This window comes from Alcaligenes sp. MMA (assembly GCF_020907215.1).
GTDB classification, from domain to species: Bacteria; Pseudomonadota; Gammaproteobacteria; order Burkholderiales; family Burkholderiaceae_B; genus Alcaligenes; species Alcaligenes aquatilis.
On sequence record NZ_JAJJPP010000003.1, the window covers coordinates 518,437 to 576,107 of the forward strand.

At 53.9% G+C, this 57,671-nt stretch carries 44 protein-coding genes and 1 tRNA gene (2 of these 45 only partly in view); 18 read left to right on the forward strand and 27 right to left on the reverse strand.

Annotation, left to right across the window (positions count from 1 at the left end):
- The 6 genes from fdxH to LNA76_RS14955 form a co-directional block, all read left to right on the forward strand.
- Nucleotides 1–294, forward strand: the final stretch of a protein-coding gene (gene fdxH / locus LNA76_RS14930; protein ID WP_230019358.1) for a formate dehydrogenase subunit beta. Its footprint begins 624 nt before the window's first position; 294 of the gene's 918 nt are visible here — the last part of the coding sequence; the start codon falls outside the window, past its left edge; it ends in the stop codon at nt 292–294.
- The gene (locus tag LNA76_RS14935) at nt 287–940 is read left to right on the forward strand and encodes a formate dehydrogenase subunit gamma (RefSeq protein WP_108728432.1); all 654 of its coding nucleotides are present in this window, start codon (nt 287–289) and stop codon (nt 938–940) included. The genes fdxH and LNA76_RS14935 overlap by 8 nt, the downstream gene beginning before the upstream one ends.
- A 77-nt stretch (nt 941–1,017) precedes the next feature.
- Nucleotides 1,018–1,944, forward strand: coding sequence for a formate dehydrogenase accessory protein FdhE (gene fdhE, locus LNA76_RS14940; RefSeq protein WP_230019359.1), 927 nt, complete (start codon nt 1,018–1,020; stop codon nt 1,942–1,944).
- A 79-nt stretch (nt 1,945–2,023) separates the two neighbouring features.
- Complete coding sequence (selA, locus tag LNA76_RS14945; RefSeq protein WP_230019465.1) at nt 2,024–3,442, forward strand: L-seryl-tRNA(Sec) selenium transferase; 1,419 nt, start codon at nt 2,024–2,026, stop codon at nt 3,440–3,442.
- Nucleotides 3,439–5,358: a selenocysteine-specific translation elongation factor gene (selB, locus tag LNA76_RS14950; protein ID WP_230019360.1), complete on the forward strand. Its 1,920-nt coding sequence runs from the start codon at nt 3,439–3,441 to the stop codon at nt 5,356–5,358. Before selA ends, selB begins: the two co-directional genes overlap by 4 nt.
- Before the next feature lie 70 nt (nt 5,359–5,428).
- Nucleotides 5,429–5,524, forward strand: a tRNA-Sec gene (locus LNA76_RS14955).
- A gap of 48 nt (nt 5,525–5,572) precedes the next feature.
- On the opposite strand, the gene LNA76_RS14960 is transcribed toward LNA76_RS14955, so the two are convergent.
- The 4 genes from LNA76_RS14960 to LNA76_RS14975 form a co-directional block, all read right to left on the reverse strand.
- Complete coding sequence (locus LNA76_RS14960) at nt 5,573–6,196, reverse strand: helix-turn-helix domain-containing protein (RefSeq protein ID WP_230019361.1); 624 nt, start codon at nt 6,194–6,196, stop codon at nt 5,573–5,575.
- A gap of 68 nt (nt 6,197–6,264) precedes the next feature.
- Nucleotides 6,265–7,047, reverse strand: coding sequence for an aldolase (locus tag LNA76_RS14965; protein WP_094197943.1), 783 nt, complete (start codon nt 7,045–7,047; stop codon nt 6,265–6,267).
- A 30-nt stretch (nt 7,048–7,077) separates the two neighbouring features.
- The gene (locus LNA76_RS14970) at nt 7,078–7,689 is read right to left on the reverse strand and encodes a glutathione S-transferase family protein (RefSeq protein ID WP_108728429.1); all 612 of its coding nucleotides are present in this window, start codon (nt 7,687–7,689) and stop codon (nt 7,078–7,080) included.
- Between the two features lie 10 nt (nt 7,690–7,699).
- A complete protein-coding gene (locus tag LNA76_RS14975; RefSeq protein ID WP_230019362.1) occupies nt 7,700–8,671 on the reverse strand; it encodes a Bug family tripartite tricarboxylate transporter substrate binding protein in 972 nt (323 codons plus the stop codon).
- Nucleotides 8,672–9,030: 359 nt separating this feature from the next.
- On the opposite strand from LNA76_RS14975, the gene LNA76_RS14980 reads away from it, so the two are divergent.
- Together LNA76_RS14980 and LNA76_RS14985 are read left to right on the forward strand one after the other, a co-directional pair.
- Nucleotides 9,031–11,289 (forward strand): FepA family TonB-dependent siderophore receptor, encoded by a 2,259-nt coding sequence (locus tag LNA76_RS14980; protein WP_230019363.1) that lies wholly within the window; start codon nt 9,031–9,033, stop codon nt 11,287–11,289.
- A 208-nt stretch (nt 11,290–11,497) separates the two neighbouring features.
- Nucleotides 11,498–12,586 (forward strand): hypothetical protein, encoded by a 1,089-nt coding sequence (locus tag LNA76_RS14985; protein ID WP_230019364.1) that lies wholly within the window; start codon nt 11,498–11,500, stop codon nt 12,584–12,586.
- A gap of 33 nt (nt 12,587–12,619) precedes the next feature.
- On the opposite strand, the gene LNA76_RS14990 is transcribed toward LNA76_RS14985, so the two are convergent.
- Nucleotides 12,620–14,740, reverse strand: coding sequence for a TonB-dependent siderophore receptor (locus LNA76_RS14990; protein WP_230019365.1), 2,121 nt, complete (start codon nt 14,738–14,740; stop codon nt 12,620–12,622).
- 240 nt (nt 14,741–14,980) lie between these two features.
- On the opposite strand from LNA76_RS14990, the gene selD reads away from it, so the two are divergent.
- From selD to pgi, 10 genes are all read left to right on the forward strand, one after another.
- Nucleotides 14,981–16,015: a selenide, water dikinase SelD gene (selD, locus tag LNA76_RS14995; RefSeq protein ID WP_094197948.1), complete on the forward strand. Its 1,035-nt coding sequence runs from the start codon at nt 14,981–14,983 to the stop codon at nt 16,013–16,015.
- On the forward strand, nt 16,015–17,109 hold the full coding sequence (gene mnmH, locus LNA76_RS15000; protein WP_230019466.1) for a tRNA 2-selenouridine(34) synthase MnmH: 1,095 nt from the start codon (nt 16,015–16,017) through the stop codon (nt 17,107–17,109). The genes selD and mnmH overlap by 1 nt, the downstream gene beginning before the upstream one ends.
- Before the next feature lie 171 nt (nt 17,110–17,280).
- Nucleotides 17,281–19,536 (forward strand): NosR/NirI family protein, encoded by a 2,256-nt coding sequence (locus LNA76_RS15005; protein WP_230019366.1) that lies wholly within the window; start codon nt 17,281–17,283, stop codon nt 19,534–19,536.
- Between the two features lie 62 nt (nt 19,537–19,598).
- Nucleotides 19,599–21,503: a TAT-dependent nitrous-oxide reductase gene (gene nosZ, locus LNA76_RS15010; protein ID WP_230019367.1), complete on the forward strand. Its 1,905-nt coding sequence runs from the start codon at nt 19,599–19,601 to the stop codon at nt 21,501–21,503.
- A gap of 7 nt (nt 21,504–21,510) precedes the next feature.
- Entirely contained in the window at nt 21,511–22,854 is a 1,344-nt protein-coding gene (locus LNA76_RS15015; RefSeq protein WP_230019368.1) for a nitrous oxide reductase family maturation protein NosD, read from the forward strand.
- A complete protein-coding gene (locus LNA76_RS15020) occupies nt 22,838–23,749 on the forward strand; it encodes an ABC transporter ATP-binding protein (protein ID WP_123050433.1) in 912 nt (303 codons plus the stop codon). Before LNA76_RS15015 ends, LNA76_RS15020 begins: the two co-directional genes overlap by 17 nt.
- Nucleotides 23,750–23,752: 3 nt before the next feature.
- Nucleotides 23,753–24,583: an ABC transporter permease gene (locus LNA76_RS15025; protein ID WP_108728422.1), complete on the forward strand. Its 831-nt coding sequence runs from the start codon at nt 23,753–23,755 to the stop codon at nt 24,581–24,583.
- Complete coding sequence (locus tag LNA76_RS15030; protein ID WP_230019369.1) at nt 24,580–25,095, forward strand: nitrous oxide reductase accessory protein NosL; 516 nt, start codon at nt 24,580–24,582, stop codon at nt 25,093–25,095. The genes LNA76_RS15025 and LNA76_RS15030 overlap by 4 nt, the downstream gene beginning before the upstream one ends.
- Before the next feature lie 32 nt (nt 25,096–25,127).
- Entirely contained in the window at nt 25,128–26,135 is a 1,008-nt protein-coding gene (locus tag LNA76_RS15035) for an FAD:protein FMN transferase (RefSeq protein WP_230019370.1), read from the forward strand.
- Nucleotides 26,136–26,224: 89 nt separating this feature from the next.
- On the forward strand, nt 26,225–27,796 hold the full coding sequence (gene pgi, locus LNA76_RS15040; protein WP_230019371.1) for a glucose-6-phosphate isomerase: 1,572 nt from the start codon (nt 26,225–26,227) through the stop codon (nt 27,794–27,796).
- A 167-nt stretch (nt 27,797–27,963) separates the two neighbouring features.
- Here pgi and LNA76_RS15045 read toward each other — a convergent pair whose 3' ends face one another.
- The 22 genes from LNA76_RS15045 to LNA76_RS15150 form a co-directional block, all read right to left on the reverse strand.
- Nucleotides 27,964–29,169, reverse strand: a complete 1,206-nt coding sequence (locus LNA76_RS15045; protein ID WP_230019372.1) for a hypothetical protein — start codon at nt 29,167–29,169, stop codon at nt 27,964–27,966.
- A gap of 171 nt (nt 29,170–29,340) precedes the next feature.
- Nucleotides 29,341–30,891 carry an LTA synthase family protein gene (locus tag LNA76_RS15050; protein ID WP_230019373.1) on the reverse strand — a complete coding sequence of 517 codons (1,551 nt, stop codon included), beginning with the start codon at nt 30,889–30,891 and terminating at the stop codon, nt 29,341–29,343.
- On the reverse strand, nt 30,881–31,654 hold the full coding sequence (locus tag LNA76_RS15055) for an SDR family NAD(P)-dependent oxidoreductase (RefSeq protein WP_108728417.1): 774 nt from the start codon (nt 31,652–31,654) through the stop codon (nt 30,881–30,883). Before LNA76_RS15055 ends, LNA76_RS15050 begins: the two co-directional genes overlap by 11 nt.
- Nucleotides 31,641–33,119 carry a glycosyltransferase gene (locus LNA76_RS15060; protein ID WP_230019374.1) on the reverse strand — a complete coding sequence of 493 codons (1,479 nt, stop codon included), beginning with the start codon at nt 33,117–33,119 and terminating at the stop codon, nt 31,641–31,643. The genes LNA76_RS15055 and LNA76_RS15060 overlap by 14 nt, the downstream gene beginning before the upstream one ends.
- A gap of 15 nt (nt 33,120–33,134) precedes the next feature.
- The gene (locus tag LNA76_RS15065; protein ID WP_108728415.1) at nt 33,135–34,220 is read right to left on the reverse strand and encodes a CgeB family protein; all 1,086 of its coding nucleotides are present in this window, start codon (nt 34,218–34,220) and stop codon (nt 33,135–33,137) included.
- Nucleotides 34,217–35,533: a glycosyltransferase gene (locus tag LNA76_RS15070; protein WP_230019375.1), complete on the reverse strand. Its 1,317-nt coding sequence runs from the start codon at nt 35,531–35,533 to the stop codon at nt 34,217–34,219. Before LNA76_RS15070 ends, LNA76_RS15065 begins: the two co-directional genes overlap by 4 nt.
- Before the next feature lie 6 nt (nt 35,534–35,539).
- Nucleotides 35,540–36,520, reverse strand: a complete 981-nt coding sequence (locus LNA76_RS15075) for a polysaccharide deacetylase (protein ID WP_108728413.1) — start codon at nt 36,518–36,520, stop codon at nt 35,540–35,542.
- Entirely contained in the window at nt 36,517–37,476 is a 960-nt protein-coding gene (locus LNA76_RS15080; protein ID WP_230019376.1) for a polysaccharide deacetylase, read from the reverse strand. Before LNA76_RS15080 ends, LNA76_RS15075 begins: the two co-directional genes overlap by 4 nt.
- 27 nt (nt 37,477–37,503) lie before the next feature.
- Nucleotides 37,504–38,160, reverse strand: a complete 657-nt coding sequence (locus LNA76_RS15085; protein WP_230019377.1) for a hypothetical protein — start codon at nt 38,158–38,160, stop codon at nt 37,504–37,506.
- A 108-nt stretch (nt 38,161–38,268) separates the two neighbouring features.
- Nucleotides 38,269–38,916 carry a hypothetical protein gene (locus tag LNA76_RS15090; protein WP_230019378.1) on the reverse strand — a complete coding sequence of 216 codons (648 nt, stop codon included), beginning with the start codon at nt 38,914–38,916 and terminating at the stop codon, nt 38,269–38,271.
- Between the two features lie 268 nt (nt 38,917–39,184).
- Nucleotides 39,185–40,753, reverse strand: coding sequence for a heparinase II/III domain-containing protein (locus tag LNA76_RS15095; protein ID WP_230019379.1), 1,569 nt, complete (start codon nt 40,751–40,753; stop codon nt 39,185–39,187).
- A 29-nt stretch (nt 40,754–40,782) separates the two neighbouring features.
- On the reverse strand, nt 40,783–41,511 hold the full coding sequence (locus LNA76_RS15100; RefSeq protein WP_230019380.1) for a hypothetical protein: 729 nt from the start codon (nt 41,509–41,511) through the stop codon (nt 40,783–40,785).
- The gene (locus LNA76_RS15105) at nt 41,512–44,868 is read right to left on the reverse strand and encodes a glycosyltransferase family protein (protein ID WP_230019381.1); all 3,357 of its coding nucleotides are present in this window, start codon (nt 44,866–44,868) and stop codon (nt 41,512–41,514) included.
- A 26-nt stretch (nt 44,869–44,894) separates the two neighbouring features.
- Nucleotides 44,895–46,160 (reverse strand): UDP-N-acetyl-D-mannosamine dehydrogenase, encoded by a 1,266-nt coding sequence (wecC, locus tag LNA76_RS15110; protein WP_230019382.1) that lies wholly within the window; start codon nt 46,158–46,160, stop codon nt 44,895–44,897.
- Nucleotides 46,161–46,174: 14 nt separating this feature from the next.
- Nucleotides 46,175–47,296 (reverse strand): non-hydrolyzing UDP-N-acetylglucosamine 2-epimerase, encoded by a 1,122-nt coding sequence (gene wecB / locus LNA76_RS15115; RefSeq protein ID WP_108728408.1) that lies wholly within the window; start codon nt 47,294–47,296, stop codon nt 46,175–46,177.
- A gap of 4 nt (nt 47,297–47,300) precedes the next feature.
- Nucleotides 47,301–50,018: a hypothetical protein gene (locus tag LNA76_RS15120; RefSeq protein WP_230019383.1), complete on the reverse strand. Its 2,718-nt coding sequence runs from the start codon at nt 50,016–50,018 to the stop codon at nt 47,301–47,303.
- 25 nt (nt 50,019–50,043) lie between these two features.
- On the reverse strand, nt 50,044–51,234 hold the full coding sequence (locus LNA76_RS15125) for a chain-length determining protein (RefSeq protein ID WP_203226723.1): 1,191 nt from the start codon (nt 51,232–51,234) through the stop codon (nt 50,044–50,046).
- On the reverse strand, nt 51,231–51,893 hold the full coding sequence (locus LNA76_RS15130; protein WP_108728406.1) for an ABC transporter ATP-binding protein: 663 nt from the start codon (nt 51,891–51,893) through the stop codon (nt 51,231–51,233). Before LNA76_RS15130 ends, LNA76_RS15125 begins: the two co-directional genes overlap by 4 nt.
- On the reverse strand, nt 51,890–52,708 hold the full coding sequence (locus LNA76_RS15135) for an ABC transporter permease (protein ID WP_230019384.1): 819 nt from the start codon (nt 52,706–52,708) through the stop codon (nt 51,890–51,892). The genes LNA76_RS15130 and LNA76_RS15135 overlap by 4 nt, the downstream gene beginning before the upstream one ends.
- Before the next feature lie 12 nt (nt 52,709–52,720).
- The gene (locus LNA76_RS15140) at nt 52,721–53,920 is read right to left on the reverse strand and encodes a polysaccharide biosynthesis/export family protein (protein WP_230019385.1); all 1,200 of its coding nucleotides are present in this window, start codon (nt 53,918–53,920) and stop codon (nt 52,721–52,723) included.
- A gap of 2 nt (nt 53,921–53,922) precedes the next feature.
- The gene (locus tag LNA76_RS15145; RefSeq protein ID WP_230019386.1) at nt 53,923–55,263 is read right to left on the reverse strand and encodes an aminotransferase class I/II-fold pyridoxal phosphate-dependent enzyme; all 1,341 of its coding nucleotides are present in this window, start codon (nt 55,261–55,263) and stop codon (nt 53,923–53,925) included.
- Nucleotides 55,256–57,671, reverse strand: partial view of a type I polyketide synthase gene (locus tag LNA76_RS15150; RefSeq protein ID WP_230019387.1) — the end only. Its footprint extends 5,159 nt past the window's final position; 2,416 of the gene's 7,575 nt are visible here — the last part of the coding sequence; its start codon lies beyond the right edge, outside the window; its stop codon occupies nt 55,256–55,258. Before LNA76_RS15150 ends, LNA76_RS15145 begins: the two co-directional genes overlap by 8 nt.

A 57,671-nucleotide genomic window follows, 5' to 3' on the forward strand; every position in this document is an offset into this window, starting at 1 on the left:
GAAAACGCCGGTCTGTACGACCCGGCTGGAGTGGGTGGCACCCACGTCATGTATGTGCTGCATCATGCCGACAAGCCCGAGCTGTACAGCGATCTGCCCAAGGACCCGCAAATCAGCCCGATGGTCTCGCTCTGGAAGGGGGTAGCCAAACCGCTGGGGGTTGCGGCTATGGCACTGACCGCCCTGATTGGTTTCTTCCACTACATCCGAACCGGTCCTAACGAGACTGACGAGGAAGACGAGCGCCGCGCCGATGAGGACGCCCGCAAGACCCAGGAGGCTCACCATGACTGATCACAACCGCAAGGGCATGATTCAGCGCTACACCACCAGTCAGCGCATTAATCACTGGATCATTGCCATGAGCTTTGTGCTGCTGGCCTTGTCCGGGCTGGCGCTGTTTCATCCGTCAATGTACTGGCTGACCAATCTGTTTGGTGGCGGCCCGTGGACACGCATTCTTCACCCGTTTATTGGCGTGGTGATGTTTGTGTGCTTTTTCCTGTTTGCAGCGCGCATGGTACGGCACAATATGTTCTCCAAGGGTGACGCGGCCTGGCTGCGTCACTTCAAGGACGTACTGAACGCCAAGGACGAGCGCATCCCCGAAGTAGGCCGTTACAACGCCGGGCAAAAGATCCTGTTTTTTGCCCTGGTGATCTTCATGATCGGCCTGCTGGCAACCGGTGTGGTGATGTGGCGCGAATACTTTTCCGCCTTCTTCCCCATCTGGGCTATCCGCCTGGCCTCCGTGCTGCATGCGGTCTGCGCCCTGCTGATGATTTGCGCGATTATCGTGCACATCTACGCCGGTATCTGGGTAAAGGGTTCGGTCAAAGCCATGACCCGTGGCACGGTCACCCGTGCCTGGGCCTGGAAACACCACCGCGCCTGGTTCCGTGAAGAAATGGAAAAAGGTCCCAGCCGTCCTGCCGAATAAGCGGGGCTCTGTTTTATCAGCAACCCGGCTGCCATGCACCATTTCGGGCATGGCAGCCTTGTTTTCAGGAGTCTGTCTTGCAACGCATCCTTCCGCGCGGCGAAATCGAAAGTCTGGACCACACTTCCATCCCCCGACTGCGCCTGCCTGTGCGAGCCAGCGTCTTTGCAGACCGGGCAGCACGTCTGCGTCAATTGTCTGCCGACAATCCCGTCGGTGCCTACCTGCTCTTGCTGGCGCATCTGGTGGACGGGCAGCACAAGCAGCTCACTGCGCTTGCCCCTGCCGAACTGCCTGCTGATGTGCTGGAAACGGCACAACGCCACGGCATGCCGCCCTTGCTGGCCTCGGGCTGGAAGCGCGATCCGCAGTGGCTCAGTATTCTGAGCAGCCTGCTCAATCACATGATCCAGACCTCGGATGTGCCTGCTGCTGCCCAAGAAGTTTGCCAGGGTCTGCTTGAAAAGGCCCAGTCCGACCCGCAAAAGCTGGAAGATCTGGCTGACGCGATTCTGGCCGAGCAATTGCCTGAACAAGACGGTGCCGCCGCACCTTTTGTCATGGCCGCCTTGCAGGTCTACTGGACGCATCTGGCCTGCTCGCTGACCGAAGGCCAACTGTCGGTGACCAGCCCCTTTGGCGTATGTCCGTCCTGCGGCAGCCTGCCCGTATCCAGCGTGGTACGTGTGGGTGGTCGTGAAGATGGTTGCCGCTATATGTGCTGCCCACGCTGCAGCGTGGAATGGCATCTGGTACGTGTGACCTGCTCGCACTGCGAAAGCACGAAAAGCGTGGCTTACCACGCCATTGAAGATGGCCCGGAAGGCATCAAGGCCGAGTCCTGCGACAACTGCCATACCTACCGCAAAATCTTCTACCAGGAAAAGCAGTTGGGCATAGACCCGGTGGCGGACGACCTGGCCAGTCTGGCTCTGGACGTTTTGATGGGCGAAGAAGGCTATTCCCGCGCCAGCGGCAATCCGCTTCTTTGGCAGCAGTCTTAAGCTAAGATTCCCCTACGCCTTGTACGCAAGGCGTAGCTGACGGACCCTGCCCATAGACTCAAATGCCTGCCTTTGAATGATGAGCCCTACTCCTGAACTCTCCCCCGCCCATATCCCTTCCCTGGATCGCTTACTGCGCTCGCCAGAGTTCGAGCCTTTACTAAGCCAGTTCGGTCACACACGCCTCAGTCAAAGCACTCGCGCCCATTTGCAAGTACTGCGGGATACGTTGTTCAAGGGAGCACTACGTCCTCAGGACCTGGCGCCCGCCCAGCTCGCCCAAGCACTGCAGGCCAAGCTACAAGAAGAATCCCGACTGCAGCTGCGCCCGGTTTTCAATCTGACCGGCACCGTGCTGCACACCAATCTTGGGCGTGCGATGCTACCGGATGAAGCCATCCAGGCTGTCGTCCAGGCCATGCGTTCACCCGCCAATCTGGAATTTGACCTGCAAACCGGTGGCCGAGGCGACCGGGATGACCTGATCAACCCCTTGCTTTGCGAACTGACCGGTGCTGAAGCCGCCACGGTGGTCAACAATAACGCCGCCGCCTTGCTGCTGATGCTCAGCACCCTGAGTCCCCGGCGCGAAACCGTGGTGTCGCGCGGCGAACTGGTAGAAATTGGCGGTGCCTTCCGTATCCCTGACATCATGAAGCGCGCCGGTGTCCGCCTGCATGAAGTGGGCACCACCAACCGTACCCACGCAGCCGATTACGAAAACGCCATCAACGAGCGCAGCGCCATGTTGATGAAGGTGCATTGCAGCAACTACGCCGTCAAAGGTTTCACCAAAAGCGTTTCTGTCCAGGAAGTGGCACAGATCGCCAGGAAACACGGCCTGCCCACCAGCGTGGATCTGGGCAGCGGCACCTTGGTGGATCTCAGCCAGTGGGGCCTGCCGCCCGAACCCACCGTGCGTGAAACCATCGAAGCCGGGGCCGATATCGTGACCTTCAGCGGCGACAAGTTGCTGGGTGGCCCCCAGGCCGGTCTGATCGTAGGCCGCGCAGACCTGATCGCCAAGATCAAGAAAAACCCGCTCAAACGCGCTTTGCGTGTAGGCAAAATCACACTGGCCGCGCTGGAACCGGTACTGGCCTTGTACCGTTCGCCCGAGCGCCTACCCGAGCACCTGACCACCCTTCGTTTGCTGACCCGGCCATCGGCGCAGATGCGCGCCCAGGCGCTGCGTCTGGCACCTGTTTTGCAGCAATGGGTAGGAACACAATTTGCTGTCGAACCCACTGCCATGTTGAGCCAGATTGGCAGCGGTGCTCTGCCCGAGGATGTGCTGCCCAGCTTTGGATTGCGCTTCGCCTACAAAGGCACGGGCCGTGCTGGCCGCCATCTGACAGAGCTGGAAAAACGCCTACGCACTTTGCCCCAGCCCGTCATCGGGCACATTGCGCAAGATGCCTTTTGGCTGGACCTGCGCTGTTTGGAAGAACAATTTGAAGCTGACTTCAGCGCACAACTGATCTGCGAGCAAGCATGATTGTTGGTACTGCAGGACATATTGATCACGGCAAAACCACCTTGATCCGCGCCTTGACGGGTGTGGATACCGACCGTCTGGAAGAGGAAAAAAAGCGCGGTATCTCCATCCAGTTGGGCTATGCCTATACGCCTTTACCCGACGGGCAGATTCTGGGATTTATTGATGTTCCCGGCCACGAGCGTCTGGTACACACCATGGTCGCAGGTGCAACCGGCATTGATTTTGGCCTGCTGATCGTGGCCGTAGATGATGGCGTCATGCCGCAAACCCGCGAGCATTTGGCGGTGCTGCAACTACTGGGTTTAGACGCCGGAGCCATCGTGCTGAGCAAGGCGGATCGCGCCGATGCCGCTCGGATTGAAACCGTCAAAGCCCAGCTGCAAACACTTGTCCAAGGAAGTTTTCTGGACAATGCGCCCGTCTTCGTTGTCGATGCCCTGTCCGAGGACAAACCCGGTCTGGAAGCGTTACGTCAGCATCTGCACACACAGGCCATGCAATCCACCACACAGGATGGCCAAGGCTATTTCCGTCTGGCCATTGACCGTGTTTTCACCCTGCAAGGCCACGGCACGGTCGTGACCGGCACGGTGCACGATGGCGTACTGGATCTGGATGGCCCGGCGATGGACTTGCGCCTGATGCCACGCGGCACGCCGGTACGTGTGCGCAGTATTCATGCCCAGAACCAGGCTTCGCGCCAGGCCCGCGCCGGCCAGCGTTGTGCCCTGAACCTGGGTGGAATTGATGTACAGGATATCGAGCGTGGTGACTGGCTGGCCGACGCTCGCTGCCTCATCCCCTCCACACGTATCGATGTGGAGCTGAGCCTGCTGGATAAAGATATTCCCGCCCTACGCACCTGGTCGCCCTGGCATGTCCACATGGGGGCCGCTCACCTGACGGCCCATGCCGTACCTTTGGATGGCGAATCCTTGCAGCCCGGCCAGACCGGCAAAGTCCAACTGGTCTTTGACCGTCCCATCTGCACCGTAACGGGCGAGCGCTTTATCGTGCGTAATGCCCAGGCCAGCGAAACAGTCGGCGGCGGGATTGTGCTGGACCCGAATGCTCCGGACCGCAAACGACGCTCTACGACACGTCTTGCCTGGCTGGAGGCCTTGGCACAATGGACGCGCGGCGGACCATTGGAGGGCCTGCTGGCCCACGCGCCTTACGGTCTGGACGAAGCGACACTGCTGCGTCTGTCAGGAGGATCTCAACACGGCTTGAGCGCCCCTGCCAATGCCCGCTGGCGCACCGGATCTCGCCCACAAAGTCAGCCTATCTTGCTAAGTGATGCGCGCCTGGAAACGCTGTGTCAGCACATAGAAAGCGTGATGCTGCAGTATCACGAGCGCAACCCCGACGAACCGGGCCTGTCCATCAGCCGCTTGCGACGCATGGCCGCCCCCACCATGCCCGACGCCATCTGGCAACTGCTGACCGAGCACCTGCTGGCGGAACAGCGCTTGGCCCGCCAAGGAGCCTGGTTGCATACGCCGGGACACCGCGTCACCCTGAGTCCAGAAGATGAAACCCTGGCTGCCGCCCTGCTGCCCTTGATCGAGGCAGGCCGCTTCGATCCTCCGTGGACACGCGATCTGGCCAAAGCAACCGAGTACCCGGAAGACCAGACTCGCAACGTGCTGCGCCGACTGGTGCGCCAAGGCGAACTATTTCAGATCGTGCACGACCTGTTCTACCACCGTCGCCAAATCGCAGTCTTGGCCCATATCGTCAAGGAGCTGCACAGCGGCCAAGGCGTCAGCGCCGCGCAGTTCCGGGACGCAACGGGGTTGGGCCGCAAACGGGCCATTCAGATTCTGGAGTTCTTTGATCGCGTCGGCTATACACGACGTGTACGTGATCGCCACGTCTTACGCGGCGAAGCCTGGACACAAGCTGACTGATGCAGCGTGTTGATCATAGGCTTGATCGTTGAAGCGTAATCGGCCCTAACGTATGATAGGGCCTCTTGAAGGAAAGCATCCGTGCCCGGTGGCACGGCCGGGCTTCAAACCCGGTTGGGGGCGTCAGACGTTCCCAGGTAGGTTCGACTCCTGCTGCTTTCCGCCAATTTCTGCAGTGCCCCCCAGCACACTGGCACGCCCCGCAGGCCCTGAACTACGGTAACGTCTGTGTGGGCTCAGCCTGCGCCTCAGGCGTTGAACGACGCCCTGCTGTCGGCCCCGAGTCAGAGCACGTCACCGCCAGTACCTGCGCTTGTTGATCCCCCAAGCTAAGCACACTGTGGGGAAGCTCCGAGTCAAAGTAAACGGAATCGCCCGTCTCCAAGGTCATGCTGTGCTCTGCAATGGTCACTTGCACTTGCCCTTGAATCACAAACAAAAACTCTTCTCCCCCATGCGGGAAGGTTGGCGCAGGCTGCTGGTGATCATGCGGAGGGTAAATGACAAAGGGATCCATCAAACGAAAGCGTCGCCGCCCGGCCATGCTCTCGTAACGGTAAACGCTATGGCCGGCTACGCTGGGCAAGGGCATACGATCGTGCCGCCGCACGACACACACACTTTCGTCTTGATCCAGATCCGCCTCTCCGATCAACTGCGACACCCCCATGCCATACGCCTGAGCCAACTTGACCACAGTCGAGATGGACGGCGCACTGACGGCCCGCTCCAGCTTGGACAAATAACTTTTAGTCAGACCAGTACGCTGAGCCAATTGCTCCAGCGACAAGCCATGTTGGCGACGCAGAGCGCGCAAGCGAAAGGGAAGATGGGTCATGTGGGCTAAAAAGAGGTGTGGCGCCCGAGGCCAGCCTCAGGGCGCGTAGAAAAAAGCAGCCTCTTATTCTACTCAAAAACATCCGTATGGCGTTTCAGCGCTTTACGGGCATAGTATTCAAAGCCGATCTCGGAGCGACGCGGCCTCAAAATCCAGTCATGAGCCTCCCGACCCAATTCCGGCGCAATAGGCTGAATCTTTCCGGCGGACATCGCCAACAGTTGCATGCGCGCAGTACGCTCAAATTGCAAAGCCAGAACACAAGCCTCTTCTACTGAGGCCGCTGCCACCAACATGCCATGGTGTGACAACAAAATGGCACGTTTATCGCCTAAGGCCTCAGCAATGATCTGCCCTTCTTCATTGCCCACGGGCACACCAGGCCAATCTTTCAGAAATGCACAGTCCTCATACAAGGGGCAGTTGTCCATATGAGAGACCTCTAGCGGCACCTCCAGCATGGACAGGGCGGCCACATGCAGGGGGTGCGTATGAATGATGCAGTTCACATCGGGTCGAGCACGATACACCCAGGAGTGAAAGCGGTTTGCCGGATTAGGCATGCCGTACCCTTTCAACACGGTCAGGTCCTCGTCCACCAACAAAACATTCGTCGAGGTGATCTCATCAAAACCCAGGCCCAACTGCTGGGTAAAGTACGTGCCCTCCTGTTCCCCGCGTGCGGTGATCTGGCCAGCCAGCCCGGAGTCATGACCACCATCAAAAAGAATACGGCAAGTCAGCGCAAGCTTTTCGGGAACACTGCGTTCAGGGATTTCAAAAATTGCCTGCATCTGACTTTGTGCCTGTTCAATCAGCACAGATTTAGACAAGCTCATGGTGTCACTCATAACCACTCCTTTTGTAAATGACAATCCTGCTCACAACAGCGGGACATAACCCGCTAGGGCCTGCATACGTTCAAGCCAACGTCGGACCGATGGATAGCAGCGCAGCTCATAACCACCTTGCTGCGCCATACAGGTATAGGGAAACAAGGCAACATCCGCGATGCTGGGCCTGTCTCCAACAAAATAGCGATGTCGCTGCAAATGCGCCTCCATATGAGCCAGAGCCTTGTTGCCCTGCTCACGCCACGCCAACACCGCAGGAGCATCCACCGCCATCGTGCCGCGCAATGTCACCCACAGTCTTGGCTGGGCAAGGTTGGCCATATGCTGCGTCTGCTCAAAAGACAACCACTGCAAAACCTGTGCCTGGGCCAGTGCATCGGCGGGCAAGAACGCCGTACCCTGTGCCAAATACCACAAGATGGCGGCCGACTCCGCCAGCCAGGGCCCCTCCCGAGTCCGCAATACCGGCACCTGTCCCCAAGGGTTGATACGCCGAAACGCCTCGGTATCCAGATCCCCCTCCACGATGGACAGGCTGCGCCGCTGTAGCGCTATACCCAAATAGCCGCACAGCAGTCGTACCTTCCAGCCATTGCCGGTATAGATCGTGTCGATAAGCTCCAGTGCCGGTTGGTTCATCGTCTGCTCCTTACTCCAGACGGATGTCTGCGGTCTGCACAATACGCTGCCACTTGCTGCGCTCGGCCGCGATAAAGTGTTGGTACTCATCCTGGGTTCCGGTGTAGACCTGACTGCCTTGCTGCTCCAGATGAGCTTTGAACTGCGGGTCAGCCAGTGTCTTTTGCAATGCCGCCTCCAACACTGCAACGATCTGCGGTGGCGTACCGGGTGGAGCCAGCAACACGTTCCAGGAACTGATGCGCAGCTCAGGTGCACCTAACTCCGCGCTGGAAGGGACATCAGGAGCAGCCGGGGAACGCTGACTATCAGCCAAGACCAGGGCGTGAAGCTTGCCCGCCTTCACTTGCGGCATGATCACTGGAATGGCATCCATCACCATGTCAGCATGGCGGCCCACCACCGCGCTGACCGCTTCCCCCCCACTCTTGAAGGGAATATGCCGCACATCAAGCTTCTCCGTTAGCTTGAACAGTTCAATCCCTAAATGTGGAGAACTCCCGACTCCTGCTGACCCGAAGTTCAGCAGACCCGGCTCCTGCCGGGCATGGCTGACCAGTTGGGCGTAGGTCTCTGTACCCAGATCCGAACGAACTGCCAGCACATACGGAGACCCCGTCACCATACCGATAGGCACAAAAGCGTGTGGGTCGTAGTTGATCTTGGAGGCCAGCAAGGGATTGACCACCTGTGTGCCTACGGTCCCCATGAACACGGTGTACCCGTCCGCCTTGGCATTTTGCGCGGCCTGAGCGGCGATCATGCCGCCAGCACCGGCCCTATTTTCAACAATCACGGTCTGATCCAACTCCTTGCCCAACTGCTGGGCAAGAAGGCGTGCCACCAGGTCTGTAATGCCTCCTGCGCCAAAGGGCACGATCAAACGCAACGGCTGGGCGGGAAACGTCGTTGCCTGCGCCGACCCCGCAATCATCATCAAGGCCGCCCACCCGGCCATCGCTAAACCAAAAATCTTTTTCATGAAGTGTCTCCTGAACTTTTTAAGTTTGAATTGTTCAGGACACATTCTCATCAAAAATGACCCATCGTGTCAAATAAAGAAATTAATGTCCTTCGAGACTTCTATCAGGACCAAGAAAAGAGGCGGCATGCTTATTTTCAGGACTCATACCGCTTTCCTAGGCATGACACCTTTCTGAAAAAAAACAGAATTTTTCCTATAGAACAACGATTGTCCAGAACACCATCGAAGGCTCGTCCGTGCAGCCCGTGTTTCTGACACCACACATTCGTCAGCTTTCTCGACAAGCAACACATTTTTAAACAAAATGCTGATTGCGAACAATTCTCATTATATTTATCGTTATCAGGGAAGAGATTATGAATGTATTGACGCTCCCGGCTCGCCGCCCGATCTTTGCATTAGGCCTGCTCGCCACGGCCTTGGCAGCCAGTTTCAATGCGCAGGCACAAACCTCCAACGTGCGTGGAGGGGTCACCTCACTAGAAGAAATCCGTGTCTTGCCATCGGCAGAAGAAGCCGTCAAACAGGCTCCTGGCGTGTCCACTATCACCGCCGACGATATTGAAAAACGTCCTCCCGCCAACGATCTGTCCGAACTGATCCGCACCATGCCCGGTGTGAACCTGACCGGGAACAGCCCATCGGGCTCCTACGGCAATAGCCGCCAGATCGACTTACGCGGCATGGGTCCGGAAAACACCTTGATCCTGATTGACGGCAAGCCCGTGAGCTCTCGCGACTCCATTCGCATGGGGCGTAACGGGGAACGTAATACTCGTGGCGACAGTAACTGGGTCCCTGTCAACGCCATCGAACGCATTGAAGTGTTGCGTGGGCCGGCAGCCGCGCGCTACGGCTCCGGTGCCGCCGGTGGTGTGGTGAACATCATCACAAAAGCGCCTACCGACACCTTTTCCGGCTCGGTAACCGCCTATGGCTTAATCCCCGAGGACAGCGATTACGGCTCCACACGTCGCACCGGCTTTAACCTGTCTGGCCCCATCGCCGACAAACTGTCTTTCCGCGTCTACGGCAATATCGCCAAAACCGATGCAGACAAACCTGCCTTGAACGCTAAATCCTCCGGCATTAATGTCAGCGAAACAAACGTGCCTCCAGCAGGCCGCGAAGGTGTGCGTAACAAGGACATCAACGGCCTGGTCCGCCTGGATATCAACCGCGACCATCGCCTGGAACTGGAAGGCTCATTTAGTCGCCAAGGCAATATTTTTGCTGGCGAGCGTCTGTTCACCAACGGCAATGCCACCATCGCTTCACTGGCCGATGACGGGGCCGAAACCAACATCATGTATCGCCGCGCTGGATCGTTGAGCCACTATGGGGACTATGGCCAAGGCCGTCGTTCGCGGCTTACCTTTGCCTATGAAGGCACCACCAACTCCCGCTTGAATGAAGGGCTGGCCGGAGGTGGCGAAGGCAGTATCTCCAACCCTGGCGCAGGTTCCGTATCAGAGTTGCGTTCGTTGAACCTGTCCGGCGAATACAACACGCCCTTACAGATCGCCAACAAGCACGTGCTGATGACCGTGGGTTTTGAACACCGCGACCAACGCCTGGATGATGACTACGCCACCCGCTCTGGCCAGACCATCAACAAGAACGCTGACTCCAAAAGCAAGGCTCGCACCACTGCCGCCTATGTGGAAGGCAATATCGAGCTGACTGAAGCACTGACCGTCACCCCCGGTGTCCGCTTTGATCACCACAGCAAGTTTGGCGACAACTGGAGCCCCAGTCTGAACGCCTCCTACTTCCTGACCGACCATCTGACCCTGAAAGGCGGTATTGCCCGCGCTTTCAAAGCACCTAACCTGTACCAGTCCAACCCCAACTACCTGTACCAGACGCGCGGTAACGGTTGCCCGTACGACCCCGTAACAGGCCAACGCGTGAGCGGCCCTTGCTACATCTTCGGTAACGACGATCTGTCACCCGAGCGCAGCATCAACAAGGAAATTGGTCTGGCCTACGACAAGGCCGGCTGGGCAGCAGGGCTGACGTACTTTCAGAACGACTACAGCAACAAGATTGTGGCCGATATGGGCGACCAGACTATTCCGGATGCGGTGAACATCGGCGGCTCGCTGGTGCGTCCCTTCCAGTGGGTGAACTCCGGCAAGGCCGTGATCCGTGGTCTGGAAGGCAATCTGACCATCCCGATCCTGGGCGAGAACGGCGAGACACTGAGCCTGAGCAATAACCTGACTTACATGATCACCAACAAGTCCAAGGAAACGAATCAGCCTTTGACTGTCATTCCACGCTACACCCTGAACAGCACGCTGGATTGGCGCGTGAACGACAAGCTGTCCATGCTGGCAACCGCCACCCTGTATGGCAAGCAAAAGCCACGCTCACAGAACCTGTCCAATAACTCGACCGTCACAGGCGATGGTCTGCGTGAACGTGGTTCGTATGCCATCTTCGGCCTGAGCGGTGCTTATCAAGTGACCAAGTCCACCCATATCCGCCTGGGCGTCAACAACCTGTTCGACAAGCGTCTGTACCGTGAAGACTCCGGTAGCGGCCAAGGTGCCAACACCTATAACGAGCCTGGCCGTCAATACTACGCAACCTTGACGGCCAGCTTCTAAGGCGCCTGGCTGTACCCCGGACGCTTTCGGGGGTCCGGATGACTTCTTGTTGTATCAGCCCCTGCCCTTCCCAACGGGAGCAGCGGGGGCTGCTTCTTGCCCCGCGTTAACCCAAGTCAGCTCTCCCCGGCCCGGCCCCAACAACGCTAGACTAAAGCCTTGTTGGCCATCCGTCCGGCTACAGAACCATCACATTCGGGAGCTGATCTTGTCATACATTGAACCGGATCTGGCGATCTACGCCGGGCCTCGTGCCTATCGTCACATTCAAAACCAGGGTTTGCATGCCAAAGATATCAGCACACTAATTGGCAGCGCGGGCGGGCCCAAGGCGTTGGCCTTGACCGGGCTGGATCAGTATCTGTTTGGGGACTGGCTCAACACACATGACGAACCGCTATGGTTGTTTGGCAGCTCAGTGGCCTCCTGGCGTTTTGCCTGCGCGGCTCAACACGATCCGTACAAAGCTTTTGCGGACTTTGCCCAGCTCTATATACACAGTCCCTTTTTACCCAACTCCACGGTCGCGGACATTACCCGGTCTACCCAGACTATGCTGAAAACGTTCCTCGGGGACGCCGACTCACAAGCAGCAATCCTGAACCACCCGCGCTATCGCTTCGCCATTACCGTGGCACGCAGCAAAGGCTGGGCAGGCTCCCGCAATCAAAAACAGCTTGGCGCAGCCCTGCTCGGCTGCATGGTCGGCAACTATGTGCACCCGGCCATCCCGCGCTGGTTCTTTGAGCGGGTCATCGTACATGACACCCGCAGCCCCTTGCCCATCCACGGCAAGCATCACGATCAGGCTCGCTACGCGGCACTGGATCAGCACAATCTGTTCCAAACCTTGGCCGCCAGCACCGCCATTCCAATGGTCATCGACGGTGTTGATGCCGCTCATAACTGGCCCGCCGGGCTCTACCGGGATGGGGGGCTGGTGGACTACAACTTTTGCGCACTGGATCTGGACAGCCCTGGCCTGACCTTGTTTCCCCATTTCACGCAAAAAATCAGCGCCAGTTGGTTCGACAAATACCTGCCACGCTGGCAGAAGGCCCGTCGTCCCCACAGCCTGGATAATCTGATTTTGTTATGCCCTACGCCCCACTTTTATCAGCGTCTGCAAGACCACAAAATCCCCGATCGTTCCGACTACAAGCGTCTGTCTGATGCAGATCGACGTCTGGCCTGGCAACACGCCGTTGAACAAAGCCAGCGCCTGGGCGAGCAGTTTGCACAGTGGGTCGCTGCGGACCAGCTTGCCCAGGTGGTGCGTCCCCTGCCCTTCCCATAACTGGCGCTTGCCAAGCCAAAAGGACAAGTCAGCTCAAAACTGATAGCGCAAGGACGCCATCACATTACGCGGGGCGCCGTAGGTATGACTGCTGTACGCCAGGCGATAGGTTTTGTCGAAAATATTATTGAAATTGACGGTCAGATCCGCCCGAGGCGTAATGGCATATCGCGCCATCAGATCCACCACCGCATAGGCTTTCTGTGTGTTGGTTTCACGGGCTACGCCGGTCAGTTGATTATCAAAGATCTTGCTTTGCCATTGCACAGAGCCTCCTACCGTCAACTTATGCCACGCACCGGGCAAGCGATAAGTCGTAAACAACTTGACCTGATCAGCCGGGATATCCGTCTTGATCTTCTCGCCATCAGCACCACGGAAGCGGTAATGGGTATAGCCGGCGCCCATTTGCCAGCCAGGGGCAAGCTCGCCATTGATCTCGAACTCAATCCCCTCAGAGCGCGTATTGCTGGCAGCGGTGTACGCCTGGGCACCGCTAGGCGTCAGTTCTTTGCCATCGACGACAGCCAGATTGTCCTTGCGAGTCTGAAACACCGCCAACGATGCGGACGCCGCCTCCCCAGGGAACAAATACTTAACCCCTACCTCGTAGTTAGTACCTTGTTCAGGATCCAGATAATTACCGTCTCTGTCTTGGCTGGACTGAGGATTGAAGATTTTCGTATAGCTGGCATAGCTGGCCCACTGCTCATTCCAGTCGTAAACCAGACCGGCATACGGAGTAAACACACCATTCTCTTTGCGTAATCTCGCATTGGAGTGGTCCTTCCAGTTGGTGACTCGTCCACCCGCAATCAAGGCCAATTTGTCCGTCAAGCGCAGGCGCGTTGCGGCATAAGCCCCCCACTGTCGCGCACGCTGATTATCCGGTCCGGTAATTTTCAAGTCCGGGCGCGGCACGTTACGGTCAAAGTCTTTGATCTGCGCAATAGGGATACGCTGACGCGCATAAGCCGTGTCATGCCGGGAAAGCTCGTAGTAATTGGCGCCCAGCATAACGTCATGCCCTTGTCCCCACGCCTGAAACCGCCCTGTAATGGTTATGTCGGCCGTATCTTGAGTCGGTGTTTTTTCGTTGAAACCCGCCGTCATGGAACCGCGTCCCTGCGGGGTCGGTGCCGGAGCGGCCACACCATACAACTGCTCGTTATTCAGCCAAGAACGCCCCATCGCCATTTGAATGGACCAGTCGTCGTTGAATTCGTGTTCAAGTTGAGCAAACGCCATCGTTCGGCGCTGTTTGCTGTACGCCCATGCTGCCGTCGCAGAATCGCTGCGATCCCACTGCACCAGATTTCCGGCCGTATCCGAGACACTGAATGCGTGCATGCTGGATCCATCGTAACGATTATCCATGTGCTCAATGCCTAATCTGGCTACCGTTCGCGCCCCCAGATCCGCTTCGATCACACCATAGAAAACGTCCCGTTTACCCTTGTAGCCTTCCTTCCAGGAACGAGACTGATCATAGGCTGCAACCAGGCGCCCCCGCACAGAACCACTATCGTTGAGCGGACCTGAAAGATCCGCCATGCCCCGATACCGGTCCCAGGTCCCCACCCCTGCTGAAACCTGTCCTTGAAACTCGGCTGTTGGCCGTTTGCGCTGCATCATGATGGATGCCGACGGCTCTCCGGCCCCACTGAGCAGGCCGGTCGCACCACGCACAATGACGACATTGTCATAAATGGCAGTGTCCATGACACTGACCCCGCCATAACCTTGCAAGGCGGCAGCCGTCGTAGGCACCCCATCAATCACGTAATTCGTGATGTTGAAGCCACGCGCCTGAAACGAGGTGTAGCCTGCGCCGTCATCACCATATTGCTGGCGACTGACACCGGGACTTTGCTCCATGACCTGCCCCAAGGTATCCAAACCTTGGTCTTCGATACGTTGTCGTGTAATAACCGTTGCAGACTGAGGCAGCTCCTGTAGTGTCATTGGCAACTTCAGAATCTGAGGAACGGCCTGCTGCTGATAGCTGCCTGTCCCCTCTGACTTCTCATTTTGAGCCCGCACTTTGATGGATGACAGGGTGGATACCTCTTGAGGCGTTTCCTGAGCCTGCGCCGCGCTCATCAAAAGCCCCAAAACCATAGAGTACCCGCCAGCCCAAACCACTACTTTCATGACTTCCCCTATTAATTAAATACGAATTATTCTCATTATTGTAATGCGAACAAATTATTTTTAAACACGAACATTCGTAAAAAACAGGAAGGTACTCAGACACGAAGTCACCTCGTTCTCAAGACACAACCACTCTCAGGAGACAAACCCGTCGGTCGGTCCATGACGTCCAGACCTCGCTTAAGTGCATTTATCGATTTACCATGACAAGTTCCGATCACAACCTCCCCCCCGAGCACTATGGATACTCCTATTCGTCTGACCCAATACAGTCATGGAGCCGGTTGCGGCTGCAAGATCTCTCCCAAGGTACTGGACATTATCCTGGCCGGCAGTGGTGCCCAAAACGTAGACCCGAATCTGTGGGTAGGCAATACCTCGCGTGATGACGCGGCTGTCTACGGTTTGAATGAGGAAACGGGCGTTGTCTCGACCACCGACTTTTTCATGCCCATCGTGGATGACCCGTATGACTTTGGCCGCATTGCCGCGACCAACGCCATCAGCGACATTTACGCTATGGGCGGCAAGCCCATTATGGCGATTGCCATTCTGGGCTGGCCCATCAATGTGCTGTCTCCCGAAGTTGCCCGTGAAGTGGTGCGTGGCGGTCGTGCTGCTTGCGATGCCGCTGGTATCACCCTGGCCGGTGGCCACTCCATTGACGCACCCGAGCCTATTTTTGGTCTGGCTGTAACCGGCGTGGTCAATAAAGGCCAGTTAAAGCGTAACGACACGGCCACCGAAGGGTGCCAGCTCTATTTGACCAAGCCGTTGGGCATTGGCGTGCTGACCACCGCCGAGAAAAAGGCCAAACTGCGTCCCGAAGATCAAAACCTGGCGCGCGACTGGATGTGTACGCTGAACAAGCCTGGCAGCCGCTTTGCACAACTGTCTGGCGTCAAAGCCATGACGGATGTAACCGGCTTTGGTCTGCTGGGCCACCTGATCGAAATGGCAGACGGCAGTGGCCTGACGGCCCGTTTGAACCTGGACCGTGTGCCCCTGCTGCCCGGCATCGAATACTACCTGGAGCAAGGCTGCGTCCCCGGCGGCACACAACGTAACTTTGACAGCTACGGCCACCGCATCGCCCCCATTAGCCAGGAACAAATCAATATCCTGTGCGACCCGCAAACCAGCGGCGGTTTGCTGGTCGCGGTAGAACCTTCTGCCACCGCCGAATTTATAGCCACGGCTGCCGAACTAGGCCTGCAACTGCAAGCCATCGGGGAGTTCATCCCTGCCAAAACCCACGCCGTCGAAATCGCTTGATGCGCCCTGATACCCACCACTACCGCGAGCTGTTCCTGAATAATGCGCCTTTGATGGACGCTCGCGCTCCCATCGAGTTCAGTAAAGGGGCCTTTCCTGGCGCATTGAACCTGCCACTAATGAACGATGAAGAACGTCATCAAGTAGGAATCTGCTACAAGCAACATGGTCAGGAAGCGGCTATTGCACTGGGCAACAAGCTGGTCAGCGGCCAGATCAAGGAAGAACGACTGCAAGCCTGGGCGCAGTTCACGCAAGCCCATCCCGACGGCTACTTGTATTGTTTTCGGGGTGGTCTACGCAGCCAGATCACACAAACTTGGCTACGCGAAGAAGCAGGCATTCGATACCCCCGTGTCATAGGTGGCTACAAGGCCATGCGCGGCTTTTTGCTGAACAATCTGGAGCAGACTGTCAGCAGCGCCCGCTTTCAGATTCTGGGGGGCATGACAGGCACCGGCAAAACCGATGTGTTGCAGCAGCTTGATCACAGCCTGGACTTGGAAGGCTACGCCCACCATCGCGGCTCCAGCTTTGGTAAACATGCCACTGCTCAACCCAGTCAGATCAACTTTGAACACCGCCTGTCCATTGCCATGCTCAAGAAAACAGCGCAAGGGCATCAAGGCTTTGTGCTGGAAGATGAAAGCCAGACCATAGGTCGCTGCAGCCTGCCGCTGAACCTGTACCGAGGGATGCAGCAGTGGCCCCTTATCTGGCTGGAAGACAGTCTGGAAAACCGCATTACCCGCATTGTGCGCGACTACGTCCAGAATCTGCACGCGGAATTCACACAGCAGTCCGACCCGCAAACCGGCTTTGCCCTGTTTGCCGAGCAACTGCGACAAAGCCTGTCCCGAATCACCAAGCGATTGGGTCATCAACGCTACCAGCAGTTGGCAGCCATCATGGATGCCGCCTTACAGGAACAGGAACGCAGTGGTGCGCTGGACGGCCACCGGGACTGGATTAGAGGCTTGCTGACGCAATACTACGACCCCATGTACAGCTACCAACGTGAACAAAAAGCCGATCGGGTCATTTTTCAAGGTGATGCCGACGCAGTCCTGAATTATTTGCGTCGCCACGGCTAAATCACACCTTAGGCCCAGCCCACCAGGCTTGCCATCATTTATCGCAGATCAGCGACAGACTGACACTGGCCCGCACCCACTCTTGTCAGAATCTGTCCTTGCTCTGACACAAAGAGCAAACAAAGGGTAACCCCTACCATCTCGCAAGAATCTTGTTGCAGGTGGTAAGAAATGACGTCCCTCAATCGCTTGGCCCGGCATGTCCAGTTGCGTACTATCTGGCTCCTGCTTTTCCTGCTGGCAGCCTGTCTAAGCAGCACTTCCGCACACTCCAGTTCGCGCATTGCCCACTTCCTGCCGGACATTGCCCTCAACGAGATCTTCCCCACTGCCACCCACACCAGCGAGCCCGCAGGCACGCTGCCTGTTGCCAAGGTGTTCAAGGATCAAGAACAGCTAGGGTATGTGTATGTAACGACCGATATCGTCAACACGCGCGGTTACTCCAGCTTCCCCATCGACACTCTGGTCGCCATGAGCATGGATGGCAGCATCGTCGCCGCCAAGCTGCTGGAACACCATGAACCCATTGTCTTGATCGGTATTCCAGAGTCGCGCGTCGAAACCTTTATTCAAGGCTATATCGGCCAGAACTACATCAAGAACCGTCCCAAGCCCGGCGCACCGCCACCCGTCGATATCATCAGCGGTGCCACGGTGACCTTGATGGTGGTGGGCGACAGCATCATGCGCTCCTCCCAATTGGTGGCCCGGCAAGAGGGCATAGGCCAACCTACCGCCCCCGCCACAGCACCCGTGGCCGTCAAGCGCAGCATCGATACCAGCAATCACACGATTTCCAGCTGGGACGAGCTGCTCCAAAACGGTGCCATCCAACGCCTGCACGTCAGCGTGGCCGACATCAATCAGGCCTTTATTGATAATGGCCGTACAGAAGCTGCCGCCCATCCGCAGGAAGGCGATCCGCAAGACACCTTTATTGATCTGTACGCCGCCTTGGTCAGCGTGCCTAGCATCGGGCAAAGTCTTTTGGGCGAGGCCGACTACAACTATCTGCAGCAAGAGCTAAAACCCGGCCAGCAAGCGATGCTGGTGTTGGGCAATGGGCTGTATTCCTTCAAGGGATCGGGCTATGTGCGCGGCGGGATTTTTGATCGCATCGAAATCATCCAGGATCTGGACAGCTTTCACTTCACTGACCTGGACCACCAACGCCTGCCCGGCGTAAAAGCCGCCAATGCGCCGGATTTCAAAGAAGCCGCCCTGTTCAAGATCCCGGCTACCGCCACCTTTGATCCTGTCCTGCCCTGGCGACTGCAACTGCTGGTACAACGCGTCCTGAGCGTCAAAGACAAAGCCTTTGTCATGCTGAGCCTGAACTACCAGCTTCCTGATGCCTATTTGACGGCGCCCCCTCCCGCTGCAGTTGCCCCGGAAGCCGCAGAGCACGATGAGCTGGAAACCGCCAACCAGCCTTTGTACAAGCAAATCTGGGCCGGCAAGAAAGTACAGATTGCCGTGCTACTACTGTCCTTGCTGACCCTGGGTGGCGTCTTTTTCTTCCAGGACACGCTGACCAAACACGAAGTGTTCTACCAACGCTTTCGCATCGGTTTTCTGCTGTTCTCCCTGGTATGGATTGGCTGGTACGCCTCGGCCCAGCTATCGGTAGTGAACGTACTGACGTTCTCCCACGCCCTACGCACCGATTTCCGCTGGGAATACTTCCTGATGGATCCACTGGTCTTCATCCTATGGATTGCCACCGCCATCTCTCTGATTTTCTGGAATCGGGGCGCTTTCTGTGGCTGGCTCTGTCCCTTTGGGGCGCTACAAGAACTGGCCAACAAGCTGGCCCGCTTCCTGCGTATCCCCCAGATCAAGGTGGCTTACAGCGCCCATAAACGCTTGGTTTCCATCAAGTACGTGATCTTCATTGTGCTGTTTGGCGTTGCCCTGTACGACATGGCCGTGGCCGAAAAGATGGCCGAAGTCGAACCCTTCAAGACCGCCATCATCCTGAAATTCATCCGCGACTGGCCCTTCACGATCTTTGCCGTACTGCTGCTGATTGCCAGCCTGTTTATCGAACGCTTTTACTGCCGCTACCTCTGTGCGCTAGGTGCAGCCTTGGCCATCCCCGCCCGCCTGCGCATTTTTGACTGGCTGCGGCGCTACCCCATGTGTGGCAATCCCTGCCAGCGTTGCGCGACCGACTGCCCCGTACAAGCCATCGAACCCGAAGGCCCGATCAATCCCAATGAATGCATCCAATGTCTGAACTGCCAGATGCTGTATCACCACGAGAAAAAATGCCCGCACCTGATTCAAAAGATCGCCAAACGCAAGCGAGATAAACCGGCTCCCGTCGCCGTTGCCAGCTCGCTGCAAGACGATGCTGCTGCCCGCCCTACCGTGCGTCCACGCAGCGTAGACAGTACTGATTCCACCCCCGCCACGCCGTGAGACGTCTGGGCGCGTCCCAGCGCCAAGTCGGTCACGTCATCACACACAAGGAAAATCACACCATGTCCGAGAACAAGCAGGATAAACAAGGTTTGAGCCGCCGCGCCTTTCTGGGCACCGCCGCCTTATCCGGCGCTGCTGTGGTCAGCGCCACCCACATTGGCAATGCCTTGGCCGATACCAAAAAAGCGCCGAACGGGCAAAATGCTCACATCGAGCCAGGCGAGCTGGACCAGTACTACGCCTTTAACTCCGGCGGTCAGTCTGGCGAGATCCGCATCATGGGGCTGCCCTCCATGCGCGAGCTGATGCGCATCCCAATCTTCAATATTTGTAGCGCCACCGGCTGGGGGATTACCAACGAAAGCCGCCAGATCATGCGCGCCAACCTGACGCCTGAAACCCTGGCGTTTGCCGATACCTTGGGCGGCATTCTGCCTAACGGCGATGCTCACCATCCCCATATGTCCTTTACCGACGGGACCTACGACGGGCGCTTCATCTTCATCAATGACAAGGCCAATAACCGCGTGGCTCGCGTGCGCTGCGATGTCATGAAGTGCGACAAAATTATTGAAATTCCCAATGCCGACGGTGTACACGGCCTGCGTCCCCAACGCTACCCCCGCACCGGCTATGTATTCTGCAATGGCGAGCACATCGTCCCTCTGCCCAATAACGGCACGATCTTTGGCAACCCCAAGGAAAACTACTTTTCTGTCTTTACCGCCATTGATGGCGACACCATGGAAATCGCCTGGCAGGTGATCGTAGACGGCAACCTGGACAACTGCGACGCCGACTATCAAGGCAAGTACGCCTTCTCCACCTGCTACAACTCCGAAAAAGGAGTGGATGTCGGCGAGATGAGTGCCAACGAGCAAGACTGGGCCGTGGTGTTCAACCTCAAGGCCATTGAAGACGGCGTCAAGAAAGGCGATTTCAAGGAGATCCAGGGCGTCAAAGTGCTGGATGGCCGCAAAGGCTCACGCTACACCCGCTATATCCCCGTGCCCAACTCCCCGCACGGTTGCAATGCCAGCCCCGACGGCATCCATGTGGTCTTTAACGGCAAACTCTCACCCACTGTCACCATGATTGATGTGCGCCGCCTGGACGACCTGTTTGCCGACAAGATCACGGCACGCGACTGCGTCGTGGCAGAACCTCAACTGGGCCTGGGCCCGTTGCACACCGCCTATGATGGCCGTGGCAATGCCTACACCACCTTATTCATCGACAGCCAGATCGTAAAGTGGAACATTGCCAAGGCGATTGAAGCCTACCAGGGCAAGGACGTCGATCCCATCATCCAGAAGCTGGACGTGCACTACCAGCCCGGTCACAACCACACCACCATGGGCGAGACCAAAGAGGCCGATGGCAAGTGGCTGGTGTCACTGAACAAGTTCTCCAAAGACCGCTTCCTGAACGTAGGTCCACTCAAACCAGAAAACGATCAACTGATCGATATTTCGGGCGACGAGATGAAGCTGGTTCACGACGGCCCAAGCTTTGCCGAACCGCACGACATGCTGCTGGTTGCCGCCGAGAAGGTACGACCCAAGCGCGTCTGGACCCGCGACGACCCCTGGTGGGATGGTGCGCGGAAAATGGCCGAGAAAGATGGCGTCACCCTGGAGGGTGCCTCCAAAGTCATCCGTGATGGCAACAAGGTACGGGTCTACATGACCGCCGTAGCGCCCGTGTTCTCCGTACCCAGCTTCGAGGTCAATCAGGGCGATGAAGTCACCGTTGTCGTCACCAATATGGAAATGATCGAGGACTTGACCCACGGCTTCACCTTGTCCGGCTACGGCGTAGCCATGGAAATTGGACCGCAGCAAACTAGCTCGGTCACCTTCACGGCCTCCCGCCCCGGTGTGCATTGGTACTACTGCCAGTGGTTCTGCCACGCCTTGCACATGGAAATGTCCGGTCAGATGAACGTGAAACCTAAAGCCTGACGGTGACATGACGTCTTTTCACCTGCTCCCCACCCGTGCACGGTGCCTGCGCCCAGCCTCTGGGCGCAAGCTGGCCTTCAAGCGGTTGACGGTCCTGGCCCTGGCGGCCAGTGCCCTGGCTGCCGCTCAAGCGGCCACCATTGAAGTGCCTGCCGATACCGCGCTGCAAACCGCCATCGATGCTGCCCAGCCCGGCGACATCCTGGTGCTGGCCCCCGGCACGTATCAGGGCAATATCATCGTGAACAAACCTTTGACGCTTCAAGGCCCTAGCAACCGGCAAGCCGTGTTGATGGGCGAACGTGAAGGCCGCACGGTGTGGGTGCAGGCGGAAGATGTGCAGATACGTCAGATTACCGTGCGTAATTCCGGCTTGAGCCTGCCCGACATGGATGCTGGCATCTTCCTGGATAAACCCGCCCATAACGCCCTGATCGAACACAACGACATTCTCGACAATCTGGTGGGGGTTTACGTTTGGGGGCCCCATAACGCACTGGTGCAACACAACACCATCGTGGGCAATAAAGAGCTGCGTTTGAACGAGCGCGGCAATGGCGTGACGGTCTGGAACTCCCCCGGCTCACGCATTTTGCACAACGATATCTCCTGGGGTCGCGACGGGATTTTTTCCAATGCCAGCCGCGACAATGTCTTTAGCCATAACCGCTTTACCCAACTGCGCTATGCGGTGCACTACATGTACACCAATAACAGCGAAGTCAGCAGCAATGTCTCCATCGGCAATGACATTGCTTATGCCCTGATGTTTTCGCAGTTTCTGACGGTACGTGAAAACATCAGCATCAATAGCACGCATCAGGGCTTGATGCTCAACGCCGCCCAGCAATCGACCATTACCGACAATATCGTGGACGGGGCCGAGAAAGGCGTTTTTCTCTACAACGCCAACTTCAACAAAATCTCCGGCAACCTGATTCAGAACACCCAGATCGGGGTGCACTACACCGCCGGTTCCGAAGGCAATGAAATCACGGAAAACGCCTTCATCCAGAATCAGAACCAGGTGAAGTATGTCGGCACCCGCTACCTGGAATGGTCCAGCAAGGACCGGGGTAATTACTGGAGCGATCACAGCGCCTTTGACCTGAACGGTGACGGCATCGGTGACACCGCTTATCGCCCCAATGGCCTTGTTGAACAACTGGTCTGGCGAGCTCCTTCGGCCCGCGTGCTTCTGAACAGCCCTGCCGTCTCTATTGTGCGCTGGGCGCAAACCCAATTTCCCGCCATTTTGCCCGGCGGCATCATCGATAGCGCACCACTGATGCGTGCACCCGACAATCCCGTCTGGGAGCGATACAAGGCCAATCATGACTCCATCCAATAACGGTCCCGCTCCGGTCGCGCTGGCCAATGTCAGCAAGCTGTACGGCCAGCAGCGCGCCGCCAACGCGGTGAACTTCGAGCTTTATCCCGGCCAATGCACCGTGCTGGCTGGCCACAATGGTGCGGGCAAAAGTACCGTCATCAAGTTGATTCTGGGCCTGATCCGCGCCGATGAAGGCAAGGTCACTTTGCTGAACCACGACGCCAGCTCGTCCCAGGCTGCCCGACTGCGAACCCATATCGGCTACTTGCCCGAAACCGTCGCCCTGCACCCTGCCTTGACCGGCACCGAAACCCTGGCGTTTTACGCCCGCCTGAAAGGGCTACCTACCCGTGACAACCAGGCTTTACTGGCCCGTGTCGGCATTGCCCAGGCTGCTCACAAGCGCGTGGGCACCTACTCCAAAGGCATGCGCCAACGACTGGCACTGGCCCAGACCTTGCTGGGCAAACCCCGTGTGCTCTTACTGGACGAACCTACAACAGGCCTGGACCCAGCCTCCCGCCTGCTGTTCTACGAAATCGTGCAAGAACTGCGCGATGCCGGTGCCACCATCCTGCTCAGCACTCACGCCCTAGCCGAAATGGAGCGTCTGGCAGACCGCATCATCGTAATGCAGCAGGGGAGCAAGATTGCCGATGGCACCTTGTCCGAACTGCGCCAACACGCGGGCTTGCCGGTACGTATTCGCCTGACTGTGGAACAAATCCCCGATCCTGTTCCGCAACACTGGAATGTCATCGGTTCCCAGCGCCTGGAGCGTCACTGCACCGAAGCCGAAAAAATCCAGATCCTGCGCCAGGCGCATGCCATTGCAGGATTGACCGACCTGGAGCTGGAGTCCCCCGGTCTGGACGAGCTGTATGCGCACTTTTTAAAGCGCGAGGATTACTAAGCCATGAACCCTGTCCTGATCATCATCCAAAAGGAAGTGCGCGACGGACTGCGCAATCGTTGGGTGCTAGCGGTCACCCTCTTGTTGGCGGCACTGGCTTTGTCTCTGGGCTTTCTGGGCAGTGCCCCCACGGGCAGCGTCAAGGTAGACCCGCTTACGGTTACCGTGGTCAGCCTGTCCAGCCTGTCCATTTTCCTGATCCCGCTGATTGCCATGCTGCTGTCCTACGACGCCATTGTGGGCGAAATCGAACGCGGCACCATGTCCTTGTTGCTGAGCTACCCCGTCCATCGCTGGCAGGTTCTGGTCGGTAAATTTCTGGGCCATGTCCTGATCCTGAGCCTGTCTACCGTCGTGGGCTACGGTCTGGCAGGGGTCACGTTGCAGGTGGCGCATGGCGGCCTGGACTTCAGCGTCTGGACGCCCTTTCTGGCCATGATGGGCGCCAGCATTCTGCTCGGTGCCAGCTTCTTGTCCTTGGGGTATTTCATCAGCACCTTGGTCAGAGAACGTGCCACTGCGGCCGGGCTGGCCATCGGTATCTGGCTGTTTTTTGTGGTGATTTATGACATGGCGCTACTGGGTATTCTGGTCGCTGACCAAGGTGCCATGATCACCGCCTCCTGGCTGAACATCATCCTGCTGTTCAACCCTACGGACGTGTACCGCTTGCTGAATCTGACCGGCTACGAAAATGTTGCCATGTTTGCCGGCATGGCCGGTTTAAGCGAACAGGCTCGCCTACCTGCCAGCGTCTTGATGAGCGTTCTGCTGCTGTGGATCGCCGTGCCTTTTAGTCTGGCCAGCCTGGCCTTCAACAAAAAAGCATTATGAAAAAACTGCACACCCTACTCTTGCTGTGTCTGGGCCTGATACTGGCTGCCTGCGGTCAGCCCGAGCCCATACAAGCCCCACCGCCACCCGTCGTCCAGATTCCCCAAACCGCCGTGGGCCACTACTGCGGCATGTACTTGTTCGAGCATCAAGGCCCCAAAGGGCAGATTCTTCTGCGCGAACGCGAAGCACCACTCTGGTTCACCACCATACGCGAGGTTTTCGCCTACACCTTATTGCCCGAAGAATCCAAAGCCATCGCCGCCACCTATGTCCAGGACATGGCCCAGCGCGATCAGGACGGCCTGTTTCCCGAACAAGCCTGGATACCGGCACAAGAGGCCTGGTATCTGATCTACAGCCGCTATACCGGCGGCATGGGCACTATCGATGCCCTGCCCTTTAGCCAGGAGCAGGCCGCCAAGGACTTCCAGCAACAACATGGCGGCCAACTGGTTCGCTTTGCCGACATGCCGGAGAACTACATCTTTGGTGCGGTCGCACTGCCCTGAAACGCTTATCTTCCTGATCCCAGGTACTTGCAATGACTTCTACTCCTGTTTCCCGTCGTCGTTTTATCGGCATTGTGGCCGCGACCAGCGCCCTGACTGGTGTGCCATGGGCCGCCAAAGCGATGCAAGCGGCCACTACCCCGCTCAGCTCCTGGCAAGGTGTGGCTTTGGGTGCGGACGCACAACTGCATATCCATCACCCCGACCCCGCGTTTGCACAGTTGCTGATAGACCAGGCCCTGTCCGAAGTCCAACGTCTGGAGCGAATCTTCAGCCTGTATCAAAAGGACAGCGCCTTGCGCCGCTTGAACCGCGACGGCTATCTGAAGCACGCTCCCGGTGATCTGACACGACTGCTGCTGGAGTCACAGCGCATTAGTGAACTCACGGATGGGGCCTTTGACCCGACCGTGCAGGTGCTTTGGGATCTGTATAGCCAAGCGGCTCAACGCAGCGACACGGCTTCCATTCCCGACGCTGCCCAGATCAAGCAAACGCTGCAGCAGGTTAACCACCAAGCCATTCACATTCAAGACGACACTATTGAACTACAACGTCCTGGCATGGCCTTGACGCTGAACGGGATTGCCCAAGGCTACATTACCGATCGCATCACCGAGCAGTTGAAGCAGGCAGGCCTGGAACACGCCCTGGTTGATATGGGCGAGATACGTGGCCTGGGTATGGCTCCGGGTAATCGTCCCTGGCGCGTCGGTCTGGCAGGCGATCAAGCAGAGCCTGTCAGCTTGTTGCGTCTGGATGTGCACAATCAGGCGGTCAGCACCTCGTCTGGATCAGGCACGGCACTTAGCCGCGATGGCACTGTTACTCATCTGTTCAACCCTGCCAATGGTCAGGCCCGACCTTTGTATCGCAGCGTCTCTGTCGTAGCGGGGAATGCCACCATTGCCGACGCCTTGTCCACGGCGTTCTCATGGATGTCGCCCCCAGCCATTGCGCGGGTTCTGGCAAGCGACCCCGGTTTACGGGCATGGGTACTGCCCTACGATGGGAATCAACTGGTCGCCCTACACTCGTAAACACCAAGACAAACCCGCTTACCGGCAGACGCTCAAGCCCGATAAAGCCTCGTACAATGGCGGTTTCGTCTACTGCAGGCTAAATCTCCATGTCCGTGAACTCTCCAAACCTTCCCTGTGCTGCCCCTTTACCCGGTCTGCCAGAATGGGCCGGTTTTTGCGAGGCAGCACGCCGGTCCGACCATTACGCGCTGGACCTGCATTGCCTGAAGGCCGCGGGCCTGCAAGTGGACTTGAGTGGACAGCGGCATTCACCAGAATTACAGACGGCAGGAGCCGCCCTTTTGGCGGCTCGCCACTTCGACACGGCACGTCAACAACTGCTTAACGGCGGCATCGTCAACAGCACAGAACAACGTGCCGCCTGGCACAGCGCCCTGCGTGCGCCCGCCCCCACGGCGGAAGTCGCCAAGGAACGCGAGCGCATGAACGAATTCGTGCGCGTAGCGGATTCCGAGCGCCGCTGGCGCAACATCATTCATATTGGTATTGGTGGCAGCGACTGGGGCGTGCGCCTGTCCCTGGCAGCCTTTGGCTATCGCCACAGCTGGCGCAATGTACGCTTTCTGGCCAACATCGACGGCCATGCGCTGGAGCATGCCTTGTCCGGCATGGACCCTCACGACACCTTGATCGTGATCGCCTCCAAATCCTTCACCACAACCGAAACCCTCAAAAACGGCCAGCGCGCCCTAGAATGGCTGCAAGCCGCTGGCGTTGCCAACCCCTACGAGCAAATCGTTGCCGTCACCGCCCGCCCTGACACTGCCTCCAACTGGGGCGTGCCACAAAAACAAATCTTCCAGTTCTGGGATTGGGTCGGTGGCCGCTTTTCCCTATGGTCTGCCGTCAGCCTGACCACTGCCCTGGCCGTCAGCAGTGATGTCGTCGCTGGCATGCTGTCCGGCGCTGCCGCGATGGACCAACACTTTCAGGAAACCCCCATCGCCACCAACGTGCCCGTACAAATGGCACTGGCCGGCGTGGTCAATCGAAGTGTGCTGGGCTATGGCTCATTGAATATCTCGCCCTACGATTTCCGCCTGGGCAATCTGGTCCCCTATATACAGCAACTGGATATGGAGTCCCTGGGCAAATCCGTCACCACCAGCGGCGAACCCGTTGGCTTAGCCACCGGCGCCGCCGTCTGGGGGCTGGCTGGAACAGACGCACAACACACCTTCTACCAATGGCTGCACCAAGGCAGCGATGGCGCTCCAGTGGACTTTATTGTGTGCCAGCAGGCGGATCACAATCAGGCCGAGCACCATAATCTGCTGCTGGCGAACTGCCTGGCCCAACGCGAAGCCCTGATGCGCGGCAAGACCTACGAGCAAGCCCTGGCCGAATGCGAAAAACAAGGTCTGGGCGAACAGGCATCCAAACTGGCCCACCACCGCGTGCACTCGGGCGGACGCCCCAACACGCTGATCGTATTGCCCCGCCTGAATCCCTTCTCGCTAGGCGCCCTGCTGGCCTTGTATGAGCACAAGATTTTTGTGCAGGCCTTGATCTGGGGGATCAACCCCTTCGATCAATGGGGGGTGGAGTACGGGAAAGTATTGGCAAACGGGATTTTGCAGGAACTCTCAGGGGCGAAAGACGCCTCTGCTGAGCATGATGTTTCTACGCGGCATTGGATAAATATTTTTAAAAACTAATATCTACTAGCGAAAGGAGGAGGGGTAGTTGAATAAAAGCCAGAATGAATTATTAATTTACTAAAAAATAAAAACCTAGCATTTAAAACACCTCTCGCCTTTCAGCTATTAACTTACAAAAACCCACAAAGCCCTAAAAAATAATTTAAGCAAAAAACCACTAAACCTTAACGCACACTTCTTTCCAGTTCCAACGCCGTATCCAATGGAGACTTTCCAGAAAGAAGCAATTCTAATCCAGAGATGATTATTTCCTGCGAAGGAGGAATATGCCCATCCCCCCAGTTTCCTTCCCAATATGCCAAATAATCATTGAACAAAAAAACTTCTTCTGACACTTTCTTACCAGCCCCAAATTTATTCAAGAAGGGCTCTGCATGCATCTGCGCATGCCAGTCGCTGCTATTTTGCAAATAAACAATCTGTTTTTTTCGAGACAACAAAGAGACACGAGAACTAAGATCAAAGATCACTCCAGATTCGTCAAGATCCTTATCTATGTTACTAGAGTTCAAATTCATAGGAAAAGCCACTTCCAAAAACCGTCTTACTGATGGAAGACTGTAACGTGCAATTGAGGTTTGAGGATTCCAAACGAATGCTGATACATTATCCGTCTGAAGCAGACTTAGTATAAGCAATGATGCAAACCCTCCTCCTGAGCCTCCAAAAATTATCAATCGTGCACCAGTACGCTCAACAAACGAATCTAACAAACGAGCGATATAAATCGGAAGATCAATAAAACCTTCATGGCCAACATACCAACCTAAAGCAAGCTGATGTGAAAGACTTAGTGTTGGGTCAGAAACAGAAATCATCGGAGCATTAAGCGTCTTAGCAATACTTACGCCCGAAAAAAAAGGAGCTGAGGTACCTGTTCGAGATGTAACGGCCCCACCAAAACATACAAAGACAGTATTACTTCCCTCCATTCTCTCCATGCCACTTAAAAGCATGTCTACGTGGCGACCATCTTCAGTGAAATGGTACACACCATCCGTAAGTTTTTCCTCCGCCCATGGGGAAGAAAATTCATGAGAAAAAAATGGAAAACGCTCCCATCGTTTTAAATCATAAGGAGCATTGTTTTGAAAAACAGGTTTCGAATTAAATCTTGCAGTTACCTGCCCGCTATCGGCAATATTATTTTTTTTTACAAAAACCCTTGCCTGATAATGACCAGAAACTCCATCATTTGAAAATTTTGCAACCAAATTACTTTCATACCACCTCTGCCCTACTCTAACTCCATCCCTAAGCAAGTAAAATGCATAAGTTGCATTCAAATCCTTTACACCCTCTACCCTCGCAACCCAATTCGCACCCTCCAATGCCAAGCTAACTTCGATAGGCTCAATAAAGTCAACCATAAAAATCCTTTTTTTGAATCACCAATCAAACTCAAAAACAAAAAATACTTTTAGCTTAAATTTTCATCCAATAAAAATAAAATCACAATTATCTGAAATTATTGATATGAAAAATAAAATACTTTGATATAAAACAATAAAAAAGCATCAAACCACTTTCTTAATATAAACTCAACTAATATCAAGCACTCGACTTAGCCTCATCCACTCACATGCCAGATCATGAATGGCAATGTTTTGATGCTGTATCCTTGTCTGATCTCCAGTGGACTTCCAGATAAAGTAATCCACATCCCCACACGGCGTCCCCAGAGCTGCGTAGACCGAGGGCATGATGGGAACGTGGTCACCATACCAGCACAGGCTGGTTGGCCTATCTGAAGAGCTCAAGGCCCCGCGCAGACGGGTCAGCATGGCATCAGCATTACGGATATGACGCAAGTAAATCGTCAGATCCTCGCAGCCTGGCGGGGGGGCTTGCTGATACAAGGCCTGGATATCCCCCGCTGCAACTTTTTCCAAGTGCAAAGGCCCGTGGTTCTCCATCGTAATCACGTGAATGAATACCGGCCCTGTGGCCTGCTCCAGCACACTGGCAACTTTCTCCGCCACCGCCAGATCGCCGATATAAGGGCCTGTACGCTCCACATCGGCAAAGGCCTTGATGTCCAGAAACTCGTCAAAACCAAATAATGGAAACACGCGATGGCGTTGGTAAAAGCTGGCGGGATAAGGGTGAATGCAGATCGTGCGGTAACCTTGCTGCTTCAACCAGGAAGCCAAAGTCGCCACGGACCATCCCGCGCATACTGCGCGATAAGGATTAAAGCGGTGCACACCCAACGCACGGTTTTCTATACCGCTTAAGAAGGAAAACTCCGAGCGCACCGTGTTGGCTCCCCAGGCGGGAACCTGCAGATATCCGCTGGCAACTGCTTCGGATTTGAAGCGATCAAACTCCGCCAGAATCTCTGGCCGAATCCTGTCAGAAATTCGCCGAGCATCAAAGAAAGACTCGCTTTGCACGGAAACCAGATGAGGCAGATCAGCCAAAGCATCAGCACTAGTCAGAACAGACGTGGTCTTCGGAACTGCATTTTCAAAAGGGGAAGACAAGCTTGGACGTTCCCGGCCTTGCTGCCAATAACGCCAGAAGCTGGCTAACAGCCCCAGGGCTTGCACGTCCTGCTCCGGTGCAATCTGCACCATCAAACGCGCCCTATTGCCCCACAGCAACAAACCCAGACTAAGCGCAGCAAGCAACGCCAAGGCGCCCCATTGCCCGGTCCAGGCCGCCCGCAAGGCGGGCACGGCTTCCAGCCATAAACCAATCGTCAGGGCAGCAATAAAACCCGCTGCCGCCAAAAAGAATTTGCCCCATCCCAGAAAAGGAATATAAAGCCGAGGGTGACGGATCGCATCCGTAAAATATTCGTAATCCTGAAACACAAAGGCTTCACGCAATGCCTTGAACTTGGCATTGCTGACCACAACCAGCAGCAGGAAAAACGCGCACAGCAAGGCCGTGGCAAAGATAGGCCGCCCCAGCACAAAAACCAGTACGACATACGCCAGGCCATACAGCCCCATATGCAAAGCCCAGGCCGCTGCAGGACGACGCCAGCGGGCTGCCGTTTGCAAAAAGCGCTCCAGCCCCACTGTCAGAGCCAGCCCCGACAACGCAGCCAGGATTGCAGTCCAGAATCCCGGCTCAAGCGTCATAACCGATCTTGCTCAGAATAAAGACGGACACCCGGGCGGGCAGCACGGCCAGAAACCAGCAACCAAGATTCAATGGAAACGGAAAGCTGATGCGCGCTTTATTGGCTTTGAGACCACGGGCAATACGACGAGCCGCTTTGTTCGGAGTCCACAAGAACGGTTTAGGGCCCGGCATGGCATCGCACATGGGCGAGCTAACGTAGCCTGGCATCACCACATTGACCTTGATCCCCTCCGGCGCCAACCAGCCACGCAGGCCTTCGCCATAGGCTTTGACAGCCGCCTTGCTGGCGCTATAGGACGGTGTCGTTGGCAAACCAAAATAGGCCGCCAAGGAACTCATCAAGGCGATCTGTCCGCGCCCTCTCGCCCGCATGGCAGGCAGCACCGATTGCACCACTCGCAGCGAAGCCTTCACATTGATATCCAGCAGCAGCTCGGTATCTTCCCAGGCCTCCGGCTCGCCATTGGGGCCAACATGAATATTCATGCCCGCATTCACGATGACAAGATCAAACGCAGCACATTGCGACAAGCAGGCATGCAAGGCATCCAGATCACGCAAATCCAACTGATACGTCTTTACCTGCGCGCCCGCTAGCCGGCAGCGCTCGGCCAAAGGCTCCAGAATCGCAGCATTGCGACCATGCAAAGTCAGCTCTGTACCGGGCTTGGCATAGTGAAGCGCCAGCTCGCCACCAATAGCACTGGTAGCTCCGGTAATCAGAATTCGCTCCTGCCCTGCGGGTTCAGCTACGCCCACGCGCTCTCCTTTCTTGAAAGGACCAGTACAAAACCATGCCAAAACCGACACACACCGTCGCATTCAAGGGAACCAACAAGTAGTTGCCCATACGTATGGCCACATACAGAGCCAATGCGGAATACAGGAAGGTGAACACTTCACCAATCAGCAAATACAGATTGATGCGGGGCTGTCTTGCTGCCTTCTCGCCCTCGCCTTTGGGCGTGCGGTTAAATTCCCCGTAGACCTTGAAGGCGGCTCGGACGCCACCGACAAAATAATACCAAGCCATGGGCGGGAACATGGCGACATACAAGTAGGTATGCCACAGAGTGCCCAATACACCCGGCCTATCCTCAAAACGCGCCCCCTTGCGAGCCCCAAAGGCATTATTCAAGGCCCAGACAGCAACCAGCAAGAAGAACAGCGGCGCCCCCCACAGCAAGACCACATGGTCGAAATCCAGCAAATAATTCAGGGGCAGGCTCAACAAAATCAAGGCGTAAATAGACGCCAGCATGACCGATGAAAACATCATGGAGAAGGCATGCATGCGCTTCATCAAGGGCATATCCTGCTGCCACATCTGGCCCAGGTGCTTGAAGGCGCTGTGTATCAGCCCTCGCCCCCAACGCTCCCGCTGCACACGGAAGGCGCTGATGTTCTCGGGCAAGGTGGACATGGACACCACATCGCGCAGATAGGCGTACTTCCAATCCCCAAACTGGGCCCGATAACCCAGGTCCACGTCCTCGGTAATGGTGGAGGCATTCCAACCGCCCAGGGCTTCCACGCAAGCGCGTCGCCAGACACAGGAACTGCCACTTAAGGAAGCCATATCCCCGTCTTCGCTCAGCCCCACCGTCACATATTGCTGGTGGCCCATTTCCATGGCCTGAAAGCGGGTCAGGAAAGAGTGGTCGCGGTTTTCATAACCAATACCTGTCTGCAAAAAACCCAGCTTCGCGTCCTTGAAAGGCGGAATGGTTCTTTGCAAAAAATCAGCGGGCGGCAAAAAATCCGCATCGAAGATCGCAAAAAACTCGCCCTGGGAATGCTGAATGCCATGCACCAGATTCCCGGCCTTGTAGCCCGTACGATCGGCACGCTGAATGCGGCGAATCGGCACACCCTTACTGGTCAGTTGATTCACCTTGTTTTGGGCCAACAGCGCCGTCTTATCTGTTGAATCGTCCAGCACCAGAATTTCCAGCGCAGACACCGGGTAATCCAGACGACAAGCCGCATCGATCAGACGCTCGACAACGGCAGCCTCGTTATAAATCGGTAGTAGAACACTGACCTTGGGATACCAGTCTTGCTGCACGGACGCAGACGTTTGCACCAGCTCACTTAGCTTGCGTCGTTCCACCCGGCGCGAGATCAACAGTACCCGTAGCTCCAAGACTACGTACAGGGCAAAGGCCCCGACAACCAGCAAGAACAGCGCCTGAATCAGGTACGCAAAAATGCTCACAATCATGGAAACAAGCGCACCCTAGAAGCCGACCACATCAGCCAACTCCTGGAGGCGATGCTCCCAAGTGTGGAACTGGCGTACATAAGCCGCCCCCGCCGCCGCACGCTCGCAGTCCTGTGCGGAGGGGCCTTGGCGCAGACGAGAAAACAATTCACTGGCCTGCTCACGGGAATGCACCACGTGGCAGAAATCACGAAAATAACGATCCACCGCCCGACCGGGGTTGGTCACTGCAATACCTCCGCTGGCCAGAATTTCCAGCAAGCGGCGTGAGCACATGGTGTCGGAGTCCGTGACCGAATTCACGTTCAGACACATTACATGCTCTTTGTAGATACGCCCGGTCTCACGGTGCGGCACCTGGCTATGCACCTGTAAATGCGTCGAGCGAGGAAAACGGAACTCAAGATGCCGAGACAGCCTGTCGTGATTTCTGTCATAGGCATTCAGATGCATTTGAGCATCCTCACAGGCCCCGAAAATCATGTCCAGAAAACGGCGACGTTCACTCAGGATACGGCGGTAATAACTGCCTGTAAAACACCCTTCCTTGCGCGTAAACCCAAAGCCCGTGAAATGATGAAACGCAGGCTGATACGGCATACTCAAGGTGTTCACGGGCACATCAGGATTCAGGCGGGCGCGATAGCGCGGCAGGCAATCGCTATCGGTGGTGAACACATAATCAAAAGCCTTGGCCACATCAATGAAGTGTTCAAAATACGCCCCGTCGTCCTTGTTCCAGAACACCGTGGGCACACCCTGATCTTTAGCAAACTGCACTAGCTTGTAAATTGTGCGAGGCGTACGCAAACGAATCAGTCGCGACTGCTTGGCCAGCTCGTAACGCCACGCGCCACCCAAGCCATGAAACACGGACTCCACAAAGAGCAGATCCGGCTTCCAGGAGGAGATGACCTCCTCATAATTGCGCGGGTTCAGAATACGGATAGAGCATTCGGCCGACAGGCAGTCTGCCGTAAAGTAGTCCGAGACCAAGGCCACTTTCAGTCGCCCAAACTGCCCTGTAGGCTTGCCGTCTTCGCTGACGGTGGGGTGCGTATAAATACGAGCACCCAAAGCCCGGATTGCGCGGCCAATCATGAGTGAGTCCCGGCCGGCAAAGCATGCACCACAAAGTCCGCCCAACTACGGCGCTGCGAGGCTTCTTCACGTGCCAAGGCACCGTCCTGCGCCAAGACCTCCGGCCCCACCTGAAACGCCTCATCCAGCACACGGGCCAAGTCCTGCACATCACCTGCTTTAAAAAAGCGTACCGAACGGCACGACCCAACCTCATCCTTGAACACCGGCAAATCCGGCACCAGAACAGGCTTGCCCATCGCCATCGCCTCGACCAACTTGATGGGCGGCACAATGCGACACACTTCAAAAGGACGACGAGGAATACATACCAATGCAGCCTTGGCCTGCAAAGCACGGGCCTCTTCAGGCGAGACCCGACCAGCAAACAGAACGTGCTGTTCCATACCCAGACTTTGTACCTGGGCCTGCAACTGCGCGCGCGCCTCCCCATCTCCAATAATGGTCAGGGTTACATCCTTGCCACGGCCCACCAGGTCCGCCACAGCGTCGATCAAAACATCCAGCCCCTCATAAACAATCAGGGAACCAGCGTAGACAATGGTATTGGGCTGCACATCCTGGGCATCGCCAGGAATAAAACGCGAGGGGTCCACGCAATTGGGCATCAGCCCCATACGTGCGGGATCCACGTTCCAGTGCTCGCAAGCGTATTGGCCCAACTGCTCGGAAATCACAAACAAACGATCTGCCTGGCTGGCAACCAGACCTTCCAGCTCCAGCCCCTGCTTGAAACCTTGAGAGTCCCGGAACTCCGGCATACGGGAGGCCCGGCTCAACTCCCATAAGCCACGCATTTCATATTGAAACGGAATGCCCAACTGACGCGCAGCAATCAAGGCCGGCAAGGCATTGACGTGGTTAGAAGCAGCATGGATGACGGCGACGCGCTGCTTGATGGCTTCCTGGGCGATGGAGGCGGCAGCTTCGATGGCGAACTGCATCACGGGGCGCTTGTTGGAAGGATTGCGAGCATGCGCATATCGCACCCCATCCACCAGGGTTTCATCTTGCTCGGCATCCACCAATCTGTCTTTACGATCCCATGGATAACCTGGGCGTGTCAGCACACAGATATCCCCACCTGCCGCCTGCATGGCGCGGATAATCTCGTGGGTACGGGTGGTGTAGCCGCTGATGTGATACGGCAAGGCACTAGCCGGCACATACAGCACACGTCCTGGCACAGGCTCATAAGGTGTCTCACGGCGCTGACCGCGCCGGGTTTGCCGACGCACCGTCAACAAGGTCAAACGCCGGCTCAGAGCCATCCAAGGCTCACGCAACAGCCCACGCCATAACTTAAAGAGCATTTTCCCTCAAGCCTTTTTCTGAATTTTATTGTCCGGTTCTGCTTGAAGCTCTGCCAGCGACAAGTCCACCGTATCAGGCACAACAATTTTTCCGCGAGCCTTCAAGTCCAGAAACTCTGCCGTCGTAATCACGTCATAATCTTTAGTCAGACGGGCCAGCAGCTTGCGATAGCCTTCCATGCGGCTATCGTCACGATATTCTCCCAAGCCGTTCTCGTCCCAGAACAGCAAGGACCAGGAGTGCAGCAGAAAGACAGCAAAGGAAGGGTTGCCGCTAAGGGTATTCAACAGCAACTGCCCCCACCAGGGACGGAAGCGGAAATAGCTGGACTCTGGGTAAGTAAGGCGAGCCCACCACTCCGGCTTGCCTACCTTACCTAGAATCCGTTTCTCGGTCATAGGCACCTCAATCACGCCATTGGACCAAGTAAAAGGCTTGTTCGTGGGTTTGCTATAAATGCACTGATTGTTATGCACGGCGCATACAGAATTGTTGAAGGACAAAGGAATACCCACTGCCTTCAAAGCACGAATCGTGTCTGCGTTCCAGCGAAACGACCCGGCACGATGCGCCAGAACCGGCTTGCCTGTTACCTCGGACATCAAACCCGCAAAGTGCTTGAACACGAACTCGGCACGAGCCTGCTCGGTGTACTGGTTCATGTACTGTGGACGGTTCGACAAACCATGCTCTTTCCAGAAGCTGTCGGGCAAGTACTCCGGGTGCGTGTGCAGTTGCACATCCTGGCCTTGTTCATCCAGCCAGCGCACAACCTCTTTCAGCTCATCCAGACGCGAGTAAGCCCCGCACAAGTCCGTAAAGAACACATGCTTGACGCCGAACTCGTCACCGATCTTGCACATCTCGGCCACCCCGGCCGTACCTCTTGGAAATCGCCCCCAGATCAGACGATTAACGTGATCGTCAGAGGCGCGCTTGGGCAGTGCCTCTGTATCGACCGTAATCATTGCGTAGCGATCCCTCATACCTGTGTTTCTACCTGCTCTAAGTTAACTGTTCGCGAAAGACGGATTTTACCCCGCGCCTGCAGATCCAAAAAATCTGCTGTGGTGATCACGTCGTAGTCCTTAACAACTCGTTGCAAGAACAGGCGGTAGCCCTCCAGCAGACGGTCGTTGGTGTACTGGAAATGGCCATTTTCATCCAAATCCAGCAAAGACCAGGAATGCATCAACACCACCGAGACTTTGGGTAAAGACCACAGAGGATCCTTCCAGAAAGTCGTAGGCCGTGAACCATATTGAAAATAAGAAGACTCCGGGTAGGTCAGACTGGACCAGCGGTCCGGTTTGGCATCCAACACACCAGGGCTAAAGCGCTCTGTTACCGGGACTTCAATCGTGCCGTTGGACCAGGCGTAAGGCAAGCAATCAGGCTGGCCTGTTGGACAGCGCTTCAACAAGGCGGCCCGCATGGACTGGTTGAACGACAAGGGAATACCGACTGCCTGCAAGGCACGGATTGTGAGGGCATTCCAGCGGAAAGAACCGGCGCGATGGGCAAGGATGGGTTTGCCAGTGACGTCAGAGATCAGCTTGCCGAAGTGTCGGAAGACGAATTCGGCACGGCGTTGGTCTTTGTACTCATTCATTAAAGCTGGACGATGGTCCAAACCGTGGTCCACCCAGAAAGACTTGGGCAAGGTTTCAGGATGGGCATGTAGCTGCACATCCTGACCTTGTTGATCCAGCCAGCGAACTGCTTCCAGCATGTCAGCTTGCTGCCCCAGCGTGGCGCATAAGTCCACAAAGAACACATGCTTGGCACCGAACTCGTCGCCAATAGCGCTCATCTCGCGGATGCCGGCAGTACCGGTGGGGTGTTCGCCCCAGACCAAGCGTTGGACGTGCTTGTCCGACGCCCTGCGCTGAAGTGCTTCGGTGTCAACTGTCAGTAAAGCGAAACGATTTCTTGTACCCAAATCAACCACCCTGATTGAATGGCCTCATCAGAGCACCTGTACAGCTTTCATAAGTTTTCGTGTGTGATCCGATTTACTCCGTACAAATCCATGTACTTTCAACGTATTTATATCAACGCTATCAGGCACTTGCAGCTCTACCTGAGCACTAGGGCTGTACCACTGGACCTGGAGTTTCGACTCCCCGGACATGAGATAAAACGCGAATTCCACATCTCCCGGAAAACGATTTTTATTCACATGACATACTGCAGTCACGATTCTACCCTTGCGCACTGCAGTCACTTGTAACGAAGGTGCTTCAGTTGGCAAAAGAGATAACGTCTCAGCCACTCCACCCAGCCTGTCTCCCAAAGGGATAGGATGCCCGTCAACTACAAACACATTTTTCTGCAAGTCACACACAGGCAGTGCTTCGGTACGTGAGAACACCCACCAGACCGCTACGCGCTCCGTTGCAAACACAGACGACACAAGAGTCTTCTGTCCTCGTGAACCCGGTAAGCGCTGAATACTGGCCGCTGTCGTTATTAGTTGGGGGGACGTGATATGAAGCACATCGCCCATTTCACCGTCCACCAATGAAACACCTGTTTTATTCAAGGCCCAATACAACTCGGAATGCCCATGCCAATGCCAAGTCAACTGAGCAGGCGCAACCGTGTCGACTACATCGCAAATCACGACATGGCTCCGTGCATTATGTTTGGTATACAGATACCGATAGGCCGAATTTCTAAAGAACGAGGAATAGAACGGAAAATGACAGCAAAAAAAATCGCCTGAAGAAAACTAAGCAGCCATTTCTCGTACATACTCTACAAACTGCTCTCGAGAAAGATGCTTTAATCCAGAAAATGAGCCACGATACTCTAAACAATTTTCTGGGGTGATACTTCTCCTAACCTTAGCGGGTGAACCGGCCGCCACACTTAAAGGTGGGATGTCCGAAATAACGACGGAGTTCGCACCAATAATACTCATGGCCCCAATTTCCACACCACCAAGCACTTTACAACCAGTCGCCAGATAGACATGATCTCCAATTCTAGGAACATAGACCCGAGTTTCATTGGAATTAACTCGATTTGCCGGGTTCGTTTTCCCACCAATGGTGACGTTAGTCCCAACCACTACTCCCTTCCCCAGTTCGGCTAAACCATGGATAACCACGCCTATTCCACCATAGCCAAAAGTAGTTCCTTCCCCCAATTGCACACTAGTTGGAATTGATGAGTTGTGGAGTAGATAGTTCAGCTGCTCACATCGCCTCACCCCTACAGCATCTCCCTCTTTTTGGAATTTTCGCCCCATTTCCCAAATAAGAGAGGCGGAAGGAATACCACGATCCATAAAACCAGAAAGCATTTCCAACCATGGCGTAATGGTCTGTTCAGCAGCAGTACTGCCTGACGGGTTCATTTCAGTTGTTTTTTTCATATGAAATTTCGGCATTAAAACTAGTAAATAAAGCAGCGGGAGAGCACAATCACAGCCTAATCAACATCCCCAGTATTCGCTCTAAAATCCCTAAATCACAGGCACCTACTTCGCGATCCGTATTTTCTATTTATTCTTGGATATGCAAATTACAGTCGCACTAACCTCTTATAATTAAATCCATTAACTTTATGGAACTTTATCCATTTTAAAAAAATACATACTCAAAAATTATGAATTTTTTTCTTATTTTCCCCGTAAAACACAATCACTCTCGACTGACAAAATTCAAAGAAAAAACAATTTGATCTGCAGTCGACGGGCCAAAAACCAAAACCTGAGAATCCTCAAATTTATTCAAAACCTTACTTAGCACACTAGGAAAATCACCATTCATTCCTTTGTATACATTTGCCGTCAAACCGGCAACATTTGCCCTTATAACTAGATCCATCCCCCTTCCAGAAATAACAGCCTTCCCACCACCATATTTTATTTTTTTATTTAAAGGAAAATGAAACATCCAATATCTATTCTCACCTTCACCACCTTTAAATCTATCTAAAACTCTAAACTCTCTCTCATTTCTAATAAATAACTTTCTTCTAACGGTTACTCCATTATGCATTTTGCTTATCCCTTCCACAGCAAAAGCATAATCACACGGATCACACTCTAATAAAGCGCTGACTTCTTTTCCCGTCTGAGCCCTACTTATTTTTCGACCTGGAAAAAATGGAATATTATGCGCATAACCTGACCGCATGTAAATACGAACCGGATCTTTCTGATTATGATTATAAAGACCAGAATCTATTAACCAGTCCTCACCATAAGCGTGGAGCACAATATTTAAATCATCATCCTGCCGATGATATTTACTCAAAAACCCACATTTCATTATTAGATGAGTATGCCCCGGCCAATCATGCCAAGCAGATCGGTAAATAGCATAACCCGATTCTGAATAAACCTTAAATTTACCGGCAGGCAACATTCCTCGAGTGCCACCACTAGCAACCCAATCCAAATACTTTACATTTTCCATCCCCAGCAAGGCAGCAGGGACGCTCGGTCTATAACTTGCACTATCACCCATATAGGCAAGAAACCTATCTGGGCGAGTAATCCAAACCAAAAACAAAATCGCTTTATTAATTAAAGAATCAAAATCCAATCCCTTGCTATCTATATGTTCCAAAATATTCTTCGCACGAAGTAAATTTGAAATCATTCCGAAATGATAAGCAGGACTGTTCTCTACATGGACACCTTCAGATGTAAAAGCAAAATCCAACTCAGATCTCAGACGAGATAAGCCGACCCGCAACCAATCAGACGAATCCTTACAATTATGAAAAGCAAAGGACGCCAATATCAGCGATAAAGATTGGTCAAACCCATGATTAGTATCTTTAGAATAAAAATCGTCCTGCATAAGCAAGTTCGCATGCAGAGCCGCCACCTCGGAATAATCACATGTGGAGTCTTTTAACTGCACAATACTTAACCTATCCAACCGCAAAGCCGTAGCATGGTCATGCCAAGGAAAACCAGTGGTTCTATCTACATCCGAATATTGCTGCACCCATGAATCTATCACCCCTCTTGCGTCTTTATACTTTCCAACAGCTAGCAAGCAGTCAATTGGCAAAAACGCATGCAATGTCCATAGCCACATGCGATTTTCCTGAGGGCCGCAACTCCAAATATTTTCACCAATATAGACATCACCAAATTTTTTATTATCAATCACCTTTTCATCTAAAAATCTTTTGGCAATTTGATAATCATTTTCAGTCACCTTTGGCAAAAATTTCAAATTAAGCTCAGCCACTCCACAACCTTTAAAAAAACTAACGCCTATCAATCATTAAACTTCTTAAATAATTCTATTGCCTCAGATACACCGTGGTTTTTTCCATGAGACGCAAGAGGCCTAACTTCCAGGTAAATTTTCTGTCTCAATGCATGCACATGACTAATAAAATCCAACCCCTGCTCTCTAAAATAGTCCCCACCCTCCAATTGATTAAAGCAAAGAAAAAATTTTGTTCTATTCCTTGTTTTAATTAAATTCTTAAGATCATTATACTCGGACAAGTCATCGGAAAATATCGGCTCAAAATATTTTCTCATCCCACTCTCAGAATATTTACTACCCAATAGCACGGTTTGAGGAATATTTGCATATATAGCCACAGCATGATTTAAATAGCCATGCAAGATAGCGCCATACCCTCCCATACTAGAGCCCCAAAAATAGAGCCGGCCCTTTCCCGTTTTTTCTCGAACTTGATCAATGATACGTTTTATCGCCTCAATCCAGAAAAAATCTCCTCTTTCACCCAAATACCACGACCCATAACCATTTTCGCCAAAAAAATCCATAGGACAAACAACATTCCAATTTCTGCTTTTAAATTTTGCTGGATTTTCAGCATATCCATGCCCATGCAAAATAAATAAAATTGGCTTATTATCCTCAATAGATCTAGAAAGGTAATAAGTTATCTTTCTATCACCAACATCAATAAAGCATTGCTCCTGGTCAGGCAACTCAATTTTTTCTTCTATTAACATAGGAGCACCCATTTAAAATAAATCAAACTCTTTTTTAATAATTATTTCCCTAGAGCTTTGTCCCCTCACCCTACGGGCAGCGTTTATAGATAATTTTTGAAAATAATCATCATTATTCATGAGCTTCAGAATCCCCTCTACCATTTCATCCACATCTTCTTTTTTAGCTAAAACCGCGCAACTTTCATCAACAAAATCTGGCACTGCGGCTACTGCATTTGTTACTGGCACAAGCCCTGAAGACATAGCTTCATCTCTGGATACTCCTTGAGTATCACATCTTGTTGGGACCAAAAACACTCCATACTCTTTATGTAGTTCCGCTATTTCTTTTTGCGTCAAAAATTTCTTTTCAATCTGAACATTCGAGAACCCCCTCAATGGTAACAATGTCTCATCAAAGAGTTCTCCATCGCCCACTAAACGAAACTCCAATTCATTAAACCCTGGCTTTTCTGACAACTCTAGAATCGCCTTAACACTTATATCGTTAGCATAGGCATGCGCAGTATATGGTCGAATCGACAATATTTTTCTTTTCTTAACTGAGTCTTTTTTGTTATATGAAAATAGATCCGTATCAATAGGATTATGAATAATCGAATACTTATCTTCAGACAGGGTTATAGACAAATCCTGGAAAACCTCTTCCGCAAAATAGCGAGAAACAAAAACAAAATGTAAATTTTTGTGGGGATTTTCAAAAATTTTACGCCAGAATTTATTTCTATTTTCCCCTAACTTTTTCTTTCTCTCAATTTCCGATTCCATCAAGTTCCTAAACTCAAATTCCCGACGCCACCAGGCTTGAATTTCGGAACCATGTGCCCATACGGTCACTTTGATGGTATCTAAATATTTTTCCAGTACTCTCCACATATTCTGATCTAGAATATGAACCAAAACATGTTTAATTTGCCCTGTAGCAAGTGTCGCATCTAATAGGCTCGCATCTCCAGTTGCAACATCCATATTCTCAAATTCTCGATACCCTGCAGGGCCGGAATGTATCTTGAACATATCGACTACGCGTCCTGCAGCCTTATAAGAACGCAAACGACTATGAAGAAACCCATAACGATACAAATCATCATAGGCTGGATACTGCTTAGCAAGCGCTAGATAAGGAGACTTACTAATCACGGCCGCAGGCCGCTCTGCATTACTACCAAGAACCAGACTCTCAATTGCCGCAGTACCAGGCCCCTCAATACGTAGGCCAAATCGAACCTTAGTGCAGTGTGCCGGGATCGCCAATGCATGTTTATCCCCTACTGCATTCATCTGGTGCGATATTTTTTTTCCATTTTTATCTTGAAACTCAAATACTGTCCGCATATTCACAGCACACTCACTTCGAAGGTGAAATTGGCTATTAAGCAGCAAATTCATTTCCTCCCGAGTTCGCGTATTTCTTGAATACAAGTAAGCATGTTGACCCGGCTTAAGCGTAGATACCACTTGAAGCTTATTTTCATCTAATGAAAAGGAGACCCCTTCTCTAGCAGGTATCCAATTAAGCAATGCAGAAGCATCCAATTGCGGTAAATCACTATTCGTTTCGACCTCATTCAATGACGCAGGCAAGCTCTCTGCAATGACCGCCAAATAACCGCCGAAAGATACGCCCTGATCAACCACCTCCAGATCAGTTACTATTTTTCTGTCAGACTCCAATAGACAAATACCGTTCTCAACATAATTGAACTCATCAATTGCGAACATCTCTACGCATCGGATTTCTTGTTCTGCTAAATTCCCCCACTTGTCTCGTTGTTTTACAGCATCTTGCCAAACTGCTAGGCGAACCAAAGCAGACCTCCACCACAACATGGAAGTTTGTCGATATTGCTGAGCCTTGCCTACCAAAACCAAGGCACCATTTTCGACGATATAACGAGTTTTCTTGCCAAATGCTAAAGCCGAGCTATATGTACTAGCTAAAGCCAAATCGGTTAAATAATGCTCTCCATAGAAGTCATCAGGGTGCAAGCAACCTACTAAGGTCTCTATAGGTAATCGACTGACTGCCTCCAAAGCTTCATCTACCGAAGCATACGGCACAACACCTTGAACAGAAGATGCAGAATTGAGCTCAGACGTCACTAAATAGAGTTGCTTATTGTCATACTGCTGACGTTGAAAAGAACTCACCAGTCGTTGTTGCTCTTCGATACTAGTCGACTGAGCGAACAATACAACCATCGGCCCTTCAGCTTTAAATGACTGTCCTGTTAATTTCGCCCGAATGTAAGCTAAACGCTGAGCATATGTATGCTCTTTCATTACCTTGCGCAACCCTAACAAGCGCAATTTGCGATAATGTAATTCCTCACTAACGGCAAGGCTCATACGCTCCGCAAGCTGATCCCGGTTATCAGATGAGACAACAAGATCACCAAACAGCAATCGCACTCCGCGCGAAAAATTTGATACCACAACGGTATTCGAGGCCAACAGCTCAAACACTCTTCGCGCAAACATCGTCTGTGATTGCTTGATTGTGTTCATATTGATGCCGTAGCGATAGCCCTTATAGGCTTTGTCAATTTCAGCGAACGGCAACTTGCCCAGGATCATGGGCTTGTACTCATCGGGGAATGTGTAATGCGGATGGGGATTATCAGCATTTCGATCGTAGATTTCGACCGGACGTAAATCCTTTACCGCATTAATCAACGCGGCAAAGTCCCTCTGACGCTCTGGATAGCGAAGATAGTAAGAGCCCGCGAAATTAAAGGCGTCTTTACGATCAAAGAGCTCGATTGGATTATGCGTTTTGGGTTGTGCTGCGAAAGGCAAAAAGTAGACTTGATCGTGGCCTACATGAGCCTTGTATTTAGGCACACAATCAATATCTGTCGTAAAGACGTAATCCACTTGCTTGGCCAAGGGAATAAAGGTGCCAAAATGCACCGGATCCTCTTTATTCCAAAACAAGGTTGGTACGCCATTACGCTTGCACCAATCAATGCACGCATTAATTTCCGGGCCATTTGTACTGATCTTCAGCTTCCAGAGCTGTTCAAACCCCTGCCAGGCTGACTCAATAAAAAGTATATGTGGCTTAAACCTTTCCAACTGCTCAATGCAGTGCTCAGGGTGCAACTGCAACAGCTCACACTCCGGGTCATAGGAGTGAAAAGTAAACTCATCCATCACCCCCGCCACACGCAGCTGCTTGACGGGTAAGCTAGCCAGCTCACCATAGCCTACGGATGCACCTAAACGAGACTGGCATAAAGCCAGGTTCGCAGCAAAGAACTGATGCCCCAACTGCTCACCCAGCTCTTTGTACAGGGCCATCGCCTGAGCAAACTCTCCATCGCGAAATGCCCGCGCAGCACTACTTACTTTTGATTGCAACATATCAGCCTTTTCTGCCTTCCTAACGCTTATTCCGCAAACAAACCTACAACATCAATACACTGAGCATGCTTGCGGATTTCAGCAACTTGCTCAATGAATGGACGGTGTTTGACAAGAACGCAGACGACGTCAGCATCAGCCAGCGCGCTACCCAGAGCGGACAGCTCAATTCCAGTGCCTTGTAGCTTGGCGGGCAATTCTTTGATGTTGGGTTCTACGGCGTGTACTTTGCATCCCAGGCTGGCAATCTTCTTGGCAACACCAACAGCAGGGCTTTCGCGCAAGTCATCAATATCGGGTTTAAAGGCCAAGCCCAGGCATGCCACTTTAATGTCTGCCATGCGTGCGTCAGGACGCAGCGACAGCACTCCGGCAATAGCGGCTTTGACTTTCTCCACAACCCACTCAGGTTTGTAGTCGTTGATCTCGCGAGCCAAGCGAACAATGCGGGCCTCTTCAGGTGTTTTGTCCACGATGAACCAAGGGTCCACAGCGATGCAATGACCACCCACCCCGGCACCAGGCTGCAAAATATTAACGCGTGGGTGACGGTTAGCCAGGCTGATCAGTTCCCACACATTAATATTCAAGCGATCACAAATCAGGGACAGCTCGTTGGCAAATGCGATATTGACATCGCGGAAGCTGTTCTCGGTCAGTTTGCACATTTCAGCGGTACGGGCATTGGTTGGCACCAAAGCACCTTCCACAAAGATCCGGTACAGCTCGGTAGCCATCTCGGTGGCTTTTTGTGTCATGCCGCCAATGACGCGGTCGTTACTCACCAATTCATGAACAACACGACCTGGCAAAACACGCTCTGGGCAATAGGCCACCTGAATGTCAGCTTCCTCGCCTGCTTGCTGAGGGAAACTCAAATCAGGACGGGCCTCGGCCAGCCACTGGGCCAACTGCTCAGTCGTACCCACCGGGGAAGTGGACTCCAGAATGACCAGATTGCCTTTGGCCAACACGGGTGCAATGGCTTTGGCTGCATCGGCGATATAGCTCAGGTCAGGTTTGTTGCCTTCCAGGAACGGAGTGGGGACAGCAATCAAAAACGCGTCAGCGGGTTCTGGCGTCAGCGTAGCGCGCAAATAGCCACCGTGCACAGCAGCCTGCACCAGCATATCCAGTTCAGGCTCAACAATATGAATCCGGCCCTGATTAATCGTATCGACCGCGTAAGCATTCACATCAACGCCAATGACCTTCTTGCGGCGGGAGGCAAATAATGTGGCAGTAGGCAGGCCAATATAGCCCAGGCCGATCATGGAGAGAGTTTCAAACATGCTGGTTTTCCGAATCAAGAGATCAAAGTTTTTAAAATTTCGCTAATGCGGGTGGCGGCCTTGCCGTCCCCATAGGGGTTGTGCGCCCGCGCCATACGCTCATATTCTGCAGCGTCATCCAGCAACTGCGTAGCTGCGCTGACAATGGCGTGTGTTTCTGTTCCCACCAAACGCACCGTTCCTGCATCCACGGCTTCAGGACGCTCGGTTGTGTCTCGCATCACCAATACCGGTTTGCCCAAAGAAGGCGCTTCTTCTTGAATGCCCCCGGAGTCAGTGACCAAAAGGTCACAACGATCCATTAGGTAAACAAAGGGCAAATAATCCAATGGTTCGATCAAATGAACGTCGGAAACGTCGGATAAGATACGACGTACTGGTTCCTGAACATTCGGATTCAAGTGCACGGGATACACCACCTGCACATCGCCACGGGAGGCAATCTGGCGCAAAGCCAGGCAGATGTTTTCAAAGCCAGAGCCAAAGTTCTCGCGACGATGCCCCGTCACCAGAACCAAGCGTTTAGCTGGATTGATAAAAGAGAACTGAGCCTCAAAACGGCTACGCAGTTCCGAGTCCTGACGTACGCGCGCTGCTACATCCAACAGCGCATCAATGACGGTATTGCCTGTAATATGCACCGTCTTGGGATCGACACCCTCATGCAATAAATGAGACTGCGATTGCTCGGTTGGAGCAAAGTGCACATCAGCCAATACGCCCGCTTGGCGACGGTTCATTTCCTCTGGCCAAGGCGAGTACTTATTATGAGTACGCAGGCCAGCCTCTACGTGACCGACCTTGATCTTGGCGTAATAAGCTGACAACGCTGCAGCCATCGTAGTGGTCGTATCACCATGCACCAAAATCATGTCTGGTTGCCATTGCTTGTACACATCACGCATACCCAACAACACATTACTGGTGATGTCATACAGGTCCTGACCTGGCTTCATCAGGTTCAAGTCAAAATCAGGTTTGATAGAAAAAATATCCAGAACCTGATCCAGCATCTGGCGGTGCTGACCCGTGACACACACGCGCGCTTCAAATGCAGAGTCAGCAGCCAATGCCTTAACCACCGGAGCCATTTTGATGGCCTCCGGTCGTGTGCCAAATACAGTCAAAATCTTCATAAACTTACGTTGAGCCTTTAGGATAAACAGTTAATAAACAGGCGTCTTTTTCAAGCTTGTAATCGGTAGATGTTCCAGCCAGCCCCAAGGTTTCTATATCTGCCAACCAATGCTGCACCACTTGCTTTTCATCTTCGCGGATATAGTCATCCATCAAAAAATCAATATGGGCATTGGAGAAATGCTCCATTAACAAAGGACCTGCGGGGTATCGAGCTTGAGGGCCCGTAGCCGCCGGAGGACCATCTACAATCACCAAAATGCGTTTTCGAGTAACTTGCTTTTGTTTGGCCAGTTTGGCCAAGGTGCTTTGGCAGCTGTAATACGGATAAACTTGGCCGTCCGCAGACTGCCAGTCCTTGAGTGGTGCCAGTGTCAACTGCGCTGCCTGCTCCAACCCTGCTTGTTGGAGATGCGCTAAGGTTTGCTCGTAATACGAATCCAAATGCTCGAAGGACACGAACTGGGTCTGTCGGGTATCACCACGTTCCGCCATCAACGCCAATGTCTTAGCCACAATAACGGTGGACATGCCTGACCCAAACTCAACAACAAGGTCGTAGGGTTTAAGCACCAATTGCCGCATCAAACATAATGCAAAGTCAGCAGAGATTGGCCAACTGTGGGCCTCACTGTTAAATGCAGGTAGCACTCCAGTGGCAAAATACTCTTGCATCCCAACAAAGGACTGGAGCTGACGTACCGCATTAGCACTATTATTCTTAACCGCTGTTTCAATATGGCGACGAACACGGAGCAGCTCTTCGGATTGCTTTTTAAACAATTCCTCTTGTATCCCTGGAACTGCCGCGTCACGAGCGGCCAAGGACTGCACTTGGGCACTCAAGCGCTCTAGCAGATCTGTTTCACGCGCAGTCTGCGCCGACAATGATTGCTGTAACTCCAGTTGGCGTGCCTCCAGTGCGGCTTTACTCTTTTCCAAGCTCAATTGCTCTTTAGCTTGCTGCAACAACTCCCCCTGACGCTGTGCGGCTAAAGCTATGTACTCATCACGAACTTGAAAAGCTTGACTCAATTGAGCCTGCAAAGACTTATGGTCTGTTCGCTCCACATTGATTTGCTGCCTTGCCTCATCTCGTTCCTGCGTTATTGCCTGAACTTGAGATTGCAACGCATGCACTTCATCCAAGCGCTGAGCAGCAAGCACAACCAATCCATCACGGGCCTCCCTTAACTCCTGCACTTGCAAAAGCAAAGAGTCCTTTTCTTCCTGAGCATCCCGCAGTTGCACCCGAAATTCCTCACACTCTGCGACTGATTCCTCTAACTGCACCAGCAGGGACTCAACCTCCTCCAAACGTTGCTCTGCAATTACAAGTGACTCATCATGAGCGATACGCAAAATTTGAAGCTGCGACAAGGCTTCCTCTTTCTCGCGGTGGTGCATCTGCAGCTCATCCTTAAGCTGCTCACATTGCTGGGCCATATCCGCCAAGCCACCTTGCACAGTGACACATTGTTCAAACCATTGCCCTGCTTGTGCCTCTTTGTCCTCCAGAGCTTGCCTGATCCGTTTCAGATCAGCTTGCAAACCCACGCACTCACGTTGCGTCTGTAACTTCAACTGTTCTTCTTGCTCCAGCTCACGTTTCAAATCCGCTACTTGTTTGAGTGCAGCCTGCGTATTGCCCTGCTCCTGACGCATGAACTGTCGCTGTTGATCTTCTTGCTGGCTTCGCTCTTGAAGGGTTTTCTGATGATCCTGCTGTAACCGCTGGATCTGTGCTCGCAATGCTTCAACTACAACAAGTTGCTCTTGTTTTTCTTGATTCAGACGCTGCACCTCATCGCGCACGCTAGACAGCTGTATTCCTTGCTGTTTAAGAGTACTGACCATCGCGTTGCGTGATTCAGCCAGCTCCGCCCACTGACGCTGCACCGCCGCATGCTGCGCCTCAACATCAGATACAGAGCGGACTTGATCTAAACGAAACTCTTTCGCCTGCTTCAGCAAACGATCGCGTTGACGCGCCTCAGAGTCAGTAAAAGACACTTCCTCGGGTAAGAGCGCCAAGAGTGCTTCTGCCTCAAGCAAATCACCAGACTCATGCAATCGAAACGCCAACCATTTTTGACGGAACCCACGTGGCTCCAACGCAAAGGCCCGGCGCGCCATCGTCGCAACCAAGGTTGGTTCAGCCGTCATATAAGTCCGGGCTACAGCTGTCCACGCACTGGCTTGCACACTTTTTGAAACTGAAGCCTGATTCAGCAAGGATTCGACTTGAGAGTCCCCCCCTTGCTGATACGCCTGAATAACTTTGTCGAAAGATTTCCCACCCAGTGCAGCAGGAGGCTGGGTGCGACGATTTTGACGCCAAGCCTGACGCAAACGCCCCGGCACCGAGATCAACGAGCCTGTAGACTGCACACCCTCAATCAAAATGTCGCCAAGCTGTTTAGCTAAAGCATATTGAGTCTTTAAGTCATGTAGCTGGGTTTGCACCTTAAGCAGGCACTCCAAGCGAACACTTTCCGCCTGAATCTCGATAAGCCGCACGTCTACAGGTGCCACATTAATGACTGTCGGCTTCAAATCACGCCCAGTTGCCTGGGGGTGATCATACAAACGCCCTAACTCCTCCTGCACGACTTGCAGTTGATCAAACAACAGCCGGTTCTCCTCTTCCAAACATTGCGCATGCGTAGATACCGGTTTCTCATGACCTAATTCAGAAGGCACAACAGGTGACATAGACATTTAAATGGATTTCCTATCTTTCTTATTAGTCCACATGGTCCAGGACAATGCTCTTGAGCAGCTTCAAAATCCCGGCCAGGATCAGCGCCAACAGCAAAGTCACCAAGGTGTTGTACAGACGACGCGGCTCCATCGGATACTCGGGCAAGGTGGCGGACTGCAGCACAGACACTTTCTCCAACATGCGAGTGGCATCAATCCTGCCTTTCTCCAAAGCAGTTAAAGAGGATTTGTAGAGCTCTTGTGTGAACTTCACATTCATATCCAAGCGATAAAACTCTTCTACATAGGCATTCAACGTGCCGCCGGACGGCGTCGCCAACTTCAGCTTTTCTTGCTTAATTTGCTCGTCCACTGCTTTCAAAGACTGTTTAAGCATCAGAATATTGGGATGGTCACGATCCAATGACTTGGGCAAAGAGGCCAATTGGGTCTGCAACTGAGCCCGCTGCCCTTCCAAGGCAGCCACAATCGCATTAATACTTTCTGCTGTGGCTTGTGGGGACAATAAACCGGCTTCATTCTGGTAGTTCAGCAAGTCCTGGCTCGCTTGTTGAAAGCGCTCCTGCGCCTGGTCAACCTGAGTAACCAAGAAATCGACCTGAACCTGGGCCATTTCATGGCCCAAGACGTTCATATAACGCTCGCCTTCCTTAACCAGCAGCTCCGTAATCGCCTGAGCCATCTCGGGGCTATAAGCTTGGACCTTGATGCGCAACACACCAGAGAAATCATCAAACTCCACTTCGACACGACGCAGGTAATGACGGTGAAACCACTCTAGCGACGCATCCTGGAACCACATCCGCGACACCAGATCATGATCCGAGGAGCTGTAATGCGTACGTAAATCCAAAGACTGATCGAGCTTTTTAAGCATGTCCACGGACAACAAGTAATCACGCAACAACAACTGGTTCGCGCGATCAACAGTAGCCACACCCGATACCAACATCCCTAAGTCAAAAGAGGGGGCTCCTACCGAGTCTGTCTTTCGGATAATGACGTTAGCCTCGGACACATAGCGGTTCGAGGCAAAGATCAACCAGTACGCCGACGTCAAAACAGCCAGGATCAGAATCACACGTACGGCGTAATCAAATAAGCGCAATGAAAACCACGAACGCAGGCGAGCTCCAAAGGTAGGTTTCTTTGAAACGGCTTGATTAGAAGCGGTGCTAGCCGCCTGCGTAGTGACTTGAGGTGTATCTGTCATTTTGGAAGCGAATCCTTGTAGGCATTGAGCGCATCGTCAATCTGGTCAAACCAGTGCGCTCGTCCTTGATGCAGCCAGACACCCGCCTGGCAAAATTGTTTTAAGGTTTTATTGTCGTGAGCCACCATGATCAAGCCCGCGCGATTGGTCATGGTTTTAAAGGCGTCCGCGGCTTTCTTACGGAATGCCGCATCACCCGCTGCCGTCACCTCGTCCGAGATGTACACATCGAAATTAAAGGCAAACGACAGCGCAAACTGAAGGCGGGAGCGCATTCCAGAGGAGTAGGTATAGACCGGCTCCTCAAAAGCTCGACCCAGTTCAGAAAAATCTTTAATAAAAGCCAGCCGATCTGCCAGATCTTCTTGATGACCATGCACTCTGCACACAAACTTGGCGTTTTGGCGGCCGGTCAAGGTGCCCTCCAACCCCCCGTTGCCCATGGGCCACGACACCCTGCACATACGCTGCACCGTTCCCTTATTGGGGTGATCCACCCCACCGATCAAGCGCAACAACGTAGATTTCCCAGCACCGTTAGAGCCAATCAAACCCACATTTACCTTGGGTGGGATTGTCAGGTTGACCCCTTCCAACACCCAACGGCCCACACCATGGGCGGTCTTGTAGCGCTTATAAACATCCTTGACGACGATCATTTCATCACCAACTGCTGTGTAAAGCGTCTATACAAAACCAGGCCCAGAAACAAGCTGACCACCCCCCATAGGTACAGGTACCCCATGCTGATACCGGACACCATGTGGTAGTAATCTGAAAAACCCTGGCGTACCAGCTCCAGACCATGCACCAAAGGATTGAACAAGAGCAGATCCCGATAAGGCTGGGGAACGGCAGAAATCGGCATGATGACCCCGGAGATCAAGTACAACGGCATCATCATGATTTTCAATATGTGCTCTGTCTCACGCACCAAGGCCATCAAGACAGAGGCCACCAAGCCATAGCCCACACCAAAAAGCCATAACCCAAATATCGCCACCAAAACCTGCAAGGGGTCATCAGGCCGTACGTCATGCCCAAGCAAGGCTGCTCCCGCTAAGATAATGGCGGACACCAAGGTCATCAAAAATGCTTCCAAAACGCCTCGTGCGACATACGTGTCAAAGGGGTGCACCTGCCTGTAAGCAAACAAAGGCTTATTACTATCGGCAGCGTGCATCACCTGCATCGCCGTACGACGAAACATAAAAAACGCCAGCATCCCCACCACAATCCAAACGGTGACATCAATGCCACCGACCGTACGCAGACGAATCACGGTGAAGATAAACGTGATGAAACTGATATGCAGCACCGGCTCCATCAACAACCAGAACCAGGCAGCCCGCATATCAAACAGACGGTCCAAGGATTCGCGCAAAAGCAGCGCCCGCCAGACCGACCAGGTGACGGCCATGGGGCTGCGCACCTGATTACTCATCTCGACCTCGACTAAAAATTTTGCGTTCAACCATGAGGCTCATCACTTCATCATGTTGTTCAAGGTCGTACTAGGCACGGCCACCGACACCACAAGACGCAGGAACTTCTGGAATTCAGCCGCTGGCGAATTGGAGACATAAATCACGTCCTTGTCCTGAACCGGGAAGTTCTGGGTGACAAAGAAAGAAGCCGGGTCACGCAGGTCGATCTCGTACACCACGGGTACGAGGCCCTGCTTGTCCAGCAGGGTCGACTCTGGCGCACCGTCCACCAGCGCAGCATCTTCAAAGCGGAAGACAAACACTCCACGAGCATCAGCACGTGAGGTATCCAGGCCGCCGGAGCGGGCCAGGGCCTGCACCAGGGAGATACCTTGGGCTTCAAACGGAATCTCTTCGTTCTTGCCTGTGGCGCCCAATATAGAGAAGCTTTGGTTCTGATACAGCGCCGTGATCACATCGCCCGGCTTTAACATGATGTTCTGGCTCGGATTACGGATGATCGTATCCAAGGCCATCGTCGATGTGTTCTGCTCACGCGAGAGCTGAATGGCGATACTGTTTACCGCTTGTTTAACGCCACCTCCGGCGGCCAAGGCATCCAGCAGGCGCTCGCCTTTCGGTGTCAAGGGCATCAAGGTGCTTTGATTGACTTCGCCCACCACCGTTACGTTGGAAGAGTTGTTCTGAGTGACACGCACCAGTACTTGGGGGTTATTGGCCTTGCCTTGCAAACGCTTGGCAATGCTTTCTTCAATCTGTTGGGTGTTGTGGCCCTGGACAGCAATACGGCCTGCAAAAGGCATGCTGATCATGCCATCTGAGGTCACCATTTGTGACGGGAAGGCAACGGCATTCGTCGTCGCAGCCGTCGCCTTGGGATCCAAGGAAATACTGCCAAACAGCATGGCAGGCGGCGCTTCCCATACCGACACTTCCAGCACATCGCCGGGGCCAATCAGGTAGTTGTTCGAGCCCGTGCTAGGGAACTGGGCAGCAAAGTCACCCATGCGCTTTTTAGCGGCCAGTTTCTTGGTCAGGGAGTCAGTCACATTGACCAGAGTGATGCCTTCGATACGGCCATCACGTCGTTCCTGCACTTGCTGGCGGCTGGGGCCATCGGCTGGCATCCAGTCGGGCATCGTGGCACATCCGGCCAGTACGGCGACCAGGGTACTGGCCAGTACGGGCCGTCCTATTGCGGCGATCTTGCTAACTGCTGTATGTAGTAATTGAGACATGCTTATTTCTTCAGGAGCGTATGAACGGTTTCACACGCCAGGTCTATGTCATCCTGGCTATGCGTGGAAGACAGGAAAAAGCGCAAACGTGCTGCTTTTTCTTCTACCGCAGGATGGATAATGGGTTGCACATTCAGACCGGCATCAAACAACTGGCCGGACAATTTGACTGCTTTCAGAGAGCTGCCGGTAATCGCAGGAATAACGGCGTAGCCTTGGGCAAAACCGGTATTGATCCCCAGCGAGCGCATCGAATTCAGAAACTGACTGCCACGCTCTTGCAGGTTTTGCACACGCTCGGGCTCCCGACGCATGATCTGCAAGGCTTTGAGCGAAGCGGCCGCCAACACGGGAGAGATTCCCACGCTGTACACAAAACCGGAGGCGGCGTATTTAAGCAGTTCCACCAGCGCACGATCACCAGCGATGTAGCCGCCGCAACTTGCCAAGGTCTTGCTCAAGGTGCCCATCCAGATATCGACATCTCGACCCACCACACCAAAATGCTCGTGCGAGCCACGGCCCGTTTTGCCAAGCACACCCAGAGCGTGAGCTTCATCGACCATCAAAAACGCTTTATAGCGCCGTTTTATGTCAATAAATGCGGGCAGATTCGGGATGTCTCCATCCATGCTGTACAAGCCTTCAATCACAATCAGCACACGCTCGAACTGGCCACGAATATCGGCCAGAATGCGCTCCAGGGCGGCACTATCGTTGTGAGGAAATGAACGGCGGGCGGCACCCGATAACTGGATGCCTTGCAAAATACTGTTGTGGATCAGGCTATCGTGAATCACCAGATCCTTGGGGCCAAACAAGTAACCAATGGTGCTGACGTTGGTGGCGTGTCCACTGACGAAAACCACGCAATCATCCACCTCATAGTTCTGGGCCAGTTCCTCTTCCAACTCACGCTGAACACGGCGCTCGCCCGCAACCAAACGGCTGGCCGAAGCCGATGTGCCGTACTGGTCCATCGCGGCTTTAGCGGCTGCATTGACTTCAGGGTGTGCTGACAGACCCAGATAGTTGTAATTGGCAAAGTTCAGATAGTCGCGTCCGTTGATCCGGGTATGCGCAGCCGCTACACCGTCGTGGCTGCGGAAAAAAGGGTTGCGCACGCCCATACGATCGGCCATGGCTTTGGGCACCAGCATTTTCTCGTAACCAGGATGGCGGTCAAAGCGGGTGAAGGCATCCGGAATATGGCTGGCCGCGCCCTGATGCCTGGCAGACTGATCGGCCATGCGACCATCGCCGGTCGCTTGCCCAGTTTTACGTCCCAAAATGCGCTGAATCAGTTGTGCTTTACTACCTGGCGCCAGATCGTTCTTACTCATGAATCAGTGATGTCCCTGTTTCTGCCAATCGCTGTACATCCTTGGCCAGTCCTTGCAAGTCCGTCTCGGACATCTCATCCCCGTGCTGACGTACGACATCGGCGACCAGATGCCCTGCATCGTGCTCTGCCGAGTCCTCGCCACCAGCCGTCAACTTATCGACAATGCGGGCGGCGACGTTCCAGACGGTGGGGGAATCGTTCAGCACCATGGCGGGCAACTGCACGCCAAAGCGTTGCTCCAAGCCCAAGGCCAACTCCACGGCCATCAAGGAGTCCATACCCAGATCATGCAAGGAGCGTTGAGTTTCGATACGGTCTACTTCAGTACGCAAAATGTTGGCGACTTCCTGCGCCACCCATTCGGCCACCAAAGCGTGAATTTGCTCGGGTGTTTTACCAGCGATCAAGGCGTGAATATCCTGGCCGTCGCTACCGGAGTCCTGATCTTTACGAGCACGGTTCAAGATGGCAAAGCGTTCGCTCTGGGCCGAGGCCAGCAAACGGGCCAGGGCATTCCAATCGAAGTTAGCCACAATGGACACTTCACCGTTAACAGCCAGCACGCGATCCAGTTGATCCAATGCCTGATCGGATTGCAGAGACGCTTTGCCCAGGCGTTTGCCCAAGCTGTCCTTCACGGTTTCATTGCGGGTCAGGTAACCTGCGTCGCCAATCGGCCCCCAAGCAATGCAAGAAGCCGCCAGACCCAGGTTCTGACGCAGGCGCGTCAGACCTTCCAGGCCCGCGTTGGCGGCCACATAGTTCGCCTGTCCGGGGTTACCAATAGAAGTCGTCACCGAGGAATACAGCACGAAGTGGGACAAACTCACATCCTGAGTGGCCAGGTGCAGATTCCATGCCCCCACTAATTTGGTTTGCAGCACCTTATCCAGACTGTCCTGATCCATATTCGCGATCAGGCGATCATCAAATACAGCGGCAGCATGCAGCACACCCGTTAACGGACTATCACTTGCCTGAATCTGGGCGACGACGGCTTGTACCGCTGCACAATCCGTGACATCACACGCCACGATTTGCACACGACAGCCTTGTGTCTGGAACTGTTCCAGCAGCGCTTGTGCACCCGGGGTATCGGCACCACGGCGACCCGCCAAAACCAAAGAGCGCACGCCACGCTTGACCAGCCATTGGGCTGAAGCCAAACCGAAGCCAGACAAACCGCCCGTTACCAACCACGTGCCCTGTGTGGACAAGTCGATAGGGGTCGCTATTTGTTTTGCGGGTAGGCCAGGCTGAGCATCCTTCAAGGACACCACCAGCTTGCCGATGTGACGAGCCTGTTGCATGGCGCGGAATGCATCCACCACATGCTCGGCACCGAAACTGCGGTAAGGCAATGGGAACAACGCGCCATCATGGAACAGTTCCATGACTTCTTTGAACAAACGTCCCGCCAGGGCTGGACGTCCTGTCAGCAACTGGTCGGCATCAATACCGAAGTAGCTGATATTGCTCTTGAAGGGGCGCAGACCAATCGGTGTGTTCTCGAAAAAGTCACGCTTGCCCAGTTCCAGGAAACGGCCAAATGGGCTCAAGACATCCAGGCTGCGGCGCATGGCTTCACCTGCCAGGGAGTTCAGCACCACGTCCACGCCCTCACCGCCAGTGGCATCCATCACATCCTGAGCAAAGCTCAGGCTGCGCGAATCGAACACATGGTCAGCGCCCAACAAGGAGGCGAACACTCGCTTCTCGTCCGTGCCAGCGGTGGCGTAAATCTCTGCGCCCAAATGGCGGGCCAGTTGGATTGCAGCAATTCCCACGCCGCCTGCAGCACCATGGATCAGCACCTTCTCGCCGGGCTGGATATGGGCCAGGTGCGTCAGCGCGTAGTACACGGTGAAGAACACGGTGGGAACGGTGGCGGCGGCTTCAAAATCCCAACCTTCAGGCATGGGAGCGATAGCATCCGCACGTGTCACCACATGGCTGGCAAAGCAGGAGGAACCAAAACCCATCACCGGCTGGCCGACCGACAGGTTAGTGACATCGGCACCAAGGCGTGTAACCACACCCGAGAACTCCAGGCCCAGGCTCGCACCGGCGAACCCGTTTTCTACGGCTTCGTCCGGCAACAAGCCCATCAAGTACATCACGTCACGGAAGTTCAGGCCCGCTGCCATGGTGCGGACTTCGACCTGATCCGCAGCCAGAGTGGGCGCTTGAACAGCTTGCCATTCCAGATTGCGCAACTGTCCGGGCACGTGGAAGTCCAACTTAAAGCGTGCATCCTGGCCTAATTGAGCACTTACAAGCTGAGTGGCCTCCTGCAACACCAAGGTATGGCGTGCGTCTTGAGATAAGACAATTTCTGTCGCACCATCTGGCCACAGCAGCTCGCACTCCAGGCGCTGAGCGATGCTGCCGGCATTCAGATCGCCG

Excerpts from the sequence above, each read along its gene's own strand:
- LNA76_RS15050 (WP_230019373.1), bottom strand. The coding sequence starts at position 30,891 with ATGACGCTTGAGCCGGGATTCTGGACTGCAATCCTGGCTGCGTTGTCG.
- LNA76_RS15015 (WP_230019368.1), top strand. The coding sequence starts at position 21,511 with ATGACGTCTTTTCACCTGCTCCCCACCCGTGCACGGTGCCTGCGCCCA.
- LNA76_RS15030 (WP_230019369.1), top strand. The coding sequence starts at position 24,580 with ATGAAAAAACTGCACACCCTACTCTTGCTGTGTCTGGGCCTGATACTG.
- LNA76_RS15120 (WP_230019383.1), bottom strand. The coding sequence starts at position 50,018 with ATGTCTATGTCACCTGTTGTGCCTTCTGAATTAGGTCATGAGAAACCG.
- LNA76_RS14990 (WP_230019365.1), bottom strand. The coding sequence starts at position 14,740 with ATGAAAGTAGTGGTTTGGGCTGGCGGGTACTCTATGGTTTTGGGGCTT.
- selD (WP_094197948.1), top strand. The coding sequence starts at position 14,981 with ATGGATACTCCTATTCGTCTGACCCAATACAGTCATGGAGCCGGTTGC.
- LNA76_RS15090 (WP_230019378.1), bottom strand. The coding sequence starts at position 38,916 with ATGAAAAAAACAACTGAAATGAACCCGTCAGGCAGTACTGCTGCTGAA.
- LNA76_RS15100 (WP_230019380.1), bottom strand. The coding sequence starts at position 41,511 with ATGGGTGCTCCTATGTTAATAGAAGAAAAAATTGAGTTGCCTGACCAG.
- pgi (WP_230019371.1), top strand. The coding sequence starts at position 26,225 with ATGTCCGTGAACTCTCCAAACCTTCCCTGTGCTGCCCCTTTACCCGGT.
- LNA76_RS15025 (WP_108728422.1), top strand. The coding sequence starts at position 23,753 with ATGAACCCTGTCCTGATCATCATCCAAAAGGAAGTGCGCGACGGACTG.
- LNA76_RS15125 (WP_203226723.1), bottom strand. The coding sequence starts at position 51,234 with ATGACAGATACACCTCAAGTCACTACGCAGGCGGCTAGCACCGCTTCT.
- LNA76_RS14980 (WP_230019363.1), top strand. The coding sequence starts at position 9,031 with ATGAATGTATTGACGCTCCCGGCTCGCCGCCCGATCTTTGCATTAGGC.
- LNA76_RS15045 (WP_230019372.1), bottom strand. The coding sequence starts at position 29,169 with ATGGTTGACTTTATTGAGCCTATCGAAGTTAGCTTGGCATTGGAGGGT.
- LNA76_RS15020 (WP_123050433.1), top strand. The coding sequence starts at position 22,838 with ATGACTCCATCCAATAACGGTCCCGCTCCGGTCGCGCTGGCCAATGTC.
- LNA76_RS15035 (WP_230019370.1), top strand. The coding sequence starts at position 25,128 with ATGACTTCTACTCCTGTTTCCCGTCGTCGTTTTATCGGCATTGTGGCC.
- LNA76_RS15140 (WP_230019385.1), bottom strand. The coding sequence starts at position 53,920 with ATGTCTCAATTACTACATACAGCAGTTAGCAAGATCGCCGCAATAGGA.
- LNA76_RS15130 (WP_108728406.1), bottom strand. The coding sequence starts at position 51,893 with ATGATCGTCGTCAAGGATGTTTATAAGCGCTACAAGACCGCCCATGGT.
- mnmH (WP_230019466.1), top strand. The coding sequence starts at position 16,015 with ATGCGCCCTGATACCCACCACTACCGCGAGCTGTTCCTGAATAATGCG.
- LNA76_RS15005 (WP_230019366.1), top strand. The coding sequence starts at position 17,281 with ATGACGTCCCTCAATCGCTTGGCCCGGCATGTCCAGTTGCGTACTATC.
- LNA76_RS15065 (WP_108728415.1), bottom strand. The coding sequence starts at position 34,220 with ATGATTGGCCGCGCAATCCGGGCTTTGGGTGCTCGTATTTATACGCAC.
- LNA76_RS14960 (WP_230019361.1), bottom strand. The coding sequence starts at position 6,196 with ATGACCCATCTTCCCTTTCGCTTGCGCGCTCTGCGTCGCCAACATGGC.
- LNA76_RS15145 (WP_230019386.1), bottom strand. The coding sequence starts at position 55,263 with ATGAGTAAGAACGATCTGGCGCCAGGTAGTAAAGCACAACTGATTCAG.
- LNA76_RS15070 (WP_230019375.1), bottom strand. The coding sequence starts at position 35,533 with ATGCTCTTTAAGTTATGGCGTGGGCTGTTGCGTGAGCCTTGGATGGCT.
- LNA76_RS14970 (WP_108728429.1), bottom strand. The coding sequence starts at position 7,689 with ATGAACCAACCGGCACTGGAGCTTATCGACACGATCTATACCGGCAAT.
- LNA76_RS14975 (WP_230019362.1), bottom strand. The coding sequence starts at position 8,671 with ATGAAAAAGATTTTTGGTTTAGCGATGGCCGGGTGGGCGGCCTTGATG.
- selB (WP_230019360.1), top strand. The coding sequence starts at position 3,439 with ATGATTGTTGGTACTGCAGGACATATTGATCACGGCAAAACCACCTTG.
- selA (WP_230019465.1), top strand. The coding sequence starts at position 2,024 with ATGAGCCCTACTCCTGAACTCTCCCCCGCCCATATCCCTTCCCTGGAT.
- wecB (WP_108728408.1), bottom strand. The coding sequence starts at position 47,296 with ATGAAGATTTTGACTGTATTTGGCACACGACCGGAGGCCATCAAAATG.
- LNA76_RS14935 (WP_108728432.1), top strand. The coding sequence starts at position 287 with ATGACTGATCACAACCGCAAGGGCATGATTCAGCGCTACACCACCAGT.
- LNA76_RS15105 (WP_230019381.1), bottom strand. The coding sequence starts at position 44,868 with ATGTTGCAATCAAAAGTAAGTAGTGCTGCGCGGGCATTTCGCGATGGA.
- nosZ (WP_230019367.1), top strand. The coding sequence starts at position 19,599 with ATGTCCGAGAACAAGCAGGATAAACAAGGTTTGAGCCGCCGCGCCTTT.
- LNA76_RS14965 (WP_094197943.1), bottom strand. The coding sequence starts at position 7,047 with ATGAGTGACACCATGAGCTTGTCTAAATCTGTGCTGATTGAACAGGCA.
- LNA76_RS15075 (WP_108728413.1), bottom strand. The coding sequence starts at position 36,520 with ATGAGGGATCGCTACGCAATGATTACGGTCGATACAGAGGCACTGCCC.
- LNA76_RS15060 (WP_230019374.1), bottom strand. The coding sequence starts at position 33,119 with ATGATTGTGAGCATTTTTGCGTACCTGATTCAGGCGCTGTTCTTGCTG.
- wecC (WP_230019382.1), bottom strand. The coding sequence starts at position 46,160 with ATGTTTGAAACTCTCTCCATGATCGGCCTGGGCTATATTGGCCTGCCT.